This window comes from Succiniclasticum sp. (assembly GCF_056977735.1).
Window position 1 is genome coordinate 1 of sequence record NZ_DBMCWA010000009.1, and the last position, 57,671, is coordinate 57,671.

Here is a 57,671-nt window from a genome sequence, read left to right on the forward strand (position 1 = left end):
CTTCAATTCTGTCCAGCAACGGTCATACAACTCTATGGCGTCACCAACGTCATCTGTCCATTCGGAGTTTCCAATGTAATCTTTGGCGGTTTTCAGAATGGGGTCGTTTTTGAACTCTTCGCTGTGATATGGGGCTGCTGCCAGGTTAGGATCGTTATAACCGATATATTCATAGTTCTTGGCGCTGACTTTGGGATCATACAGGTAATTGATGAATTCCTGGGCCAGGGCTTTGTTCTTGGCGCCTTTGGGGATGGCAAAGCAGTCGGCCCAGATGCCGGTGCCTTCTTTGGGAACCACAAAGCCAATATTGTTGTTTTCCTTGAAGCTGAAGTAAGCGTCGCCGCTCCACATGGTGCCGATCCAGGCTTCTTCCGCAATAAATTTCTGCTTGATGGTATCCGTGTCGTAAGCCAGGATGTTGGGAGACAGGGCTTTCAGGTCTTTCATGCATTCTGCCAGATGGTTTTTATCCACGCTGTTCAGGGAGTGTCCGTGCATCTTCATGGCAAAACTGATGACTTCCCGTACGTCGTTCAGCAGTACTACGCGACCCTTGTAGGCCGGGTTCCACAGATCCCGCCAGGAAGTAGGCGGCGTTTTTACGTATTTTTTATTATAAGCGATGCCCGTGATGCCCCAGGAGTATACAACGGAATGGGTTCCGGTGGGGTCATAGGCAGGTGCCTGTAAGTCTTTGATAAGGTTTTTTGTATTGGGAATCTTGCTCAGGTCCAGTTCTTCGAGCAGGTTGAGTTTCAACATGGTCGTAACCATATAGTCGCTGGGCTGGATCACGTCATAGCGTGCTCCGCCAGCCTGAATTTTAGCCAGAAGTTCTTCGTTGTTGGCAAATACGTCATAGTTAATCTTGCAGTTGAATTTCTTCTCGAAATCTGCCAGAACTTCGGGGTCAAAATTATCAGCCCAGCTGAACAGGTTGAGTACTTGCTTTCCTTCAGCATTTTTTGCAGGTTCGGCCGGTTTTGCGGGTTCTTCCTTTTTCACAGGTTCCGCAGGTTTATCCGCCTTCTTTTCCGGTCCGCCGCAGGCTGTCAGCAAAAGTACCAAAAAACAGAACAACAGAACAAGATTTTTTTTCATTTTATAAAAACTCCTCCTTTTCTCCATACTGGCAGCCGAAACTGCACCACCAGTAAGCCAGTTTGCAAATATATTGCAGACACATTATATCATATTTATTGATTCTGTGCATATTTTTCTTACAAGGAGAAAAAAACAGCGCCAAAAGTTTCATTTCAGAGGGCGACGTTGTAACGTCGAAAGTAACAATTAAAACCACTTCAGACATCTGTTTGGACGGAATGAAAGTTCAGACTTGTATTGTTCCAATAAAAAAGAACAGCTCCGGTTACTTCCCTCTGGGGGTTCCCTTCGAATTGTCCCTTGACAAACCATAAGCCCACTTGCGGGCAGGTCGGCGATGCAATTCGGGGGAGAGGGGGAATAACCGGAGCGTAATTATATACTCGTTACTATTATTTACCTGTCTTTAGTTCTGTCCAGTACTTGTCATACATGGTAATGGCGTTTCCGATGTCATGGAGCCATTCTCCCTTGTCAGCCTGGCTGTTAGCCTGTTTCAGGATCGGGCTGTCCACAACTTCTTTCTTCTGCAGCGGAATGGCTTTGGCGTTGGCGTTGGGTACGCGGATATAATTGAAGTTCCGGGCGCTGACCTGGGGGTCGTAGATGTAATTCAAGAACTTCAGTGCCAGTTCTTTGTTTTTGGCACCTTTGGGGATGGCCATGTTGTCGGCCCAAATCAGGGTGCCTTCTTTCGGTACGCAGAACTCAATGCTGGGATTGTCAAAGTTGCAGAAAGAGGCGTCGCCGCTCCACATCTGGGCAATCCAGGCTTCTTCGGCAATCATTTTCTGCTTATTATTTTCCGTATCATAGGCCAGCACGTTGGCATTCAGCTTTTTCAATTCGTTGAAAGCAGCTTCCACTTCTTTCGGGTCGGTACTGTTGTTGGATTTACCCAGTTTCTTTAGCGCAAGGCTGAATACTTCCCGGTTGTCGTTTAACAGGATAATGTGTCCCTTGTATTCAGGCTTCCACAGGTCGGCCCAGCTGGTAATGGGATCTTTCACATATTTTTTGTTATAGGCGATACCGGTGATGCCCCATACATAGGGAATGGCAAATTCTTGTTTCTTGTCATAATCCGGATGCTTCAGGCTGTCGATCAGGTTGGCTGCGTTAGGCAGTTTGCTGTGGTCCAGCTTTTCCAGCATGTTCAGCTGGATCATGGTGGTCACCATGTAGTCGGAAGGCTGGATGATGTCGAACTGGGCGCCGCCGGCCTGCATCTTGGCCAGCAGTTCTTCGTTGTTGGAATACACGTCATAATTGACACGGCAGTTGTTGGCTTTTTCAAATTCGGCCAGGACCTGGGGATCGAAATAATCGGCCCAGCTGTAGATGTTCAGTACCTGGGCTTCAGCTTTTTTGCCGGAATCCTTAGGCGCGTCGGCTTTTTTGTCACCGCCGCCGCAGCCGGTCAGTACGAACGTAAAGCATACAACGAGTAAGAGCATCAGGGTAATTTTTTTCAAATCGTATCAACCTCTTTTCTTGTTAACTTTAAGATCCGTTTCCAATGGAAACAAATTTCAGGTTCAGATGTTATGTCGCTTTTGTTTTTACGTCAACCAATAATCAATCACTAAAGCTGGGAGAGCATACTCTCAGGGATCGCGTCGTCTGTACAAAATAAACTCATTTCACAGCATCCCTCCTTTTTAGTAGTCAGTTTAATCTTCCGCTTTTGCCTTGTGGCTGGGCTGCAGAAACTCCGCCAGCAGCACCAGGATAATTTCTACTGCCATCATCAGGGTAGACAGGGCATTAATTTCCGGCGAGATACCCCGTTTTACCATGGCGTAGATATATAGCGGCAACGTGGTGGAGTTGGGGCCGGCCACGAAGAAGCTGATAACGAAATCATCAATGGAGAGGGTAAAGGCGATCAGGGCACCGGCTACGATGCCAGGCATGATCAGGGGCAGGGTCACATAGCGAAAGCACTGCCACGGAGTGGCGTACAGGTCGCTGGCTGCCTGTTCGTAGTCGCTCCGCATGCCGTCCAGGCGGGCGCCGACCGTGATGACAACAAAAGACAGGCAGAAGGTGATATGGGCCAGGATCAGGGAACCTTTGCCCAGAGGGATGTGGGCCTGGGAGAACAGTACCAGCAACGACAGCCCCATGACGATTTCCGGAATTAAGATGGGAAGGTATACCAGACCGTTGATGACGCTCTGCATCTTGAATTTGTACCGGTGCAGAGCGATGGCGGCGATGGTACCCAGGGTGGTGGAAACGATGGTGGAGGCAAAGCCGATGACCAGGGTATTGATCAGGGCCTCCAGAACCCGTCGGTTGTTGAACAATTGCTCGTACCACCGGAAAGTGAAGCCGGTCCATACTGCATTGATACGGGAGTCGTTAAAGGAATACATGGCCAGAATGATCAGAGGCACATATAAAAAGGCCAGAATGACCAGAGAATAGGCTAACAGCAAGTGACTACGCCACGTTTTTTGCATTTTCCGCACCTCCGTTCTGCGCCTGGATGGCACGGTAATAGAGGATGATCAGAAGCAGCGAAAGAACTGCCAGCACGATGGACAGGGCCGAACCGAAGGGCCAGTCACGGGCTGACAGGAACTGGTTCTGAATCAGGTTGCCCACTAAAGCTGACTTGGCACCGCCCATGACATCAGGTACGACGAACATACCCAGAGAGGAGATAAACACCAGGATGGTCCCGGCAGCCACCCCGGGCATGGTCAGGGGCAGGGTAATCTTCCGAAAAGCAGTAAAGGGAGCGGCTCCCAGATCGGAAGCAGCTTCCAGCAGCCTACGGTCCAGCTGTTCGATGGAAACGTAAATCGGCAGGATCATGAAGGGCAGCAGAGAGTAAATCATGCCCAGCATTACGGCGCCTTCGTTATATAACAACTGCAGTGGCTGCTCGATAAAACCGGCCTTCATTAAAAAAGTATTCAGTACGCCCTGAGCCCGGAGGATGATGACCCACGCATAGGAACGAATCAGGAAGTTGATCCAGAAGGGAATCATGCACAGGATCAGTCCCGGCTGCTGCCAGCGTTTAGGTAGCTGGGCGATGTAATAGGCCAGGGGATACCCCATGAGAATGGTCGCCACGGTGGTGACCAGGGCTACCAGCAGGGTCTGTCCGAAAATGGAAAGATATAAAGGCTCCAGGAAGCGGATGTAGTTATTCAGGTTCCAGTTGAAGACCACCTGGCCGTAGGGGGTGCGGGCGGCAAAGGAAACTGCTACTACAATGAGCATGGGGATGATAAAGAAAATCCCCAGCCACAGCATGGAAGGAGCAATCAGTAATTTACCGTTTTTCATGTTTCTGCCTTCCTATTCTTTTTCCACTTTCACACCGTCACGGTCATACCACCAGATACCTACCCGGTCATCGGCCTGCCAGCGGTGCACGTCATCAAAATACTGGTAGGCGATGACGGTCTGGTTCGTGTTGTCGAGACGGATGAAGACTTTGTCGATGGTGCCGTAAAAGACGATGTCAACTACGGTGCCAAAGAATTTAGGCTCCGGATGATCCGGTTTTTCCTCCTCTTCCGGACAAAGGTTCAGCTTTTCCGGGCGCAGCGCAAAGGTATCGTTGCCGATATCAAAGAAATTACTTTCGCCGATGAAGCGGGCAACAAAGGTATTCTTCGGATGATGGTAGATGCCGTTGGGATCTCCGTCCTGCTGAATAACGCCATCGTGCATGATGACGATGCGGTCGCTCATAGTGAGGGCTTCTTCCTGGTCGTGGGTGACGAAGACAAAGGTCAGGCCAAGGCCACGCTGCAGGTTCTTCAGTTCCAGCTGCAGTTTTTTGCGTAATTGGTAATCCAGGGCGCCCAGGGGTTCATCCAGCAACAGTACCTTGGGACTGTTTACCAGGGCCCGGGCAATGGCTACCCGCTGCTGCTGGCCGCCGGACATCTGAGAGGGGTAACGGTCCCGGAACTGTTCCAACTGGGTCAGGTACAGTACCTGATTAATGCGTTCCTTGGCTTCATCGTTGGGTACGCCCTGCATCTTCAGACCGAAATGGATATTCTCCGTTACGGTCATATGTGGGAACAACGCATAGTTCTGAAACACCATATTGACATTGCGTTTATAGGGCGGCAGTTTGGTAATATCTTTGCCGTCCAGGATGACACGGCCGGTAGTAGGGGTCTCCAGACCGGCTATCATACGCAGCAGTGTAGTCTTGCCACAGCCGGAGGGGCCAAGCAGTGTTACAAATTCACCGTCATTGATGGTAAGGTCTAACGTAGGGATAATAAGATGCTCGCCAAACTTTTTGGTAATCCCTTCCAAACGGATTAATTCATTCATTGCAATCACAACCTTTCCTGAGAAACCGCTGGCAGGCGGTTTCTGCCAAGTAATAGTCAGGGAACTGAGGTTACAGACAGATATCTGCTTCACTCTTCCCCGGGCAGGAAAGCCATTTGGAAATTGAAATTTCGGGCAGGCTGACCCAATTTACATTCTGTTATTATTTGTACTTGCATTATACATGCAAAAGTCTGTGATAGCAATGTTTTTTTTGTAAAAAAAATATTTTTTTAAAAATGTTGCTAACCCGCATATCTGCAAGGCTTGGCAGGGGAGAATTTTTCATATGGACAACGCTTTTTTCGCCACTGTTTTTTCCGGAATTTATTGTAATGAAAAAAGCTTTCTCCGAAAGCTTTTTGCGTATAAACAGTAAGAAGGAGAACGGAGGCTATCCGGGAGCGAAATTCAATGTAAAGAATTTTACATTGCGGGATATATGTGCTATAATAAAAACAATAAAAATGTTGCAATATTTCTGCGATATTTCGATGCAGTGTACTCAACCTGCCCAGGTTATAGAAAGAAACAGATACATATTTTTTAATGTAAGGAGGAGTTTATCATGGGACTGATCGAGCAATCTATGATTCCGCTGAACAAAGCCATAAAGGCAATGAAGCTGGATCCTGGCGCTGCCGCTATTATTGCGGTACCGGAAAAGACTACGGAAGTACATATTCCGGTCCGGATGGATGACGGATCTGTACAGGTGTTCACCGGGTACCGGTGCCAGCACAGCACCATTATGGGACCGGCCAAGGGCGGCGTGCGGTATCATACGGCTGTCAATATGGACGAAGTGAAGACCCTGGCCTTCTGGATGACCTGCAAGTGCGCAGTGGCAGGCCTTCCTTACGGAGGTGGCAAGGGCGGCATTATCGTAGATGTGTCGAAATTATCAGAACGGGAATTGGAGGCCCTGACCCGCGGCTACATTGACAAGATTGCGGGCGTTATCGGCGAAAAGAAAGATATTCCGGCTCCGGACATGAATACCAATGCCAAAATCATGGGCTGGATGATGGATGAATACAGCAAAATTACCGGTCAGTATGAGCCCGGTTTCATCACCGGTAAGGATATTTCCGTAGGCGGCTCTCTGGGACGTACGGCTGCCACCGGCCGTGGTGTGGTAACCGCAGCACTGGAAGCGCTGAAAGTAAAGGGTATGAAAGTAAAAGGCGCGACCGCTTCCGTACAGGGCTTTGGCAATGTTGGCAGCTGGACCGCAAAACTGGCCTTTGACGAAGGCATGAAGATTGTAGCTGTCTCCGATGTATTTGGCGCGGTTTACAACAAGAAAGGCATCGATCCCTATAAATTGGCTGAGTATACTGCTGCCAGCAAGGATCACAGTGTAGTGGGCTATCCTGATGCGGAACCGATTGAAAAGGAACTGGTTCTGGAACAGAAGGTCGACGTACTGTTCCCCTGCGCCATGGAAAACCAGATTACCAAAGAGAATGCCAAAAAGATTAAAGCCACCATCATCTGCGAAGGCGCTAACGGCCCCACCACTCCGGAAGCAGATGAGATCCTGGACAAGAAAGGCGTCTTTGTGGTCCCTGATATCCTGGCCAACGGCGGTGGCGTAACAGTGTCTTACTTCGAATGGGTTCAGAACCTGTACCGGTTTTACTGGACGGAAGAAGAAGTGAAAAACCGTCAGATCGATATGATGGTTAAGGCCTTCAAGGAAGTGTACGAACTGTCTCAGGAATACAAGGTGTCCATGCGTGTTGCTGCTTATATCGCGGCGCTGAAACGTCTGGCTGTGGCCATGAAGTTCCGTGGAATGTATTAATTACTGTAATTGTTAAAAAGTAAATATGAATTGTTAAAAAGTAAATAAAAAAGCACCGAAGATTGTCCTGGAAGGGCTTGTCCCATCGGTGAGTTTCAGGCAGCAAAAGCAAAGCCGGATGCTGCCGTAGCGAGCCGGGAGAGGGAAGGACATCTCCGGTGCTTTTTCGTTTTCTTTGTTGACACTGTATTTTCCAAGTGATAAAATTTTTAATATATAATTATGAAAGAGGGGATTTTATTATGGAATACAAATTCGCATCACGTATGGACCGGATGAAGGCATCCGAAATCCGTGAACTGTTAAAGCTGACGGCTCAGCCGGACATCATTTCGTTTGCAGGCGGACTGCCGGCCAAGGAACTGTTCCCGGTGAAGGAAATTGCCCAGGTTTCCCACGATCTGGTAGAAAAAGAAGGCCAGCAGCTGCTGCAGTATGCGACCACCGAAGGCCGTCCTACCCTCCGGGCCAAGATTGCCAAACGCATGACGGAAAAATACGGTACCCCGGTCGTGCCTGACGATATCCTGATTACCACCGGCTCTCAGCAGTGTCTGGACTTTGCCGGCAAACTGTTTCTGGACCCCGGCGACGTGGTGCTGTGCGAAAGCCCGTCCTACCTGGGCGCGCTGAACGCATTTAACGCTTATCAGCCTGTTTTTAAAGAAGTTCCTACTGACGGAGAAGGCATTATTCCGGAAGAGCTGGACAAAATTCTTGCTACCACTCCGAAATGCAAATTTATTTATGTAATTCCTGACTTCCAGAATCCTACCGGCATTTGCTGGAGCCTGGAACGCCGTAAAAAATTCATGGAAGTTATCAACAAATACGATATCCCGGTTTTTGAAGATAATCCGTACGGGGAATTACGTTACAGTGGAACGGCGTATCCGACCCTGAAGTCCATGGACACCAAGGGCCTGGTTTCTTTCCTGGGCACTTTCTCCAAGATTTTCTGCCCCGGTCTCCGTCTGGGCTGGATTGCGGGGCCACATGCCATCGTAGAAAAATTTGTGATGATTAAGCAGAGCGCGGACCTGCATACTTCAAACTTTGACCAGGGCGTGGCCGATGCTTATATGGATACCTATGATCTGGATGCCCATGTGAAGGAAATTGTGGAACTGTACGGTCATCGCCGTGACCTCATCCTGAAGACTATGGAAGATGAGTTCCCGGCCGGTGTGGAATTCACCCGTCCGGATGGTGGTCTGTTCCTGTGGGTGACCGTGCCGGAAGGTGTCAGTGCCCGCAAGGTATTTGACAAGTGCATCGAGCAGAAGGTAGCGGCGGTTATCGGCGACGCTTTCTATCCCAATGACAAGACAGACCGCAGCCTGCGCGTGAACTATTCCTGTATGCCCGACGACAAAATCGTGGAAGGCGTAAAGCGCATGGCCAGAGCTATTAAAGAGTGCATGTAAATACAGGAAGAAACGAAGCCGGATGACAGAGCTTCAGTTTAGAAGAAGCTGCTGACAAAAGCCGCAGGCCTTTATCGTTAGGGAAAAGAGGTTGACGTTATGCCGTTTATGATTGTAAGTGCAATTGTTGCTGTATTGGTCGCAATTCTGGCTATCCAGAATTCCATGATGGTGGATCTTACGCTATTTATGTGGAGCTTCCGCCTGAATCTGGTACTGGTGGTGCTGATTTCGGTTATCTGCGGTCTTTTGTTGGGAATCGTCTGGGGTATTACCGTCAAGACACGCAGCATGTGGCAGAATCGCAAGCTGAATGAACAGATTGCCCTTTTGGAAGATGACAAACGAATCCTGCGGGACAAAGTGGAGCAGTTGATCAAAGCCCAGGGCGGTGTGCTGGATCCGGCGGATACGACGACTACTCCGGCAACGCCGGTAAGCTCCGGTTCCACTGCTGACCCGGCTGCAAAATAAATTTTAAGAATCAGTACAGGCGATAGGTTACGGTTATCGCCTGTTTTTTTACCAGGAGAAATACCATGGCTGACAAATTTTTGGTAATTGACGGAAGCAGTCTGATCCACCGGGCTTTTTTCGCCCTGCCGCCTCTGACTAACCGGAAAGGGCAGCATACAGGCGCCGTATACGGGTTCCTGCGCATGTTTCACAAATTGCTTTTGGACGTGAAGCCCCGCTGGGTGGTTGCGGCCTTTGATAAATCCAGGAAGACCTTCCGCAGCAAACTGTTCGCTGATTATAAAGGGCAGCGTAAACCTACGCCGCCTGAACTGAAGGAACAGTTTCCCATGTGCATGGAGGTATTGCAGGCCATGGGGATTCCGGCATTGGAAATGGATGACTACGAAGCGGACGATATTATCGGTACCTTTGCGAAAAAGGCAGATCCGTCAGTTGAGGTGTATATTGTTACCGGCGACCGGGACGAACTGCAACTCATTGACGGGCGCACCCGTGTCATGTACACGAAAAAGGGAATATCCGATATTAAGTTATATGATGAAGCTGCCTTCATGGAAGACTATGAAGGTCTTGCTCCGTTGCAGCTCATTGATCTGAAAGGGCTGATGGGGGATACGTCTGACAATATTCCCGGCGTGCCCGGGGTAGGACCGAAGACCGCACTGAAGCTGATTGCGGAATATGGCAGCGTGGAAAATGTGCTGGACCATATAGATGAAGTGAAAGGTAAAAGCCTTAAGGAAAAACTGGCCGGCAATCAGGAGCAGGCGTTGCTTTCCAAAGAACTGGCCACGATTTATACTGATGTGCCGAATCTGGATTTGGCACTGGATGCCTATGCCCTGAAACCGTTGGAGGATAAAGCCCGTCAGAAGATGCTGGAACTGGAGTTTCGTGGTTTCTTTCAACAATTCGGTCAGATTATGGGTACTGTGCCAGGGCTTGCAGACGGCAGTGAAGGAGCTTCTTCTGTTGCGAAAGGGGAGACCACTGCCGGTCTGTCAGGTAATCAGGATGCGGCCTCGCAGGGAGAGGTATCTCTGTTTGCTCCTGCTGAAAATCATACGCAGGTGTTTCAGGACGGAACCGCTGTAGAGGTTCCGGAGAATGGCATGAGCAGCCTGTTTGGTACGGTGGTGCCTGCCGCAGCAGTAAAACAGATAGATACAGCGGGGCAGTGGCAGGAAGAGGCGGTTGCCATGGATGCTGCCGGGGCTGTATGGTTCATAGCGGAAACTGCCGGGGAGATTCCGAATCTGCAGTTTGTCAGCGCCCGCCTGCTTTATAACGGGCAGGAATATCTTTTAGGCGGCCCGGAAGCGCTGGCGGCGTTTACCCGATGGCTGGGGTCTGCCCCTAACCCTAAGGGGACGGCGAACAGTAAGGAAGTGTTCCGGACCTGTTTCTGTCAGAACGTGGAACCCCGGAACATAATAGAAGACATTACGCTGGCGGCGTATCTGGATGATCCGGGCCGCAGCGGTTATGCCCTGACCGATCTGGCCTGGCATTATCTGGGACAGGACCGGACGCCGGACTGTCACACGCTGGTCCGGGTGGCGGAGACAGTACGGAAGTCCCTGCAGGATAAGGAACTGATGAAATTATATAAAGAGATTGAACTGCCCTTGGCTCCTGTGCTGGCCCGTATGGAACTGGCAGGAGTGACGGCAGATGAAAAGAAGCTGGATGAGGTCAGTCATGAGATTGCCGGACGAATCCGGGGCTTGGAGGAACTGGCGAAAGAACAGGCTGAGGATCCGGACTTTAATCCCAACTCCCCCAAACAGCTTGGTGTTGTTTTATTTGAAAAACTGGGTCTGCCCGTTATTAAAAAGACGAAGACAGGGTATTCTACCGATGTGAAAGTACTGGAGGAACTGAAGGGAAAGCACCCGCTGGTAGATACCATTCTGCAGTTCCGTGTACTGGCCAAGCTTCAGTCCACCTATCTGGAAGGGATGAAACCACTGATCAACAAAACAACGGGACGGATCCATACCCATTTCCGGCAGACTGTTACGGTAACGGGGCGTCTTTCCAGTACAGACCCCAATCTGCAGAACATTCCCACCCGTACGGAAATCGGCAGAGGAATCCGGGCTCTGTTTGTGCCGGGTTCCGGGTACGACTGGCTTATGTCCTGCGATTATTCCCAGATTGAGCTGCGAATTCTGGCCCATGTGGCACAGGATCCCCTGATGCTGGAATCCTTCCGGGAGAATCAGGACGTACATGCCCGTACGGCCAGTGAAGTGTTCGGCGTACCCCTGGACCTGGTATCCCATGAGATGCGCAGCCGGGCCAAAGCTGTCAATTTCGGCATCGTATACGGTATCAGCGATTTCGGGCTGGCTGTGCAGCTGGGTTGCAGCCGCCAGGAAGCAGGGGATTTTATCAGGAATTATCTGGCCCGGTATCAGGGCGTAAAGGATTACATGGAACGGATGAAAACGGAGGCGCGTAGTCAGGGCTATGTGGCCACCCTGCTGGGACGACGCCGGTACCTGCCGGACATCAACAACCGGAACTTCAACCTGCGCAGCTTTGCGGAACGTACAGCTATCAATACCCCTATTCAGGGTACTGCGGCAGATATTATGAAACTGGCCATGCTCCGGGTGGACGCGGCGTTGCAGAAGTCCGGCCTGGAGTCGCGGGTACTGCTGCAGGTACATGACGAACTGGTTTTGGAAGTAAAAGAAGCGGAACGGGAAGCCACAGCGGCGTTGGTACAGACGGAAATGCAGAACGCCTTTAAACTTGACGTGCCGTTGCTGGCAGAAGTAAATTACGGTAAAGACTGGGCCAGTGCGAAATAAGGGAAAGTGTGAAATTATGATAGTTATTGGTTTGACCGGTGGAATCGGCAGCGGAAAGAGCACGGTATCCTCGTATATGAAAACGTTGGGTATCCCCGTGTTCGATGCAGATGAATCCAGCCGCAGGTCGGTAAAGAAAGGAAGCATTTGTCTTCAAAGAATCAAGGCATTTTTCGGCCCGGAGTGTCTGCTGGAGAGTGGGGAACTGAACCGGCCCTGGGTGGCTGACAGGGTTTTTCACGATAGATCCTTGTTGAAGCAATACGAAAAAATCGTCCAGGACCAGGTGTGGGACGATGCGCAGCGGTTTCTGGCGGAGCAGCGTGAAAAGAATGCGATGGCAGTGGTACTGGATGTGCCGTTGCTGATCGAGTGCGGCTGGCATAAAAAAGTGGACAGTGTGTGGCTGGTGAAAGTGCCGAAGGAAGTGCAGATACAGCGTGCCATGCTCAGGGACGGGGCAACGAAAGAAGCGGTGACAGTCCGTATCAATGCCCAAATGTCCCTGGAAGACAAAGAAAAATTTGCGGATGTTGTAATTGACAACAGCGGTTCGATTGAAAGGACCAAAGCCCAGACGGCAGTACAACTGGAAAGGGTTTTGGGAACTGTTTGAGCAATATATAATTGTATAAAACGGGAAACGTTTTATAGTGGCTTTTGGTTAGACGGATGGGAGTCCGGAGTTTTGGTGGAAAAGAAGGCAAAGCAGACTAAAAAGAGAACGCTGGTAACGTCGTCGCAGCCGGAGCCGAAGGTGGAAAAAGCCGGAAGCCGGCGTGTGCGGCGGAAGCACCGCCCTGTTAAACGAAAAGGAACGGATGCAGAGAAAAGAGCGAGCAGCAGGCGTATGTGGATATACGTACTGCTGCTTCTTGTGGTTATATCTTTTTCGGGCTGGCGGCTTTGGCGCAGCGATGCGGTACAGATGCGGTTTGTGTATATGTGGCCTTACCAGAATGAAATCGTTACCTATGCCCGGCGTAACGGCATAGATCCGTTTCTGGTGGCCGCAGTCATTAAGAACGAAAGCGAGTTTAAACCGGGGGCCGTATCGCCGGTGGGGGCCATCGGTATGATGCAGATTATGCCCGAAACCGGGGAATGGATCGCCAAACAGATGGGACTGGAAGGGTATTCCGTCCACTCGTTGTATAATCCGGGCATTAATATCCGCATGGGCTGTTGGTATCTTTCCGAATTGAAATACGAGTTTAAAGACAATCTGTTTCTGATGATGATGGCTTACAATGCTGGCAGGGGGAACACCCACGGATGGATGAATGCCAACGGCTGGGACTACAACTTTGGGGAAATCAGCAAGATTCCTTATCCGGAGTCTCGAAATTATGTGGCATCCGTGTTGTATGACAGAGATGAGTATTATCGTTTATATAAAGATAAAGTGGAAACGGGCAGGTAAGGCGTGTTTCCTTAAATGAAATGTAATAATTATACTGTTTTGTAAAATGTGAAATAAAATTCACGATTTTTTTACAGAAATAGAAATGATAGCCATATTTTTTAAATAAATTGTAGACTGCGATGGACAGATGTGATATAATTTTCCCAATTTCAAAGAAGCTTTTTGATAACAGGAATGTGTATGGATAATAAAATAGAAACAGTAATCGAACGTCTTCTGTACGGTTACCGGCGTTACTACAACGTGACGCGGTTTGACGGTGGATATAATCCGCCGCCGGAAGAGTTTAAGGGGATTTGTGAAGCAGGAAAACTGACACCTCCGGTTCTGCCGGGGGATGTTTGTTTTGTTGCCCTCTGTGAATACTACGAAAGAGCGGAACAGTATTTTCTGTTCCAGCGTAACGAACTGTGGGCGACCCATCAGGAAGAATTTATTTTTATGTTTTCTGTTCCGGTGCTCACGTTGAACATGTTTGAGGTCTGCCGGAATTATGCTTATGAAGAAGGTATGAAGCTGGCCCATATAGGACCGGGTCATATGTACACATATATTTCGCCGGTTCTTGTCTGTGAAACAGCAGAACCGGATGCGGTAAAAGCATTGGAAAAATGCAAGATATATAAATCGTTCAGGTTTTCCTTCCATGGATGGATGGATTTTCATGCAGCTTGTTTTGAGGCGTCAAAACAGAAACTGCATTTTAATCATAGCGGTCTTTGTATGAAGAAGAATCTGGAAAAAGTATTAGGGTTACGCTGATTCTTTCCTGGAATAATGTAATTATTAAAGGAAAGGAAAACTTAGGAAACAGCGTTTTCCCGGAAGCGCATATGCCAGGCGTTTCCGTAAAAAAGTAAGGGAGGATTTATTGTGAACACACTGGTATTACTTCTTATCGGCATAGCCGTACTGTTCTGCGGTTACGTCATGTATGGCGGCTGGCTGGTCAAACAGTGGGGCGTTGGGGAAGGAGACATTCCAACACCGGCCCATACATTGGAAGACGGCGTGGACTATGTGCCTGCCAAAGCTCCTGTACTGATGGGGCATCATTTTTCGTCTATTGCCGGTGCAGGCCCCATTACCGGCCCGATTGGCGCAGCCATGTTCGGTTGGTTGCCTGTGACCCTGTGGATTCTGGTGGGTGGCGTATTCTTCGGCGGCGTACATGACTTCGGTGCCCTGTTTGCGTCGGTACGTCATAAAGGTCAGTCTATCGGTGAAGTTATTTCTGCCAACATGTCCCGCCGGGCAAAACGTCTTTTCATTATTTTCTCGTATCTGACCCTGATCCTGGTTGTTGCGGCCTTCGCAGCTATCGTAGCATCCACTTTTGGCGCCAAAGTGGTAAACGGCGCTATAGACTACAAAGCCAGCGCTACCAACGCTTCCGTGGCGATGGTATCCATTATGTTCATCCTGATTGCCATCGTGTTCGGCTTTGCTGTATACCGCCGTCATGCTTCCATGATGACTTCCACTATTTTAGGTATAGTTGCTATCGTACTTTGCATGGCTATCGGCATGAATTTCCATCCGTTCTATTTTACCACCAAGACCTGGATGTGGATCATCGGCCTGTACATCACCATTGCTTCCGTAACGCCGGTCTGGATTCTGCTGCAGCCCCGTGACTACCTGAGCTCCTTCCTGTTGTATGCTATGCTGATCGTAGCTATCGTAGGTATCGTAGGCGCCCATCCCGATATCGACCCGAAACTGTTCCCGGCTGTGACCGGTTTTGCTGTAGACAACGGCAACGGTGTACAGTTGCTGTTCCCGATTCTGTTCACCACCGTAGCCTGCGGCGCTATTTCCGGTTTCCATTCCCTGGTTTCTTCCGGTACCACCTCTAAACAGTTGGATAAGGAAAGCGACGCCAAGCCCATCGCTTACGGCGGCATGCTGCTGGAATGCGTACTGGCCATCATCACCGTCTGCGCTATCGCTTATGCCCGGACAACCGGTCACACCAAAGGCGCCACGGACATTTTTGCCGGCGGCATCGCAGCTATGGTTGCTGCTATTCCCGGTCTGGAAGGCATGGAAAATTCCTTCTACACCCTGTTAGTACTGACCTATTCCGCATTCTGCCTGACCTCTCTGGATACGGCTACCCGTCTGGCCCGCTTCATGTTCCAGGAATTCTGGCTTGAACCCGGTGAGACTGTGCGTGATGTAAAGGGCGGTTTCCGTTCCTTTATGGTTAATCCTTATTTTGCTACCATCCTTACCGTAGTGCTGGGCGTTCTGTTAGGCCTTAACGGTTTTGCTAAAATCTGGGGTCTGTTCGGTGCTGCCAACCAGCTGCTGGCCGGTATCGGTTTGCTGGCAGTGGCAACCTGGTTGGGCAATGCGGGCAAGAACAACAAGATGTTCCTGTTCCCTATGACCTTCATGCTGATCGTAACCATCTGCTCCCTGTTCCTGACGGTTCGCAACCAGCTGGGCATCATTGCCAAAGGCGCTGCAGACTGGGGCCCGTATGCACAGGCCGGCATCGGCACGCTGCTGGTGATTTTGGCGTTTGTGCTGGCGATTGAAGGATACCAGACCATTGCTCATCCTAAAGAGATTGCAAAGAGATAATCTGTAAAAAAGCATTGACGAAGCTTGTCAAGTATGCTAATATAATCACGTTGCAAACTAATGCTTCCCGCGGTTGTGGTGGAACGGCAGACACGCCACTTTGAGGGGGTGGTGAGGGTAACCTCGTATGGGTTCAAATCCCATCAACCGCACCATAAGTATTAATTTGAAAATCGTAAAAAAGTTCTTGACAGAATTCAGAATTTGTTGTATATTGAATAAGCGTTCTGATGAATGTCAGAAACATGCGGTAGTGGCGGAACGGCAGACGCGCTAGCCTCAGGAGCTAGTGGGGGTTGACCCCGTGGAGGTTCAAATCCTCTCTACCGCACCAATTAAAAATGAAGACCCTGCGTTTTGCGCAGGGTCTGTTTTTTTATTTGTTTTTTGTTTCATTTTTTATATCATTTCCTGATTTGGTTTTGTTTTCTTTATCAGACTTCTCCTCTTTCAGTTTTTCTTCCAGCATGGGCCAGATCTCCGGTTTTTCAAATCCATACCGCCAGCTGGCCACGCCACCCAGTCCGTATGTTTTGACCAGACTTGCCTTGTGTTCCAGGCTGGTTATGTTTTCCTGCCAGAATGAATAAGGGACATCGTTCTCCATATAGGAAACATAGGTTACCTTTTCTTTATCCAGCCAACGGCAGCGGAAGGTTTCGTCGTTAGCTTTTTCGGACATGATTTTTTCTGCTCCGGGCATGTTCAGGGTCTTGGCGAAAAAGCGCTTTTTATCTTTGTCGTAGTGCCAAAGACGCATATACAGAGGGATACCCAGTACCAGTTTATGGGCTGGTACTTCTTCCAGGGTGTTTTTGATGCCACGTTCCACCCAGTCATAACCTGCCGTGGGGCCGGCTTCCGGACTGGCACCGGAATACTGGTCATAAGCCATCACCATCATGTAGTCAAGATGTTCCGCCAGTGCTTTCCGGTCAAAGCAAAGGGACCAATTGGGACTGCCTTTTGGCACGGTTACGTCCATGCTCAGAATCAGTTTATCCTGCTGTGTGGCTTTCCGGATCTGCTTTACAAATTCTGTAATCCGGTCTTTATCCGCTTCGTAAATATGCTCAAAGTCCAGGTTGATACCGTCGAACTTGTGCTTCTGGTATTGCTGGCGCAATTGTTCGATGACATATTTCCTTGCATTTTCATCGTCCAACAATTTTTTGGTGCGGTCCGGCTTGAATCCGTTGGTGATCAGGGGCCAGACCTGATAGCCTTTGGCGTGGGACAGTTCCACGTAGCCTTCTATGCTTTTGTCCTGTAGTTTTCCAAATTCATTGTCGATAACATACCAACAGGGGGAGACTACGTTGACGCCGGGAACTTTGTCCAATGCAGAAAGATCCACTTCCGGCTTATGGTCGTGCTGCCACACCAGATTGATTTTATAAGGCAGCGGCGGCTTGGGCACCGGAGTCTGCGGTTTTTCTTTGGTGCAGGCGGTACAGGCCAGGCAGTTCATGATCAGGAATGTGATAAAGAGATGTGCAAGTGTCTTTTTCATAAAAAGTATGTCTCCGTAATATACAATATGGGCAGTTTCAGCCGAAGCTAATATCATTATACCAAAAATCTTGTATGACGAAACAGGTGAAAGTGTTTTATTTCAAAAATTCTTATGTTATAATGTATAAACGAATACGGCGGTGATTTATATGTTTTTGCTGGATGAGCGCGGACGCGGTTCTGTAAATTGGAAAAAGAACCTGATCGTGCTTTGGGTGGGCGTGTTTCTGGCCTGTGCCAGTTTTACTGCCTGTATTCCTTTTTTGCCTGTTTATTTGCAAAAAGAATTGCATGTACCCCCGGATCAGTTGAATTTCTGGTCCGGTCTGGTGTACGCGGTTACTTTTATGGGTGCTGCCTTTATGGCGCCTTACTGGGGTGCCTGGGCTGACCGGGTAGGGCAGCGTAAAATGGCTATCCGGGCCGGGTTTGGTCTTGCTGTGACTTATATGCTGGGCGCCATAGTCCAGACAGCTCCCCAGATGCTGGCTGTACGTGTCCTGACGGGACTAATCAGCGGTTTTGTTCCTGCTTCCATGTCTCTGGTGTCTTCAACGCTTCCCAAAGAAAAACTGGGATGGGGCATGGGATGGATGCAGGCAGCCCTGGCCAGCGGACAGATTCTGGGACCGTTGATGGGCGGTTACCTGTCCGTGTGGTTTGGTATGAGGACTTCTTTTTTCGTAGGTTCCGGTTGCTTGTTTCTTGTTACATTATTGGTGATTTTTTTTGTCAGGGATATTCCTATCAGCAAAGAGTCTGCCCGGCAGCAGATGCATGTTATCCGTGATCTGACACTGGCCCTGCATAACCGCGGTCTCCTGTATGTCATGTTTATGTTTTTTCTGGTGCAGACCTGTATCATGACGGTTCAGCCACTGATTACGCTATATGTGGAAGAACTGATGGGCAGTGCGGGAGACGCATCCGTTACCATGAGCGGCTGGATATTTTCCCTGGCCGGTATTGCGGGTATTATCGCTTCACCTTATTGGGGAAAACGGGGACAACGTTGTGGCTTTGTGAAGACACTGTGTCTTGTATTGTTCTGTGCAGGCTGTGTGAATTTATGTCAGGTTTTTGTGAGAACAATCTGGGAATTTGCAGCAATCCAGTTTATCTACGGCTTGTTCCTGTCCGGGGCGGTGCCTAATATTAACTCCACATTGGTTGAAGTGACGCCCCGGGAAATGCGCGGCAAGGCATTTGGCCTCACCACTTCGGCGCAGCAGTTCGGCGGTGTGGTGGGTCCGTTATTAGGAGGCTTTTTAGGCGACTTCATACCGACAAAGTTTGTACTGTTTTTTACGGGCGTGGTTTTGCTATTGGCTGCAGTATATACGGCTGTGACAAGATTGCGCAAAAGCAGGGGATACCTTGGATAGAACACCGGTAAGCTCCTGATTAACTGGTAGGAGCGGGAGTAGTTTTATTGTTAGATAACAGGCTCGAGCCTGATGAAAGAGTTAGAGTTTAAAATATTAAGGAGGTTTATTACATGTTAAGAAAATTTAAGGGAATCAGCCCGGATGTTGACGCGAAAGCCCATGTATTCGAAAGCGCAGATGTTATCGGTATGGTTAAAATGAAAGAATACTCCAGTGTATGGCCTAATTGCACGATACGCGGAGATGTAAACCGTATTGAAATCGGACGGTATTCCAATATCCAGGACAACAGTTGTCTCCATGTGGCAGACCGCTATGCCTGCATCGTGGGTGACTTTGTAACGGTAGGTCATTGCGCCACCCTGCATGCCTGCACTATTGAAGACCATGTGCTGATCGGCATGGGCTCTGTTGTCCTCGATGGTTGTGTAGTAGGGACCGGAAGCGTGATTGCCGCTGGTGCGGTGGTAACCAAGGGAACAATTGTGGAGCCATATTCCCTGATGGCTGGCATTCCGGCAAAATGCATTAAAAAGTTGCCGGCAGGAAATTTGGACACAATCCATCATCAGGCTATCAAATATAAGACCCTGTGGACGGAAGGTTATGGCATCCTGCCTGATGCCGATGGTGAAGCCTATCACGGCGAAAAGATTATGGACTGATATCGGGAGATTGTTTGTGAGTTATGGCTAAAAGGGAAAATAAATTTGCGAAGACGGTGCGGCGGGAAGAGGTATCCAATGAAAATTTCGGATTGGGCAGGCCTTTCTATTTTGACGACTGGTTCAACCGGATTGCCATCATGGGTACACTGGCTGCTACCATCATTCTTCTGATTTTCCGTCAGGTAACGGGAACTGAGACAGGCAGCATTATGCTGGACGGTGTCAGCTATGCTGCAGGTTTTTTCTTTGCCTACCTGATCGGCCGGGAGGTAGACCCGGAACCGGGACGGGAATGGGGCGCCTTGCTGGGCGCGTTTATCACATTGGGGCTGGAAGCATTTCTGGGTGTGGATATTAACGGCGTCATTGGTTTGCTGTGGGTGTTGTTCATCTGCCGGATGTTTAACCGGACTTCCGGCTCCCGGCACCGCATTGGGGATAACGCCATTATCTTAGGTTCTGCATTCTGGATGGGATATATAGGTTACTGGCTGTTCCCCGTCATCACGGGTATCTGTTATGTTTTGGAAAGCCAGATCAAAGGCGGCTATTACCGCAGTCTGTATCTGGCCGGCGTTGCCTTTGCCATTTGCGTCATTACCGGCCGCAATACGGAAGTTCCGGTTCTATCGGTAAATTATTTGTATTTGATGGGTATCGCTTTCATCCTGTTCCTGCCTCAGCTGACTGTGGCAGGGTTCAGTACGGCCCGGGATGACCGGAATAACCGTTACCTTGTCACCTCTCGCCTTCAATGTACTCAGGCAGTATTTCTGATTGCTGTGGGCCTTCTGATTTATTTCGGGGGTAATGCGGCCGGTATCATCTTCCTGCCCTGTATCGGTACAGCTGTCGGCACAGGGTTGTACCTGTTGGTTTACCTGTTGAAGAGAAAGCAGAAAATGGAAAAAGGAGAATTATAATGACAGAAAGAAAAATACAGTTTACTACTAACAAAGGTATTTTTGTGGCACAGATGTTTGAAGAAAAAGCTCCGAAGACAACCAAAAATTTTATTGACCTTACGGAAAAGGGCTTTTATAACGGTCTGATTTTTCACCGTGTTATCGATGGTTTTATGATTCAGGGCGGCGATCCTACCGGCACGGGTGCTGGCGGTCCGGGATATAAGATTGAAGATGAATTCGGCGAAGGGCTGGTGCATGACGGAGAAGGAATTCTTTCCATGGCCAATGCCGGTCCCAATACCGGTGGCAGCCAGTTCTTTATCACATTGTCACCCACTCCCTGGCTGAACGGGCATCATGCTGTGTTTGGTAAAATCATCAAGGGGATGGATGTGGTACATGAGATCGGAGCGGTAGCGACAAATTTCCGGGACAGGCCTCTGGATCCTGTGATTATGGAAAAAGTAGAAGTGTTGAAGGAATAATTTGGAATAACTATAATTTTCTGCAAACATTTTACTTGCATATTTGCTTCCTTTGTCATATAATATGAACGTTGGTGAGAGAATAAATCACCGGCTAAAGTATTTTTTTAGGAGGCCCGCAAGATGACAGGCAAAGTAAAATGGTTTAATGCAGAAAAAGGTTATGGTTTTATTGAACGTGAAGACGGCGGCGATGTATTCGTACATTTCTCTGCTATTCAGGTTGAAGGCTACAAAACTCTGGAAGACGGCCAGACTGTTGAATTCGACGTGGTGGAAGGCAGCCGCGGCGAACAGGCAGCTAACGTTGTTCCTGTAAAATAATCTGTTTGGAAAGATTTTCTACAGATCCATTCGCATGAACCAAAGGGCATTTCCTGAGAAGGAAGTGCCCTTTTATCTTATGAGTTATTCTTTTGTTTGAGGGAAGCATTATGAAAAGAATCATATTGGCAGGTATGCTCCTTATAATGTTTTTTTCTGTGTACCTGCCGGCGTCTGCTGAAATACCTCAGGGGAGCCTTATGTTTTCGCCGGAAGATACAAAAGAGATAAGGCAGCGGAAAATGGAATATAACAAGGCTTATTCCATTCTTTTTTCCACCATAGCCTCTTCGGCAGCATATGCGCCGGAGAATGGGATAGAGATGGCTTATCTGCACGGTCATGGCTGGGATTTTACACCGCATCGGATCACGGACGGAAAAACGACGGTCCATTTTATTACCGCAAAAGGATGTACGGCTGCCGGAAGACCGATGTACGTAATATCTTTCCGGGGCAGTGCGGAAAAGAAAGACTGGGCTGCGGATTTTGTGACGGGGCAGGTCGTTTATGGCGGTAATACTCTGGAAGAAACGGAAAGAATAGCCGGCACCCGTCCCGGTGGAACAAAAGACAGGGAAATGGTAAAAGTAACGGCAAAAAAGGCCGGTACTACAACATTGCCTAAAGTGCACAAGGGATTTAACAGTTATGCAGATCTTTCTCTGCGCATGCTGCTGGATTCCGTTTCGTATGAATTTCTGCAGCAATACCGTGGGGAAAAAGACGCGCGCCTGCTGTTGACCGGTCACAGCCTGGGAGGTGCGGTCGCAACAATTGTGGGACAGCGGTTAATTGATTTTGGCTTTGATCCGGACAGGATTCAGGTAATTACCTTTGGCGCACCCGCTGTTGGGAATAAAGCGTTTAAACAGATATATGGGAACCGCCTGGACCTGATTCGTGTTACGAATACGCAGGATCCTGTACCGCTGGTATTGCAGGCAGTGCTGCGTAATTACAAACAGTTTGGGGAAGAAGTACGGTTTCGGATTCCCAAAACATTCAACAATATGAATCATTTCCTGCATCTGTATCTGGATTCAGGTCTGAAAAGCTATTATAGTGCCGTTGACAACGCTGTTGCAGAAGGAATTATGCAGGACTGGCCGGATATGCGGTACAGTGCCAAAGGCCGGCCTGTAATTGTATTACATGTTGAAGGAAACGGTACGGTCAAAAAGGATGGAGGTGCATCTGATATAGAAACTTCCATGGAATTGCTGGAACGTTTCATGCTGAACGAATATAAAGCCCTGTTTCCTAATTATGTAATAGTACGGGATCCCGCTGATCCCTATGAAGCAATGCGGAAATATAAAGCGAAATATCTGTTGCAGCTGAAGTTCCATGCAGATACCAATCAGCATAATAACAACTGGTTCCTTACCGTAGAACAGACATTGTCAGATAAAAACGGAAATCTGCTGTCTTCCGGCAGCGCGGCGAAACGGACTTCTCCCTTGGCAGGAAATATCCTGGCAGCGATGGAAGTGTCAGAGCTTCAGAAATCTGAACTGTTACAACAGATGCCGTGGCTGAAAGACGATATGATAAAACGAAAGGAAAACGCATCGGGGAAAGGCCGCTGAAAACAGTTTAAATTCATTAGACATCTGCCCGAGCTATGGTGTATAATAATATTGAAATAGTATGCTAAGGAGGGATTGCTATGGATTCAAGGTTTTACAGCTGCCGTAAATGCGGCACAATCGTTGGTCTGGTGGAGGGCTCTCCCACAGGGTTGGCTTGTGACGGCGAACCCCTGGAAATGATGCGGGCCAACAGCGTAGACGCTTCCCGGGAAAAACATGTGCCTGTGGTGAACGTGGCGGAATCTATTGTTTCTGTTAAGATTGGCAGCGCGGAACATCCCATGACGGCGGCTCATCATATCAGCTGGATTTATTTGCAGACCCAGAAAGGCGGGCAGCGCCGGGCCCTCACCATTGACGATAAACCCGAAGCGCAGTTTGCCCTGGTAGACGGGGATAAACCTGTGGCCGTGTTTGCGTACTGCAATCTCCACGGGCTGTGGGTGACGGAACTGTAATATTAGTAAGTAATTACATAAACACAAGCGGCCGGAGAAAACATCGCAAAACCGTAAATGATTGCTATTTCACGGACTCATGTGCCTGTGGCTTCGAAACCCGGGGCTTCGCCCCTCAGTCAGTCTCGCCACGACGGCACATTTCATCTCATGAAATGCAGCAATTTTTTCCGATGTTTTGCTTATGTTCTCTCCGGCCGCTTTCTTTTATGGTGATTTTATATAACCTTCGTCGTCCAGTCTTCTATGTTCCAGACTTCGTCAATCCAGTCTTCATAAAATTCCGGTTCGTGGGAAACGAGAAGCACGGATCCTTTAAATTCAATGATGGCTTTTTTCAGTTCTTCTTTGGCTTCCACATCCAGATGGTTGGTAGGTTCGTCCAGAACCAGCCAGTTCACTTCCTTTAACATCAGTTTGCACAGCCGCACCTTGGCCGCTTCGCCGCCGCTTAATACAAAAACCTTGGTGGTGATATGTTCGTTAGTCAGCCCGCAACCGGCCAGAGCGGCCCGCACTTCCGCATTGGTAAGACCCGGGTATGCTTCCCAAACGTCTTCCAGGGCGGTCTTTTCATTTTTGACCCGCTCTTCCTGTTCAAAATAACCGGGTTGCAGGAAATCTCCCTGTCGGATTTTCCCGGAAAAGGGTGGGATCATCCCCAGGATAGTTTTAAGCAAGGTGGTCTTGCCCAGGCCGTTAACGCCCCGGACAGCCACTTTTTTATTGCGTTCCAGCTTAAAAGAGACGGGGCGGGTGAGAGCGCTGTCGTAACCCAGCACCAGTTCCTCCGCTTCTGCCAGAAAACGTCCCGGAGTCCGTCCCGGCTGAAAACGAAAGTGAGGTTTGGGCCGTTCGGCCGGTTTTTCAATCATTTCCATCTTGTCCAATTGGCGCTGGCGACTGCGGGCCATGCCTGTGGTAGCTACCCGGGCCTTGTTCCGGGCGATAAAGTCTTCCAGTTTCGCTACTTCCTGCTGTTGTCGTACATAAGCCGCTTCTATTTGGGCCTTGTGAATCTGGTACAGTTCCTGAAACTTGTCGTAATTACCTGTATAACGGGTCAGTTGGCAGTCTTCCAGATGGTAGATGACGTTGGCTACATCGTTTAAGAAAGGTACATCGTGGGAAATCAGGATAAAAGCGTTCTCATAATTCTGCAGGAAGCGGGTGAGCCAGCGGATGTGGTCCACATCCAGATAGTTGGTAGGCTCGTCCAACAACAGTATATCCGAGTCCTGTAGCAGCAACTTGGCTAGCAGAACCTTACTGCGCTGTCCACCGGATAGTTCGGCTACGTCCTTATCCAGACCGATGTCGCCCAGACCCAGGCCGTTGGAGAAGTCTTCGATACGGCTGTCCAGGGAATAAAAGCCGCTGTGTTCCAGCCGGCTCTGGATTTCTCCCACTCGGACCAGCATTTTGTTCATGGTCTCTTCGTCTGCCTCTGCCATTTTGTCATACAGTTCCAGCATCTCCTGCTCCGCTTCAAAATCTTCGTTAAAAGCAGTGTGCAGGATATCCCGGATGGTCTTCCCGTTTTCCAGACTGCTCTGCTGGTCCAGGTAACCGACTTTGATTTTGCCGGGCCAGGTGATCTGACCGTCATCCGGAAGCAGATTGTTGGTGATAAGGTTGAAGAAAGTGGATTTACCTTCCCCATTGGCGCCAACCAGTCCGATGTGTTCCCCTTTTTCCAGTTTAAAGGAAACATCTTCCAGAATCTGGCGACCACCGAACGAATGGCTTACATGGCTTACGGTTAAAAAACTCATGTGGTTTCTCCTGTGTATGAAAAGTATTGGAATATTACGTGCCTGTGTGGCAGTTTTTGCAAAATATACCCTATTCTACCTTATGGAAAGCAGTTTTGTACAGAAGTTTTTTGTGATACAATAAGACTGCAGGAGAATGAAGATATGGAGGTCTGTTATGATTACTGGTAACAAAAAAGATATTACAAAACTTTTACCGTATGTTTCCCAACGGCTGGGCGTGGCCTTGCAGTACATTGCGGAAGCAGATTTCACCAAAGTGGAGTGCGGGGAATACCATCTGGACGGGGACAATGTTTTTGCGCGGGTGGACCGTTACACTACCGAACCGAAAGAAAATAAAAAACCGGAAAGCCATAATGCGTATATCGATGTGCAGTATCTGGGAGAAGGTACGGAAAAAATTTATTACGCGGCAAAATCGGATGCGCATAAGGTAATAGAAGATTACGCGGCAGAACGGGATCTGCTGTTTTACGCTGATGCGGGAGAAAAAGATGCTGTAACATTAGGGTCCGGGGTCTTTGCAATCTTCTTTCCCTGGGAACTGCACCGGCCCGGATGCCATGCGGTACATGGGGGCTGCACGGTACAGAAGATTGTAGTGAAAGTACTGGCGGAATAAAAAAACGCTTGTCAAACAGGATAAAGTGTGGTAGTATAAGCTCCGTTGAGTTAAGCACTGTGAGTTACCGGATTTGAGGACTGTTAAAAAAGTGTAAAAAAGCTATTGACAAGGTTCTGTGATTGTGGTAATATAACTCACGTAGTCGCTGAGACTACAAGCTAATTCCACCATAGCTCAATGGTAGAGCATTCGGCTGTTAACCGAAGGGTTGTAGGTTCGAGCCCTACTGGTGGAGCCAATGTGGCCGGTTGGTCAAGCGGTTAAGACACCGCCCTTTCACGGCGGTATCAGCGGTTCGAATCCGCTACCGGTCACCATATTTTTTTTGGGCGCTTAGCTCAGCTGGGAGAGCGTCTGCCTTACAAGCAGAATGTCAGCGGTTCGATCCCGTTAGCGCCCACCAATTAAAAACAGTAAGAACAGGACGGGTTTTATGACCTGTCTTTTTTATTTTATTTTACAACAGAACAGGTTGAGACTGCCATTAGTAAGAATGTATACATTTTAGATTTACTGCAAACCGAATTGAATTGTGTTATAATTATATAAAATTTGAATTGATATGAAATCAGGGCTTTAAAGATAAGTTTTTTCGATTTCTAACTATATGCATTATTGGTGAAACTGGTGAAGAACACATGATGTGCTTGAAACTGTTAAGGAGCTGATTCCTATGAACAAAGAAGAATTGAAAGTTGCGGTATGTAATGCTATCGATGCGGCTGTACCTGATATTGAAAAACTGGCCCTTTGCATTGAAAGCGAACCGGAACTTGGGTTTAAAGAAACCAAAACGGCGAAGAAAGTGGAAGATTATATGCGGAGCCTGGGTCTGGATCCTCAGACCGGTTTGGCCCTTACCGGTGTGAAGAGCCGTATAAAGGGAGCTAAGCCCGGACCTACTGTTGCGGTGCTGGCAGAACTGGATGCCATCGGCACCCCGGACAGTCCCAAGGCAGACCCCCAGACAGGGGCGGCACATACCTGCGGTCATTTTCTGCAGACTTCTGTCATGCTGGCTGCCTGTACTGGCATCGTTAAATCCGGTGTGATGAAGGAACTGGCAGGGGATGCAGTGTTCTTTTCCGTACCGGCAGAAGAATATGTTGAGATTACGTACCGTAAAACCCTGCGGGAACAGGGAAAGTTGCATTACATCTGTGGCAAGGGGCAGCTGATTTATGAAGGCCATTTTGATGACATTGACATGGCTATGATGATGCACTCTCAGGCTAACATGCCTCAAAAGGCAGTAGCTATCGGCAGTTCCAGCAACGGCTTTGTAGGCAAGACTGTGCAGTATATCGGCAAGTCCGCCCATGCAGCCAATGCGCCCCATGAAGGCATCAATGCACTGAATGCAGCCTGCCTGGGCCTGATGGGCATCAATGCCCTGCGAGAGACATTCCAGGAAAAAGATATTGTCCGGGTGCACCCCATCATCACCAAGGGTGGCGATCTGGTGAACAACGTGCCCTCGGACGTACGTATGGAACTGTATGTGCGGGCGGCCACCATGGACGCTATTGACAATACTCACAAACGGGTGGATGCGGCTTTAAAAGCCGGCGGCGACGCCGTAGGGGCGAAAACAGTCATTGAAACGTTGCCGGGTATGCTGCCGTTGCACTGTTGCAAGGCGATGAATGACCTGTTCGTGGAGAATGTGAAACAGTTCTCTCCCGAAACGGAAATTCTGGACTCCGGTCATTTTAGCGCCTCCACAGATATGGGCGATGTGTCCCACCTGATGCCGGCGATTCATCCGTTCATCGGGGGCACGGATGGGGCTCTGCACACCAAAGACTTTACTGTGACTGATTTTGACGCGGCGGTAATTACCCCGGCCAAGGCTTTTGCCCGCATGATCGTGGATCTGCTGTACGATGACGCAGCCTGCGCGAAAAAGATTATTGCGGATAACAAGCCGCTGCTGACTAAAGAAGAGTATATTGCCAAGTGCGACTCGTATTTTACATGCTAAAGAACTGTGCAGAAAGTAACAGAACCATTCCACATAGGATAGAAGCTGTTCCTGAGCCAGACATCAAGTCCGGAGTGTGACGCAGAAAGTTGATTAAAACTGTAGTGCCATGTGTGTGTACAAGTTGTTTTAAAATAATTCCAGAGAAGTAATCTCTGAATTATAAAAAATATATTTAAGGGAAGTGAAAAAAGTGAAAGATTTCCGTCTTCATCTCATCGTTCTTATTTTGATCATTGTGGCGGAAAAAATCGGCAACATTTCTATCACGGTTGGTGTTGGCAAAATCGTGTTGCTGCCCATGATGTACGCATTGCTGATGGGTGTGGCGACTGCGCCCCGGTTTACCAAGATTTCCAGTGAAAAGAATGTCAAAACAGCCAGCTCCCTGTTAGGCATTACCCTGATGTTGCTGATGGCCAGGTACGGTACCCTGGTAGGCCCCAGCCTGCCGAAGATCCTGGCAGCCTCTCCTGCCCTGATTTTGCAGGAATTCGGTAACCTGGGCACTATCATCATCGGTGTTCCCCTGGCAGTATTTGTAGGGCTGAAGCGGGAAGCCATCGGCGCTGCCCACTCCGTAGCCCGCGAACCTAACGTAGCCCTTATCGGCGAACGGTACGGCCTGGACGGTGCGGAAGGCCGCGGTGTTATGGGCGTATACATCTGCGGTACAGTTATCGGGACCATATTCTTCGGCCTGATGGCCAGCCTCGCGGCGGCGTACCTGCCGTTCCATCCCTATGCCCTGGCGATGGCTGCCGGCGTAGGTTCTGCCAGTATGATGACCGCAGCAGTAGGTTCCCTGTCCGCCATGTTCCCCCAGATGGCAGACCAGATAGCGGCTTTCGGCGCGGCCTCCAACATGCTGTCCGGCCTGGACGGTCTGTACATGAGTATCTGGATGGCTCTGCCCTTTGCGGAATGGCTGTACAGAAAATCCTACCGCATGAAATACGGTGTGGATCCGGAACCCCCTGTTGTAAAGAGTCTGGAAGAAGGAAAGGAAGGTGAATCAAAATGAAGATGAGTGAAACCTTAGGTGTTTTATTGATTTGCGGCTTCCTTTCATTAGTAGCTAACGTAGTGGGAACGAAGAACGGTTTTGTGGAAGCCATTCCCGGAATGCTGTTCCTGATAGCCCTTGCCTTTTTGGGTATCTGGCTGGGCAAAGTGATTCCCGGCGGCATCCCAGGCGTTGCCTACGTGGTAACCATCGGCTGTATCCTGACCGTACCCGGAGTGCCTTGCGCAGCCGCTATCTCGGCAGCGGTATCCAAAGTCGGTTTTATGCAATTGTGTACCCCGATTCTTGCGTATGCAGGCGTCGCTATCTGCAAAGATCTTGACGTATTTGCGGAAAGCAGCTGGCGTATCGTTGTGGTAAGCTGTGTGGTATTTATCGGTACCTATATCGGTTCCGCAATCATCGCCCAGCTGATCCTGAAAGCGATTGGTCAGATTTGACAGGGATACCCTTCTTGAGGGAAATTCAAATCTAGCGGTTTTCTGAATCAGGGACAATACTGCACAAAATGAATTTGCGTTGGTAAAGAGAAGAAATCGGTGCCGGATTCTTTCTTTTCATACTTTGTCTGATGAAAAGGGGTATCCGGCACTTTTGTTATATCTGAAACAGTTATATCATGGTTTTGCTATTATAAAAATTTTTTCCCCTCTGATTCTGAAAAAAAGAGGACTTTCTGTTAAAATTATGATAATACTACGTTAACACATGACGAAAAGGGGGGACTGTCATGAAGATTATAGACCATTTAAAAGAAAGGCGTGCCGGAATTTCGTGCGAATTATTTCCGCCCAAGAAAGGTACAGAATTGGCTAATGCGCTCGAAATCGTCCATACCATTGCGGAGAAGGGGCCTTCTTTCATCAGTGTGACTTACGGAGCTGGCGGTTCCAATGTAGGTCAGGCAGTAGCTGTTGCCGCTGAGGTAAAAAAATGCGGTGTGCCTTCCATGGCGCATCTGACTTGTATCAATGCAGACGAAAGTAGTATCGAAGCTGTTTTGGAACAGATGCGGACAAATGGTATTGATAATATTTTGGCTTTGCGTGGTGACCTGCCGGAGGGACAAACATTGGAACATGCAGAGTATCAGCATGCCAGCGACCTTGCAAAAAAAATCAAGTCTTTTGGTGATTTCTGTGTAGGTGGTGCCTGCTATCCGGAAGGTCATCCAGAAAGTGCTAACCTCAATGATGATATTGAAAAGCTGAAGATTAAAGTGGATAATGGTGTGGAGTTTCTGGTAACCCAGATGTTTTTCGACAACGATGTGATGTATAATTATATGTATCGGCTGCTGGCCCATGGCATTACGGTACCGGTAGTGCCAGGTGTGATGCCCGTGACCAATGCGAAGCAGATTCAGCATATTTGTAAGCTGAGCGGTACCAAACTGCCGTTGCGGTTCCGCGCTATTGTAGAAAAATATGGGAATGACCCGGAGGCGATGAAACAGGCAGGTATCAATTATGCTGTGGCCCAGGTGCTGGATCTTCTGGCCAACGGGTTTATGGACGTACATGTCTATACTATGAACAAGCCGGATATTATCGGAGGGATATTGGATAATCTTTCCTGTATTGTAAAACGGTAAAGTAAAAAAGGTAAAGGTGAAGCAAGTCCTGATTGCGTCAGCCTTTTATACAATAATTATGTCAGATGTTATTATGTCAGATGTTATTATCTTTTTTAACAAAAAGGAAGCATTGCGCTACTTTCATGCACAATTGGGTGATATACAGGCGGAAACGGCTGTTGACGCTGCCTATGAAAAGATGCGCAACGAACTTCAGCCCAGGTACACGGTGAAGAAATTTGGGTGTCACATTGGGTGCGAGAAGGATAGTTCGGTTCCGTCCATTGTTTTGCTGGATAACGGCACGGTGTTTCACAGCAGGGCGCTGGCCCGGTATGTGGGAGACGCGAAATCACTGTACCTTTTTGGGGCAACACTGGGGAGCCGCGTAGATGTTGCCTTGCGGCGCATGGCGCTGACCAGTGTGGCAGTGGCCGGGGCAGGCCAGGCCGTGGCGGCTGCCCTTATTGAAACGTACTGCGATGACTGTTGCCGGGAACTGCAGAAAGAACTTCCGGAAGGGCAGAGGCTGAAATGGCGGTTTTCACCGGGTTACGGGGATTGGGCCCTGGAGGAGCAGAAAATCCTGTTTCCTGTGCTGGATTGTGCCCATACCATCGGTTTGACACTGACGGAAAGCTGTATGATGGCTCCGGTGAAATCCGTGACAGCGGTCATGGCGGTTGTGGAAGCTGCGGATGTGAATGGATTCGCAGAAGGGGATAAATGGGAATTCTCCTGCAATAGGAGTACAGAACGAAATAAATGCCGAAACTGCAGCAAAGTAAACTGCGAGTTCAGGCGGAAGGAATAAAAGATGGCGATCCTTGATTTGTTAGGACGTGAAATTCTATATTTTGATGGGGCCATGGGAACCCGCCTGCAGGCCGCCGGGATGATGCCAGGTGAACTGCCGGAGGTATGGAATATTACCCACGGTGATATCGTGTCTGGAATCCATGCCAGTTATGTGAGGGCAGGGGCCAATATCCTGAAGTCCAATACGTTTGGCGCCAATGCCTTAAAAATGAAAGGTTCCGGTTGCTCGGTGGAAGATGTAGTACTGGCAGCATTCCGGAACATCAGGTCGGCCTTTGCGTCTGTGCCTGAAATGTCTGAAGAAAAGAAATTTGCCGCACTTGATCTGGGGCCTACGGGAAAACTGCTGGCGCCTTACGGGGATTTGCAGTTTGAGGAGGCTGTTTCTTTGTATGCGGAAGTGGTACGGGCCGGTGTAAAAGCTGGGGCGGATCTGGTCCTTGTAGAGACTATGAGTGATACCTACGAAGCCAAAGCAGCCATTCTGGCGGCAAAAGAAAACAGCTGCCTGCCTGTTTTTATTACTTTTACTTTTGATAAGAATGGTATTCTGTTGAACGGGGCGGATGTGGAAACGGCGGTACTTTTGGCGGAAGGGTTAGGCGTGGAAGCTGTTGGCTTTAACTGCGGACTGGGACCGGACCTTGTGGCGAAGCTGATGCCTCGGGCAAGGGCGGTTACGAACTTGCCCCTGATTGCCAACCCCAATGCAGGGCTTCCGGTGGAAAAGGACGGGAAAACCGTCTTTACTACCGGTCCGGAAGAGTTTGCGGACTTTATGCTGGAAGTGTACCGCGAAGGCGGTGCGGTGCTGGGCGGTTGCTGCGGAACGGATCCGGACTACATTCATTTGCTGACAGAACGGACGCAGGGGTTGCTGCCGGTTTCTGCATATTATCAGAAACAAGCGGAACGGGATGGCGTTCCAAAACATTCCGTCACCGCAGTTACTGGCTATGGTGCCCCGGTGTATTTTGACAGGGTGCCGGTTCTCATCGGGGAGCGAATTAATCCTACGGGTAAACCTTTATTAAAAGAAGCGCTGCGTAACGGGGACATGGACTACATCTGCCGTTTGGGACTGGAACAGCTGGACAACGGCGCCCATATTTTGGATGTGAACGCGGGCCTTCCAGGTCTTGATGAAACAGAAACCTTAACTGAAGCAGTGAAGGCTTTACAGTCCGTTACATCCGTACCGCTGGAAATTGATACTTCTGATTATAAAGCCATGGAAAAAGCCCTGCGCCTGTATAATGGAAAACCATTGCTGAACTCTGTGAACGGAAAGCAGGAATCCATGGAGAACGTGTTTCCTCTGGCAAAAAAATATGGCGCGGCGGTCGTAGGTCTGTGTCTGGATGAAACCGGTATACCTGTCACGGCAGAAGGGCGTCTGGCCATTGCGGAAAAAATAATCAGAACAGCAGCCCGATATGGTATTGCGTCAAAGGATATCCTCATTGATCCCCTGGCTCTGACAGTGAGTACGGACAGCCGCAACCCCGCCGTCGATATTGCGGTGATCAAAGCGATGAAAGCCAGAGGAATCCATACGGTGATGGGAGTATCCAACATATCTTTTGGCCTTCCCAACAGGGATGCGGTGAACAGTGCGTTTTTTGCCATTTCTCTGGCAGCCGGGCTGTCTTCCGCTATCATGAACCCCCAGAGCGGGCGTATGATGGAAGTATGGTATGCTTATTGCGCATTAAACGGAGCGGATACCGGATGTAAAGCTTTTGTTGCCCGGTATACCGATGTGTCGAAAAATCAGACGGCAGTGACAGTGTCCGAATATACTCTGTACGACGCTGTTGTGAGGGGTCTTGTGGAACAAAGCGGTAAAGCTGTGAAAAAACTGCTGGGAGAAGGCAGGGTACCATTGGAAATCATCAATCAATTTATTATTCCGGCACTTAACACGGTAGGGGAAGGCTTTGGTAAAAAGACACTGTTTCTGCCCCAGCTTCTGATGGCGGCGGATGCGGCTAAGGCGGCATTTGATGAATTGAAAAAAGAGATAAAGAAAAACGCAACCATGGAAGGCACTCCAAACGATACCATCGTGCTGGCCGTAGTGAAAGGCGACATTCATGACATAGGAAAAAACATTGTCAAGGTGTTGTGGGAAAATTATGGGTACCATGTGGTAGATCTTGGGAAAGATGTGCCTGCCGAATCCGTGGTGGAAGCCGTGGAAAAACATCATGCAAAGCTGGTAGGGCTAACGGCACTGATGACTACTACCGTAGCTGCCATGGAAGATACTATCAATGCACTTCGTAAAAAGGCTGATACGAAAATTCTGGTCGGCGGCGCGGTGATGACCCAGGAGTATGCAGACTCAATCGGCGCAGACGGTTATGCACCGGACGCGGTGGCTGCAGTGGATTATGCAAACCGGTTATTTAAAGGAAAGAAGAAATAATCAGAATAAATAATATTACATACAGCATGGCAGCAGGAAAATGTATTCTGCTGCTTTTTTTATTTTTATCGTAAAATGATAAATTTTTATGTAAAAAAACAAAAAGATTTGTATTTGTGAAATGGACATGTACACGATGCGTTTTGGTAAAAGTATTTTTGATGCGTACTAAAATAGTAAAAAATATTCCATTAAAGAATGGAAAATGTTTCTTATTTATTTATATACTTTCGTTATATGTAAAATTTGGCTATTATTATTACACTTTTTGCGGTGTTGCCATGAGTGGACAAAAGTGCTATAATGCACGTATGTCAAAAGAAGCAAGCCGGTTTTAAACTGCTTCGCTATATTTGTGTTAAAACATGAAGGAGGAGTGTTTCAAATGAAAAAGTTTGTATCTGCATTATTAGCATCTGCAGTAGCCCTGAGCCTGGTAGCAGGTTGCGGCGGCGGAGATAAAAAGAAAGCCGACGAGAAAAAACCGGCGGCAGCCGGCACTGTAAAAGTCGGCGTGTTCCTGCCCCTGACCGGCGATAATGCAGCCGGCGGCGAATTGGAACTGCGCGGTATCAAACTGGCTAACAAGCTGCATCCTGAAATCAACGGCAAAAAGATTGAACTGGTTATTGCCGATAACAAATCCGACAAAGCGGAAGCTGCAAACGTAGCGGCGCGCTTAATTGAAAAAGACAAAGTTAAAGTAATCCTGGGTACCTACGGTTCTTCCCTGGCTATGGCAGCCGGTAACATCGTAAAAGACAGCAAGGTTCCGGCTATCGGCACCAGCTGCACCAACCCCCAGGTTACCAAAGGTAACGACTATTACTTCCGCGCCTGCTTTATCGATCCGTTCCAGGGTACCGTTATGGCTAACTATGCCTTCAAGAAAGGCGCCAAAAAGGTTGCCATCGTACAGGAAGTGTCCAATGACTACTCTGTAGGTCTGGCAAAATTCTTCAAAGAAGCTTTTGAAAAACTGGCCGGCGCAGGCAGTGTAGTTGAAATTGCTAACTATCAGACCGGCGACAAAGACTTCAGCGCACAGCTCACCAACCTGAAAGCCAAGAACCCGGACGCTATCTTCGCGCCCGGCAATTTCACCGAATCCGCCCTGCTGATTAAACAAGCCCGCCAGCTGGGTATCAAAGCCCCCTTCCTGGGCGGCGATACCTGGGAAACCCAGGACTTTGTTAATGTTGGCAGCAAGGAAGTTGACGGCGTAGCTTTCTCCAGCGCATTTGACAGTACCAAGGCTGCGACCCCGGAGGCCAAGAAATTCCTGGAAGCCTATGCCAAAGAATACAAGGGTGAACAGCCTGGTGGTTTGACAGCCCTGGCATACGACTCTTACCTGATCGCTCTGAATGCTATGCAGAAAGCCGGTGTAGATGACAGCGTGAAGATCCGTGAAGCCATTGCGGCTACCAAAGACCTGGAAACCACAACCGGCAAGACCACGCTGAACGCTGACGGCGATCCCATCAAGTCCGCGGTTATCAAGACTGTAAAAGATGGTAAATTCAGCTTCATTGACATGGTTAACCCCGAAGATCTGAAAGCAAAATAATCAGTTCGCTTACAAATTCATCAGTTTAATTCCCGTTTTTGCCCTGCTTCCCTCCCCGCGGGGGAAGCAGGTATTTTTGAGTACACCGGTTCCGCGTGCCTGCGTTTCGGCGTCAGGCAGTCATTTGTATGAACCGGCGTACCGTTCTGTTTGAGGTGCAACATATATGGAGCTTTTTCAAGCTATAACCAACATGACTGCGGTAAGTTTTGCCCAGCATATGGTGAACGGTATTTCCCTGGGCAGCCTGTATGCCCTTATCGCCATCGGTTATACCATGGTGTACGGCATACTGCTGATGATCAATTTCGCCCATGCGGATATCGTCATGATGGCCTGTTATTTTGCTTTGTTCGGCATTACGACATTCCATATTCCCTGGTATCTTACCTTTATCTTAACAATTGCTGCTACAGCCCTGCTTGGGGTGATTATAGAACGTTCAGCCTACCGTCCCCTGCGGGACGCGCCGAAAAACTCCGTGCTGATCTCGGCCATCGGCGCCTCTTTCCTGCTGGAGAATCTGGCTAACTATCTTTTCAGCGGACGTCCCCTGCATTTCCCGGATATTCCTTTTCTGTCCAGTATGATTGATCTCAATGGCATACAGGTCCAGGCTATCTGCCTGTTCATTCCGGTCGTAACATTGGCCTGCCTGTTCCTGTTGCTGCACATCGTCAACCATACCAAGACCGGCATGGCCATGCGGGCTGTGTCCAAGGACTATGAAATTGCCCGGGTCATGGGTGTCAACATCGACAACATCATCTCCATCACCTTTGCCATAGGCTCTGCCCTGGCTGCTATCGGCGCCATTATGTGGGGTATCCGTTACCCGGGTATTACTCCGTATCTGGGTGTTATGCCGGGCCTGAAATGCTTCATTGCAGCGGTGGTGGGCGGTATCGGTAATATCAAAGGCGCAGTTATCGGCGGCTTCATCCTGGGCTTGGGCGAAATTCTGATTGTGGCTTTCTTCCCCCAGTTCTCCGGCTACCGGGACGCCTTTGCTTTCATCATGCTGCTTTTGATTTTATTCTATAAACCCACCGGTTTATTAGGCGAGAAAATGACGGAGAAGGTGTAATCATGAATAATAAGCGAAATATCATGCTCACCATTGCCGCCCTCGTCATTCTCTTCGGTGTGGCATGCTTTGTTCAGGCGGAAGTTAACTCCTACGTACGGCGGATTATCAATCTGTGCCTCGTTTACGCCATCATCGGGCTGTCCATGAACGTGACCAACGGGTTTGCCGGTCAGTTCTCTCTGGGCCAGGCCGGTTTTATGGCCATCGGCGCCTATATGGTTGGCATCTTCACGGTGCCGGTGGAACTGCGGGCGGACGTATTTTACGCCGTCCCCATGAATCCCCATCTTGTCAATGTTTATATGCCCCTGTGGATGGCGCTGATTTTAGGCGGTGTGCTGGCAGCCTTTGTGGCCGGTATCATCGGTACCCCGGTATTACGGCTTAGGGGCGACTATCTGGCCATTGCCACGCTGGGATTTTCTGAGATAATCCGCATCGTTATCACCAATGCAACCAGTATTACCAACGGGGCTTTGGGTATAAAGAACATCCCGCCCCTGAACGATGTACGGTACATTTTTATGGCCGCAGCCATCTCCTACGTGCTTATCACACTGTTGCTGAACTCTTCCTACGGCCGGGCTTTCAAAGCCATCCGGGAAGATGAAATCGCGGCGGAAGCCATGGGTATCAGTCTGTTCTACCACAAGAATCTGGCCTTTATGGTCAGTGCTTTCTTTGCCGGCATCGGTGGTGGTCTGTACGGCGCTCTGCTGGGTACCGTAGATCCCAAAAACTTCTTATTTACATTAACTTACAATTTCCTGCTGATCATCGTGCTGGGCGGCATGGGTTCCGTCACCGGAAGTATGTTCGGCGCCATCATCGTCACTGCGGGCCTGGAATACCTGCGCCTCTTTGACGAACCGATGGAGCTTATGGGCATAGCTATCCCCCTGTTCCGACCGGGCCTGCGCATGGTGGTGTTCTCCATCCTGCTGATGGTCTGCGTACTGTTCTGGCGCCGTGGCATCATGGGCACTAACGAACTGACCTGGGAAAAAATCATCAGTTTTGTGAAGCACCCGCTGGCAGGCTTCCGTAAAAAGGGGGTGCAGGGTAAATGATCCGGACTGTATTGCGTACCGAGCATGTAACCATGCAGTTTGGCGGCGTCATTGCCGTCAATGATTTAAACATTGTAGTAAAAGAGCATGAAATCATTGCCCTTATTGGACCTAACGGCGCTGGTAAGACCACGGCATTTAACGATATCACCGGCGTGTACACACCTACCAAAGGCCGTGTCATCTACTCGCCGGCAGAAGGAACTGAAATTGACATTACCGGCAAAAAACCCAGCGAAATTGCACAGTTGGGGATTGCACGTACCTTCCAGAATATCCGCCTGTTCAAAGATTTAAGTGTGTATGAAAATGTGCTCATTGCCAAGCATTTGCATCTGGAATCCAACTTCCTGGCGGCTACGTTCCGCCTGCCCGGCTACAAAAAAGAAGAAGAAGCCATGCGGGCCGACGTGGAACGTTTGTTAAAAGACGTTAACCTGTGGGATGTTCGAAACGAAAAAGCCAGCAGCTTACCTTACGGCAAGCAGCGTTATCTGGAAATTGTAAGGGCGCTGGCTACGGAGCCGCAGCTTCTGTTGCTTGACGAACCGGCGGCGGGCATGAATCCGAAGGAAACGGATGAGCTGACTGATTTTATCCGGCAGATTCGTGACCGTTTCAACCTGACCATTTTTATGATTGAGCACCACATGGATCTGGTCATGGAAATTTCTGACCGAATTTATGTGCTGGATTTCGGTACCACCATCGCAACCGGTGACCCGGCGGCAATACAGAATAACGAACGAGTCATTAAGGCGTACTTGGGGGAGGATGAAGATGCTTAAAGTCAGAGACCTGGTTGTGGCTTACGGCGGCATTGAAGCCCTGAAAGGCATCTCCGTAGATGTGCCGGACGGGCAGATCGTCACCCTGATTGGAGCTAACGGAGCCGGGAAAAGCACGCTGCTGCGTACCATCATGGGACTGGTGAAGCCCCAGAGCGGTTCTGTGGAATACAATGAAGAAAACTTAAAAGGCCTGAACAGCCAGCACATCGTGTCCAGGGGCATTACCCTGGTACCGGAAGGACGGCGGGTGTTCCCCAACCTCACTGTGCTGGAAAACCTGCGCATCGGCGCCTATCTTCGCAAAGATGAAGAGGACATCGTCAAGGATATCAAACGGATCTATGAACTGTTCCCCCGGTTGGAAGAACGGAACTGGCAGATGGCCGGTACCCTCTCCGGTGGCGAGCAGCAGATGCTGGCCTTAGGACGCGCCCTTATGAGCCGCCCCAAAGTGATTATGATGGATGAACCTTCTTTAGGTCTGGCACCTTTGGTTATCAAAGATATTTTTAATATTATCCGGCGCATCAACGAAAGTGGAACCACCGTACTACTGGTAGAGCAGAACGCCAACATGGCTCTGAAGGTGGCCCACCATGCTTACGTACTGGAAACAGGACGGATTAAGATGGAAGGCAGTGGCAGGGAACTGCTGGAAAACGAAGTGATTAAAGAAGCGTATCTTGGAAAAAAGAAAAAGTAAGCGGTAAAGATTCTTAAAACGGTTGCGAACATATAATGGCGTGCAAAGATTTTGTTTACTACTTGCACGCTTTTTGTTTTTACTTTTTGAGGGTATGGGTTATAATAGACGAAACAAGGGCGAAATTATGAAAACGATACCGCAACGTTGTTGTGGGATCGATAACTTTAAAATGGGAATCTCGTGTATGAATGATAAATTATTATTCTTTTTACGCATGCACCGTCATGCGTTGCTGCTGGTTATTTATTTGTGTATCATTGTTGTGCTCTGGCGTTTACCGGGAGTATTCCATCCAAAATCGGTGGAAGATGTACGTCAGTGGGTTACGGGTTTTGGGTTATGGGGACCGGCAGCTTATGTATTGTTGTATATTGTACGGCCCTTGCTTCTGCTCCCCGGTCTGCTGTTGAACGTAGCAGCAGGAATCCTGTTTCCGCCGGTAATCGGAATTCCCTGTCTGACTGCAGGCGGGTTAGGCAGTGCGGTACTGCTGTTTTTTATGTCCCGTACGGGTATCGGCAGTGAATTTCTGGATTTGCACGGGGGCAAGTGGGGCGGCCGTATCCATCAGTATCTTTCAGACAGCACGAAAAATTTCCAGCGTATGTTGTGGCTCCGTACAGTGCCATTGTTTCCTTACGATGTAATCAGCCTGGTAGCCGGTTGTACAGAGATGCGTTTCGTAACTTTTGCGGTTACTACGTTGATTGGAATACTGCCGGGTGCAGTAGCCTATAATGTGTTAGGAGATGCCCTGGGCGGGAATTCCGGCCTCGGCGTTTCCATATGCCTGTTGGTCATTGCTTTTGGCATTCCCCTGGCATTCTGGTATTTTGGCGGGGAACGGAAGCGCTTGAAAGAATAATCATAAAAGTTATATAATAGTTGCGTGAACGTGAATATACAATTTGTCTTTTTTATGATGTACTTGTGTCGGCAGGATGCACCGGCAGACTGGGGAGTAATATGCAGAACAATATGGAAACGGAAATCAAATTACTGATAGCCAAGAAAGATGTAAAGGCGCTGGTGGCGTCCCCTCTGGTTGCCAAAAGAACAAAGAAGGGCAGCCATAAAACAATGAAGCTGGTCAACATTTATTTTGATACCCGTGACCTGCTGCTGCAACAGGCGGGTATTGCTTACCGCGTGCGACAGAATGGGAAGAAATACGAAGCCACGATCAAACTGCGCAAAACGGCTGCAGCAGGTCTGACAGAGCGCCAGGAATACAATGTGCCGGTGAAGAACGGGAAACCGGATCTCTCTGTTTTTAATGCATGCGGTTTGCAGGTGGATTTTGATGGATTACTGGGAACGGCCCAAATCGAAAAGCTTTTCACGGTACGGGTGAAACGGGAAATACGACTCCTGCAGGTGACGAAAGAGACATTGGTGGAAATGGCTGTCGATCAGGGATTCATTTCGGCCGGTGGTAAGAAGGAGACCATCGACGAAGTAGAACTGGAGTTGAAAGAAGGTTCTTTGGCTGACCTCCTGGCTTATACTTCAAAGATAGCAACGGAGGTTCCTGTGTTTACGGAATCTCGGAGTAAATATGCGCGTGGCCTGGCATTATTGGACAAACTGGAACCGGAGGGAAGCCGTAAGCTGACGGATATTGATTGGGAAAACAGTTATTGCGAAGAATATAAGAAGCTGTTTTACCAGTGTGGTACGGCTATTCTGGAAGAACAGAATGTGTTTGCGGACTGCGGTAACCTGCAGGCAGAGGCAGATCGTATTTTCCTGCCCTGCTTTGAGAGGATGCAGGAAGTACTTTACTGGCTGCAGCCAGTGATGGATAGCAGCGCTGGGATGCAGGCTAATTTGCAGGGGGCGCTGCGTCTGTTATATAAACTGCGGGATACCAAAGCGTTGCTGAAAAGATGGAAGAGTTTGCTCAAACTGGCGGACGGACGCCTTGGCGTAGATAAGGTTACACGCATCCTGGAAAACAGGATCGAGGAAGTCGGGGATGAGGTTCAGCGTCAGATATTGGCCGGGATCTATTCTGTCATCGTCTTTTCCTTATGGGCCGCCATGGAAGGCGCGGGCTGGAAAGCGGAAGAGTATCTGCAGACGGGACAGCTGTTGCAGGTTCGTGTTAAAGATATTCTTGAAAAGATTGAAAACGCAATGAGCCGGGAAAAACAAGCAGAGACGGAAAAGGCCAGCGCCATGGTAGTGGGAAACCCGGTGCCGGAGAAAAAAGGCAAGAAGATTCGGCTGCAGGAACCGGGTTACATCACTGTGAACCGTCTCGGCAAAGAATTTCATTATTTGGTCAAAGCCAATGAAATCAGCAAACTGACAGACTTGAACAAAGAAAGCCGGAAGAAACTGGAGAAACTGGGTGAAGCCATGTCAGAACTATTTGCGGTGAGCAGTCTGGCCCAATCAATTCCGGCTGAACTGCTGAAGTCCAACACCGTGCTGGCAGCACGGCAGGGAGGCTACCTTCTGGGTGATTTGGCCGCGGAACAGTTAATGGCCCGCAAAGCGGTGAATAAGACGTTTACGAAGTGGATGAAGACGATGAAGAAGTAAATTGAATTTATAAAATTTATTTGTAAACAATCTGAAAAAAATTGGCAAACGTTAAAAAAAACGTTTGACTTTTTGACTTTATATATTATAATGATACTAGGCAAAAGAAAAGAGCCCCCGTTTTGGGGACTCTTATATCTGCCTTTTATTTTGGCAACGGATTAGCACTCTTCCTGTGAGACTGCTAATAATCACTTAAAGATGGCAATGCCCAATAAAATGAGAGCGATGACAGCCAGAAGCGTGATGTTGTACTTTCGCATCTGCTCCATGTGATGGCTGGTAACCGTTTCGTTCAACATGTTGTAGCAGCGCTGCAGTACCTGCATCTTCCGTTCAATGTTTTCCTGCCAGACGGATGCTTTCAGCAGTTTCATATACCGCGTGTATACCCTGGCATAGAAAATATCTTCGGTGACCAGCAGCGCGTTGGTGATGTTACTGGTCAGGCTGCTGACATCCGCCATGGTTTCCAGCAGTTCATCGCGCATGTTGCGGAAGATGTCGATGTTTTTCAGATTTTCTTTATCTTCGATTACATCGTACGTCTTGTCGATGGCGTGGTTTAGGAAGTTGTCATAATAGCGCAGTTCCAGATATTGGGCGTTGGCAAATTCCAGCAGGTCGGGAATGTCCATGCTGCCGGTGGGGTCGTAGACCACGGCGCTGTCCCAGGCCAGATACGCTATGTCGTCTGCGTAGGAGAAACGGTTGGCCAGTGTGGATTCCCGTGTCTCTTCGTTGACCGGGTTCGCATCCTTCAACAGGAAGGGCACGATATCCCAGTCGCCGGGAATGGGATCCTGGAAATAGTACACCACGAAGTCTTCATCGTAACCGGAAATATTCTGGTTGGTGCAGGCGGGACCGATGGTTTCCATGGTCGCGTCCAGGAAGCGCCGGAATGCTTCGTCCGGCAGTTCTTCAACGGCCAGCACCAGTTTCAGGTATTCCTGATAGGTGATATCTTCTTCAGGCGGAATGTTGAAGAGGATACAGATAACCCCCAGGTCTTGGATGCGGGCCTTTACCTCAACCAGATATTCCACGCCGCCGATTGTCATTTCATGGTACCCCAGTTCCACCAGCACAGGCGGATCGTGGAAGGTAATGGATTTAGTGGAAATGCGGTCCAGGCGCAGGCGGGATGAAATCTTGTTGCGGCTGTGCCACAGGGCCTGTACCTGGTCAAGGTTGATCTCGTCGGCTACGTCAAAAAGGCGATAGGCGATGACATTGGTTCTCATGATATAACCTCACAAAACTAAAGTAATAAGTGGCGAATGTTCAATAATTAATTATAGCATAAAAACAAAGTATTTTCTTATGTTTATATAAATTAAAGTGCAATACGCCAAAAGTTTTTTAAGAAAAAACAGATTCTGTCAGAAACTTTTAAAATGGTTTGTTATTAAAATTTAAATAGATTTAGTCGAAGATTGGAGTGATACATATGAACGAAAACTATACCGATGAAGTTAAAGCCATCATTGAAGCGGCACAGCAGCAGGCTTTAATGAACTACAACCAGGAAGTGACCAGCGCGCACCTCTTGCTGGCACTGTGCAGTGATGACTTTTTTAAGTTTTTGTTGCAGACGTTTAAAGTAGATGAAAACACATTTGCGAATGAAGCGAGGGCCCTGGTAAGCCGTATTCCTTCTGTTAAAGGACAGGACCGGCAGCTGCTCATGAGTTCGGACTTTGCGCGGGTCAACGGCATCATACTCCGCAAGGCGGGACAGGGAAACGTGACGGTGGGTCATCTGGTCTCTGCTTTGGCAAGCGACGGCAGCAGCGATGTTACGGCGCTGTTTAAAAAGTACGGTATCGACAGCAACAAGATTGAAAAACTATATGAGCATTACCTGAACAGTTCCGCCAATGATGAAAGCAAGAAGACGCTGGAAAAATTCGGGCAGGACCTGACGGCAAGAGCCCGACAGGGCAAACTGGACCCGGTGATCGGCCGAGACGACGAGATTCGCCGTACCATTGAGATCCTGAGTCGCCGGAAAAAGAACAATCCGGTGCTCATCGGGGAACCGGGCGTAGGGAAGACCGCCATCGTGGAAGGACTGGCCCGCCGAATCGTGGCCGGGGACGTGCCGGAAAGCCTGAAGAATAAAACGCTGTATGCGCTGGACCTGGCTGCCCTGGTAGCCGGGGCCAAGTACCGGGGCGAATTTGAGGAACGGCTGAAGAAGGTACTGAAGGCTGTGGCGGACAGCGCCGGGCAGATCGTCATGTTCATTGATGAGCTGCACACGGTGGTCGGCGCCGGCGCAGCGGAAGGTTCCATGGACGCCGGCAACATCCTGAAGCCCATGCTGGCCCGGGGTGAGCTGCGTTGTATCGGCGCCACTACCCTGAATGAGTATCACAAATATATTGAAAAGGACAGTGCCCTGGAGCGCCGTTTCCAGCCTGTCATGGTCAACGAGCCCAGCGTGGAGGATACCATTTCCATCCTGCGCGGTTTGAAAGAAAGCTATGAAAACCATCACGGGGTGAGAATCAAAGATGCGTCTCTGGTAGCTGCTGCCGTGCTAAGCCAGCGTTATATCAATGACCGGTTCCTGCCGGACAAAGCCATCGACCTGGTAGATGAGGCAGCGGCCCGGCTCCGTACGGAGATTGATTCTTCCCCGACGGAAATTGATGAAAGCAAACGCAAGATTCTGCAACTGGAAATTGAAGAGCAGGCTTTAAAGAAAGAGGATGACCCCGGGTCCGCAGACCGTCTGGTCAAACTGCAGGAACAGCTGGCCAAACTGCGGGAAGAGAATGCGGCCCTGATCAAGCGCTGGGATGACGAAAAGGCCGGCATCGTCAAGGTGCGGGAAGTGAAAAAAGAAATCGGCGCCGTAAAACAGGAAATGGAAAAGGCGGAGCGGGACTACGACCTGAACAAGCTGGCAGAACTGAAATACGGCCGCCTGCCGGAACTGCAGAAACAGCTGCAGGAGTTGGAAAAACAGTCCGGCGGCGATAATGCCCTGCTGAAAGAAGAAGTGGACGAGGACGATATCGCCCGGGTAGTCAGCACCTGGACCGGGATTCCTGTACAGCGGCTTGGCACCGGGGAGCGGGAGAAACTGGTACACCTGGAAGAAACTCTCCATGAGCATGTCATCGGCCAGGATGAAGCGGTGAAGGCCGTGGCGGATGCGGTGATCCGTGCCCGTGCCGGCATCAAGGACCCCAACCGTCCCATCGGTTCCTTCATCTTCCTGGGACCCACCGGCGTGGGCAAAACCGAGCTGGCCAAGACGCTGGCGGAAGTCCTTTTTGACGATGTGAAGAACATGATCCGCATCGACATGAGCGAATACATGGAGAAGCACACGGTATCCCGCCTGATCGGTGCACCTCCCGGTTATGTGGGTTATGACGAAGGCGGCCAGCTGACAGAAGCGGTGCGCCGTCATCCGTATTCTGTCATCCTGTTTGATGAAATTGAAAAAGCCCATCCCGATGTGTTCAATGCACTGCTGCAGGTGTTGGACGATGGCAGGCTGACGGACGGCCAGGGCCGCAGCGTAGACTTTAAGAACACGCTGATCATCATGACCAGTAACATCGGCAGCCAGCGGATCATGGAAGCCAAAGAAGCGCTGGACAGTGAAGCGGTGCGGCAGCTGCTGCTGACCCGGTTCCGTCCGGAATTTCTGAACCGCGTGGACGACATCGTGACATTCAAAGCGCTGCAGCCTGACCAGATCAAGGACATTGTGAAACTGATTCTGAAGGAACTGGGCGACAGGGTAAACAAGCAGCTGGAAATCAAACTGACATGCACGGACGAAGCTGCGGCTTTGCTAGCTAAGGAAGGCTTTGATCCCCAGTTCGGGGCTCGTCCGCTGAAACGCCTGATCGTACACAGCGTGGAAAATGTGCTGTCCAAGAAGATCGTCAACGGCGAAATCAAAGCCGGGGACAGCGTGGAGATTTATGTGAACAACGGCAGCATTGATGTGAAGTGACTTTTGATTTAACAGGCTTTCGTGCATCACAAAATGGTTTATTTCGGTTTGAGAACTGCCGCAAAATGAAAAGGAAATCTTTTCTTTTTGCGCGGTTCTTTTTTGTTTTGTATTGTTGAAAACGATTAACTGTATTATGTCTTTTTTGTGTTCTTTTTTAAAAATAATTTAGAAATACTTAAATTAAGTAGTTTATTGCATTCTCCCTTTATGATAAAATAAAATGAATCCGTATATATATTTTTTCAATGAATACGTTAGGAAAATAATAAGTAATTATTGACGGTTTGTAACATTCTTTTCCTGATTCGAATCAGATCAATTAACCGGAAAGCAGGGAGGCTTTAATCATGGGAAAAATGAAAAAAATTCTGGCTGCAGGCGTGGTCTGCTATGTAGCATACAAATTAGGGAAAAAGTATTTAAAAGAAAACAATATGACTGCCGAGGATGTGTTTGACTCCGCAAAGAAGAAAGCAGAAGAGTTTGCCAGGCAGGCTGCGGGAGTTGTTCCTACCACAAAGAGCGGAGAACCGTCCGGCAAGAAGATTTACACGTTTGGAAAGGAAAAACGCATTGAGATGGTACATCTGGCAGATGGCATCACCGGTTTGTATGACAATAAAAAGAATTATCCCATTGAAAAACAGGTAAAGACCTATAGTGAGGATGGGGGCAAACTGTATGTGTACAGTGATGCGGCGGACTATGTGATTTCCGACGATCCGTTCTTCATGAATGTTTATGTGAAGGATAAAGCGCAGACGGAAGCCATCGCCATTGCGTTAGGCAAACAGTATGATGCGGAAGAAATTGCTGTGTACAACTACGGCTCCAGCCAGAAGTTCGATGCCCAGGGCATGGCGGCGGAAGCGGAAGCAGAAAAAGTAGCTGCGGAACAGGCCGAAGCCAAAGCCAAAGAAGCTGAGCTGGCAGCCCGGGATGCAGCGGAAAAAGCGGAAGCCGCTGCAAAAGCTGCCGCAGAGAATGTTGAGACCGCTGCAGACAAAGCCGAAGAAGTAGTGGAAGATGTTGCTGAAAGAGCAAAAGCAAAAGTAGAAGACGTTACAGAAACTATTGAAACCACTGCGGAGGAAGTGGCCGATAAAACAAAAGAGTAATTATATGTGGTCAGGAAAAGACAGAAGTAATCTTTTCCATGTTGGTTAAGTCTTTTCCGGACAGAAATGGAGATATAAATGCTTGGAATCGGCTGCGATCTGGCAGATGTAGAACGAATAGAAAAAGCCATAGCCCGAAAAGGCTTTAAAGAACGGGTCTTTGCGCCGGAAGAGCTTGCTTACTGCACTGGTTCCCATGGAGATAAAGCCCAAAGCTATGCTGCCCGATTTGCGGCAAAAGAAGCGTTTTTGAAGGCAATCGGTACAGGGCTCCGTGGCAGCGGACAGCTCACAGAAATTTTTGTAGTGAACGATGAACTCGGCAAGCCCGAACTACACATCACCGGCTTTTATGCAGCATACATAGACAAGCTTGGCGTAAAAAAAATCCATCTTACTCTCAGTCACACCGCCGCCACTGCAATGGCAGTGGTAGTGTTGGAATAAGGATAGTTTAGAGGTAAGGAAAAGCCAGGAGCAATCTTTTCCGTGCTTTCAATGTCTTTTCCTGATAGTAAGTAATAAAGACAGGAGGCCTGCCTATGCATATTTTACTGGCAGAGGAGATGAGGCGGCTGGATCGGGCTGCCGAGGAGGAAATCGGTATCCCCGGTCTGGTGCTGATGGAAAATGCAGGCCGCTCTGTGGCGGATGCGGCAGAAAGAATGTCAGGTTGCTGCTGTCATAGAAAAGTTGTTATTTTTGCGGGAAAAGGCAATAACGGCGGCGACGGCAGCGGCGCAGGGCGTTGGCTTCATAACCGGGGAGCGGATGTTACACTGGTTTTGGCCTGTACGGCGGAGGAACTTTCCGGCAGTGCCGCGGATGAATTGCAGTACTATATCGCCTGCGGTTCGCCGGTGCTGGAGGTTGCCGATGCAGAGGATAATCTGCGTTTTGCAGAAATTGAGAACCTGGTAATGCAGGCAGACCTGATTATCGATGCCCTGCTTGGTACAGGTTTTTCAGGAAAGATGCGCCCGCTGTTTACGCGTCTGTGCGGCTGTATCAACCGGGCAAAAGAAAAACATCCTGCCTGCGGGGTTCTGGCGGTGGATATACCTACCGGCGTCAATGCGGATACAGGAGAGGCCGATGCCAATGCGGTGCGGGCGGATGTCACTGTGACCATGGCACTTCCGAAGCTGGGACTATATCTGTATCCCGGAGCCACCTATGCTGGCACGGTGCAGGTGGCCGATATCGGTATGCCTGCTTCGCTGTTGCGGGAGGCGGAGCCTGCCTGCCTTTTGGTTACAAAAGACCACATAAGGGCATTATTGCCTGACCGTCCGAAAAACGCCCATAAGGGAAGCATGGGGCGGGTGACGGTCATTGCGGGCTCTTACGGATACGTGGGGGCTGCAGCCTTAAGCAGCTTTGCGGCGGTGAAAGGCGGAGCCGGACTTGTCACCTTGCTGACTCCGGAAAATACAAGGGAAATACTGTCGATAAAACTGACTGAAGTGATGGTAAAGGGACTGCCGGTTTCAGAAAATCGGCTGATGGCGGATGAAGCGCTGGAGGTAGTTTCCGAAGCATTGGACAAAACAGATGTGCTGGCCGTCGGTCCGGGCTTTGGTGTGTCGGAAGATGCCGGCAGCCTGGTCCGGGATATACTGGTTACTGCAGCGGTTCCCTGCGTCATTGATGCGGACGCCATTACGGCATTGCGGGATCATACAGAAATATTATCCCATATGCTGGCGGAAAAAGTACTGACGCCACATCCGGGAGAAATGGCCCGTATTACCGGGATTCGGATTGGGGAAATTGAAAAGAACCGGGTGGAAGTGGCCCGGCAGTATGCGGAAAAGTGGCAGGCAGTTATCGTTTTGAAAGGTGTACCTACAGTCATTGCTCTGTCGGACGGGACCGTATTTCTGAATACGACCGGAACACCGGCTATGGCGACAGGGGGCAGCGGTGACGTATTGACCGGCCTGATTGCTGCACTGATCGGACAGGGACTTTCCGTGGCTGATGCGGCAGTGGCAGGCGTATATCTCCACGGCCTTGCTGGAGAACTTGCAGCAAATGACAGTGTGGGCTTGGCAGCTTCCGAACTGTTGCTGAAATTACCGGAAGCGCGAAAACTCTGAGAAAATAACTGGAAATTATATTAAGAAATTGATATGAGCAATCATTGACGGTTCTGCGAAGTTTTTTTCTTACAGCATTCTTCAGATATATCAATCAGGAAAACGGTTTGCACATAAATATGTTTTATGCTAAAATTAATTGTTATAGCATTTGATATATATTGGAAGTTATTTAAAGGAGGTACCGGTTTGCATAGACGTTTTTTTGCATTTTTGGTCTGGACCGTCTGCCTGTTGGTGACTTGTACAGCGTCTGCGGCAGCTCTGGTTACAGATGTAAACTGGGGTGTGGATAAATTTAATGTGCTCCGTATGGTCGTGGATCTGACGGAAAATGCCCGTTACAATGTTTCTGTAGCTGACGGTAAAGAGCTGCAAATCAGGGTTATAGGCGGACTGGACCCCAAAGTGGGCCGGAAAGGATCAATCAAAAGCGATCTGGCAAAAAGTTATTCGGTGGACAGGGATCAGAACAGTGTTACTGTGCGGGTACCCATGACGAAAAAAGTAGAGCGGTCGGACGTAAAGAGTTTTGTCCTGAAAAAGGATGCCTCAACCGGAAGGCCGCCACGCCTTGTAGTGGATGTTTCCACTAACAAAGTGAGCAATGCTTCCATGAAATATGGGGCGACTTCGGTGCGACGTCCGGTAATACGCCCTTCCCAGGGGCCGTCTACCCCGGTAGGAAACCGGATAAACTTTGCCACGACGGGTGGACTGAAGGGCAAGCGTATCACCATCGACCCGGGTCATGGAGGTTCGGACCCTGGCGCTATCGGGCCGAAAGGCAACAAGGAAAAAACATCTACACTGCAGATCGCCAATTACCTGAAGTCTTATCTGACATCAGCCGGTGCACTGGTATCTATGACCCGTACGTCAGATAAAGACGTATACGGTCCTTATGCTTCGGCTAAAAACGAACTGCAGGCGCGGGTAAACGTAAGTACCCGCAACCGGGCGGACGCCTTTGTCAGCATCCATCACAATGCGAACAACAACCGCAGTATTGGCGGCATTGCCACCTATTATTATCCGAAATCCGGTTACGATTATAAACTGGGTAATGCGATTCAGAAAAAAATGGCTGCAGCGTCCAAACTCCGGAATATGGGAACGCAGCAGGCAAACTTTTATGTGGTCAAGCGTTCCTACATACCGGCAGTTTTGCTGGAGGTGGGCTTCCTCAGCAATTACCGGGAAGAACAGCTGATCAGCAGCGCGTGGTTCCAGAAGACCATTGCCAAAGCTGTATTTGACGGATTAAATGAATATTTCGGCGGTTGAGGACAGGAGGCGCGTAACCATGTTGAAAAAAATAAGCATGTTGCTGATGTTTGTCCTGCTGCTGACGCTGGCGGGCTGTGAACCGACAGAAAAGATTACAGGGAAAAAAGGCGAGGTAAAAGACGTTACCGGTCAAAAGGATCCCATTACGACGGTTGTGAAAGATCCGAATCCTTTGACCAAGGAGTTTGTGGTATATCGCGTACAGAAGAACGGGGAAGAAATCCTGATTCCGGAAAAAGTACGGTATGCTGCCGGAAAGAAGACCCGTGAAGAGGCTGCGCTGGATGCATTAATCCATACGGATCCGGTCTCCAAACAGCTAACCAACCTGTTCCCACCGGGAACCGATGTGCGCAGCGTGAAAGTCAAAGGGGATACGGCAACGGCTGATTTTAACCAGAATTTTGCTTCCCGGGGGCAGGGCTCCTATACAGAGCGGATGATGGTAAATGCAGTTGTCTGCACACTGACTGAGTTCCCTGAAATTAAAAAAGTGAAGTTTCTGGTAGAAGGAAAAGAGATTGACACCATCAGCGGGCATATGGACCTGTTAGATCCGCTGACGAGGAACCCGGATGTGCTGAAAAAACCGGGCGGGGAAACGAAAGCGGATAGTACAGAAAAAGATAAAAAGTGATTTGTTCAGCGCAGTATTTCTGCTGCGCTGAAATTTTGTAAGTGAAAAGGAGATAATAAGTTTTATGGATACCCACTCGCATAAGAAAAAGCATCAGACGGATAATAGTTCTGACGGCGCCGGACCTGTGCCTGAACCCCTGCCGGGCCTGACCGGTATTACATGGAGGAAGGAATCGGACGGCCCCGGAACAAGTTTCTTTCTGGCAGATGAGAAGGCTACGGAAAAATTTGGCAGGCTTCTCGGAATGCTGGCTGCCGATGGGGATGTGTACTGTCTCAGCGGCGATCTGGGCGCCGGCAAGACGCTTATGAGCAAAGGTGTCTGCCAGGCGGTGGGCGTGGAGGATGAGGATGTTGTGAGTCCTACTTTTGCCCTGATGAACATCTATAACGGGAAGCTTATGGAGGTGCGGCACTTCGATTTGTACAGGCTGGATTCCCCGGAAGAACTGGCGGATATCGGCTTTTATGAGTATGTAGGCGGCGAGGGAGTATCTTTAATAGAGTGGGGGGATCTGTTCCAATCAGAACTGCCCCCGGAATATATGCAAGTGAATCTGTCAATTGTGCCGGGAGGGCGTGTGGTGGAACTGATCCCCTTCGGTCTCCGGTATGAAGCGATAAGCAAGGAAGTGTTGCGGCATGTTAACGCTGGCGCTTGATACGGCGACGGGCGTATGTACGGTAGGGCTGGTGCGGGATGGAAACGTGCTGGCAGAATATGATATTTCTGTCGGGTTGACGCATTCGGAAGGACTGATGCCTCAGCTGGATCAGATGTTTGACCGTACGGGAATAAAAAAAGAAGAGATAGAACGAATCGCTGTCAGTATGGGCCCCGGATCATTTACGGGGCTGCGGATCGGACTTGCAGCGGCGGAAGCAATGGCTTATGCCTGGGGATGCGGTATCTGTGGTGTCAATACACTGCAGGCTATGGCCTATAACATTCCGTTGGACGGCGTTGTGCTGGCTCCGGTGCTGGATGCCCAGAAGGGAAATTATTATACCGCGTTCTATATCTGGGAAAAAGGCAAGGTACAGGAACTGCAGCCGGTGGAGATGGCAGACGGGAAAACTTTGGTGCAGCAGTTGCAGGCACTGGGAAAACCGGTACTGATCATGGGTGAATGCGGAAAACTGCTGAAGCAGGAACTGCCTTCCGGAATTGCAATTGCGCCAGAACAGGTGCGCATGCCGAAAGCATCTTCCGTAGCATTGGCAGCGGAGGGGCAGGAAGCGCTGACAGGGAAAGATATTTTTACGCTGCGCCCGTACTACATCCGTAAATCGGAAGCGGAGGAACTATGGGAGAAAAGACACCCGAAAGCATGATTCGTGTCCGATTCTGTGAAGAACCGGATCTGCCGGCCGTCATGGAACTGGACAGGGAAGCTTTCTTTGATCCCTGGAGCCGGGAAACATGGCTGCGGGAATTACATAATTCAATTGCTGTCTGGATTGTGGAAGAAGTCGCGGGGGATATTGTCGGTTATGCCGGCATCTGGGTTGTTGCCGGGGAAGCGCAGGTCATGCGGGTGGCTGTACGAAAAGAACTGCGCAACCGTGGCCTGGGCCTTGCGCTAACAAAAGCGTTGCTTCAAGAAGCCCGGGATGCCGGAGCAGAGTCTGCGACGCTGGAAGTGCGGGAGAGTAACCGGGCGGCCCGGACGGTATATGAACGCTGCGGGTTTGTATCCGAAGGTGTTCGCCCCGATTATTACGAAGATAATCACGAAGGTGCGGTCATCATGTGGATGCATGATTTTGGGAAAAGCTGATTGCCGGAATTGCAGGCTGACATGATATTATTTTTAGGAAGTACAGTATAATTCAGGGAAACAGGAATGGAACGGAAAGATATTTACGTTTTGGGAATTGAAAGCAGCTGTGACGAAACGGCGGCGTCCGTAGTGAAGAACGGACGGGACGTGCTGAGCAACATTATTTCTTCCCAGATTGCAATTCATAGAAGATACGGCGGCGTGGTGCCGGAGATTGCGTCCCGCAAACATATTGAACACATTTTGCCGGTCATTGATGCGGCGCTGGAAGATGCGCAGGTGTCGCTGGAGCAGATCGATGCGGTAGCCGTGACCTACGGGCCCGGACTGGTAGGCGCGTTGCTGGTTGGTCTTTCTGCGGCAAAAGCGCTGGCCTGGGCAACGGGTAAACCGTTACTGGGCGTTAACCATCTGGAAGGTCACGTATTTGCCAACTTTATAAATGACAAAAACCTGGAACCGCCTTTCCTGGCGCTGGTGGTGTCCGGTGGGCATACCGCATTGCTGAAGGTAACAGATTACAACAGCTTTGAGATGCTGGGGCAGACCCGGGACGACGCGGCAGGGGAAGCCTTTGATAAGATTGCCAGGGTGATGGGATTGCCCTATCCTGGAGGACCGGAGATAGAAAGGCTGGCCCTGGAAGGGAATCCCCAGGCGATTGCTTTTCCCCGGGCCATGTTGGACGATCCGTTCCAATTCAGCTTCAGCGGCATGAAATCCGCCGTCATTAATTACCTGCACAATGAAGAGCAGGCACGGCGACCGGTGAACAAAGCGGACGTGGCGGCTTCCTTTCAGGAAGCGGTGACAGACGTGCTGGTGCAAAAAAGTGTGCTTGCCATCAAAGCCACCGGTTTAAAAGAAATTGTGTTGGCAGGCGGTGTGTCCGCCAATAAAACCCTGCAGCACAAACTGGCGGCGGCGGCGGAAAAAGCAGGAGCCAGGCTGGTACATCCTACTAAAATTCTGTGTACCGATAATGCGGTAATGATCGCCTGCCGCGGGTATTATATGTATCAGGCCGGCGTCATCAGCCCCTGGGACCTGAACGCGGTGCCGGCGCTTAAGCTGGGATATAAAAACAGCAGGGAATAGAATAAAGTCAAAAAGTCAAAACAGAAAAAGAACAAAATTGCGATTTTCATAAAATCACAGGTAAAAATGAGAAAAACACCTGTGATTTTTTCATTTTCAGGGTGATTTTTTGAAAAAACAGGACATGATTTTCCGAAAAACTATGAAAAAAATGTAAAATCAGTGAAATTTGTCATTTTGACTATTGCATTTTTTTTGTATCTGGCTATAATGGTATATGGAAGTTGGCACTCCGGTTTTTCGAGTGCTAACAGATTTAAAATTATGTTGTTTTAAAACTCTCACAGAGATTTGGAACCGCACAGAACAGCTCCGGCGGTTCCGCAAATAAGAAAGGGGACATAGTAATGTTAAGACCGTTAGGCGCAAATGTTGTTGTAAAAGCTGATGCAGTGGAAGAAAAGACCAAGAGCGGTATTTTCATTCCGGATACAGCATCCAAGGAAAAACCCATGCAGGGTGTTGTGCTGGCTGTCGGTAATGGCGCAATCGTGGAAGGAAAGCGTTTTCCTGTTGATGTAAAAGTAGGGGACTCTGTTATTTTCGCAAAATATTGCGGTACCCAGATTAAATATGAAGGCGAAGAACTGCTGATCCTGGCAGAACGGGACATTCTGGCTGTTGTGGAACCGGATACCAAGAAGAAAAAGTAATTTTTGGTAAGAAGGCTATAAACCGTTTGTGAAACTTCCGCAGGAATGCTTCGCGAAAAAATATGAATGAAATCAATTACAAAGGAGATAATCAATATGGCAAAACAGATTCTGTTTAACGAAGAAGCCCGCCGCAGCCTGGAACGCGGCGTTGACGCATTGGCTGATGCTGTAAAAGTTACCCTGGGACCGAAAGGCCGCAATGTAGTACTGGAAAAGAAATTCGGTTCCCCTTCCATCATCAATGACGGCGTGACCATCGCCCGCGACATTGAACTGGAAGACCCCTTTGAAAACATGGGCGCCCAGCTGGTAAAAGAAGTTGCTACCAAGACCAACGATGTAGCCGGCGACGGCACCACCACTGCAACCCTGCTGGCTCAGGCCATGATCCGGGAAGGCATGAAAAACGTAGTAGCAGGCGCTAACCCCATGATCCTGAAAAAAGGTATCAAAACTGCGGTTGACGCAGTGGTTGAAGCGTTGAAAAAATCCTCCAAGAAGGTTGTTACCAAAGCTGCCAAGGCTCAGGTTGCTTCCATCTCTGCAGGAGATGAAGAAATCGGCGGCCTGATTGCTGACGCAATGGAAAAAGTCGGCGACGACGGCGTTATCACCGTAGAAGAATCCAAGACCATGGATACCCATCTGGAAACTGTGGAAGGCATGCAATTCGACCGCGGTTACATCTCCCCGTACATGGCTACCGATGCGGAAAAGATGGAAGCGGTTATGACTAATCCGCTGGTCTTCATTACCGACCGCAAGATCAATGTAATTCAGGACATCATGCCCGTATTGGAAAAAGTGGTACAGGCCGGACGTGAACTTCTGATTATTGCAGAAGATGTAGAAGGCGAAGCCCTGGCAACCCTGGTTGTCAACAAACTGCGCGGTACCTTCAAGGCTGTGGCTGTTAAGGCTCCCGGCTTCGGCGATCGCCGCAAAGCCATGCTGCAGGATATCGCTATCCTCACCGGCGCTACCGTAATCAGCGAAGAAATGGGCCGTAAGCTGGACAGCGCTTCCATGGAAGACCTGGGCAGCGCAGGCCAGGTTCGGGTAAGCAAGGAACTGACCACCATCGTTGACGGCGGCGGCAAGAAAGCGGAAATCAAAGCCCGCGTAGAACAAATCAAGGCTCAGATTCCGGAAACCACGTCCCAGTTTGATAAAGAAAAACTGCAGGAACGGCTGGCCAAACTGGCCGGTGGTGTTGCCGTAATCAAAGTCGGCGCGGCTACCGAAGTAGAGCTGAAAGAAAAGAAACTGCGTATTGAAGACGCCCTGAACGCTACCCGCGCAGCCGTTGCCGAAGGCATCGTACCCGGCGGCGGAACCGCACTGCTGGAAGCCCAGACCGTTCTGGACAAAGTGAAAGCGGTTGGCGATGAAAAGACCGGCGTGATGATCGTGCGCCGCGCTATCGAAGAACCGGTTCGCCAGATTGCCCATAACGCAGGCCTGGAAGGCGCCGTTATTGTGGACAAGATCCGTCATTCCAAGAAGGGCGTTGGCTTTGATGCCCTGAATGAAAAATATGTTGACATGATCGAAGCCGGTATCGTAGATCCGACCAAGGTTACCCGCAGTGCGCTGCAGAACGCAGCTTCCATTGCTTCAATGGTACTGACCACCGAGACGCTGGTTGCGGACAAACCGGAACCGAAACCGGCTATGCCCCCCATGCCTCCCGGAGGCATGCCCGGCATGATGTAATCTGCTGTTGAGGAACCGTTTTCCCGCTACAGATTACCGGTTTTGCTTGGTAAGATAATTCAATAAACCATAATAAAAGACAGGCTGCAAAAATTTGCAGTCTGCCTTTTTTTATATGATAGTGCTTATTTAGCAGGGAAAGTCCCACAGGCATTGGCAAAACCCTTGCCATCCGTCAGTAATTATTCTCCTGCGCATCAAAGTATGCGCACAAACGGGAACGGTTTTTAACATTGTACCTGTGATACAGTTTGGCCAGCGCTTTTTTGATGGTAATTTCCGCAAGGCCGAATTCATCCGCAATATCCCGGATCGGCATGCCGTTGCGGAGCATGCGCACCAGCCTTTTTTCACGGTCAGTCAGACCATCATATAAATGGAGATTCCTCCGGTTTTTGTTGGCAATCTGGATGGCCAGCATCTCTTCCGGGGAAATCCGCTTTGTGGTAAACGAGTTGTGTATATATGCCAGCTCCCACTCGTTACAGTCTGGTTTCACGTCCTTACAGCGGCGGAACAGCAACGTTTCATGCAGACATTCCTGTTCGGATTCCCTGCCTTCTTCCGTTACCTTCAAATCGCAGACAACTTCACAAAGCCAGTGATCCCAGCCAATCCGTTTTGTTGTATATTTTTCCTGAATTACATTACAGGGAAGCAAGGTTCCATATGCTTTGGTGATAAAAAACTCGACTTTCTTTTTCCCTTCTGCCTGCATATTTTTTCCAGCGCCAAGATAATAGGCGTCTGCCGCCAGCAGGGAAAACAGATAGTCTAGCTTCCTCTCTATGAAAAAGGAGCGCACAAGCTTTTTGGAAATGAATTTTATCTGGTTTTCTGCAGTTCCTCTCATTATATAATCCACCCTCTCAAAAAATAAAAAGCAAAGAATATACTCTTGTATAGAATATATTATAAGAAACTGACTGTAAAGTCAATTATTATTTATAATATTTCTGCAACTTATTCTGTTGCCAAAACGTGATTTTTTATGGTATATTTTTCTTGTTTCTTATGTATTGTAATAATTTTGTTTTGATTTGATGAGGAGGCTTACTTAAAATGAAAGAAAACCATGAACTGGTACTGGTCATCGACTTTGGCGCCCAGTATGCACAGTTGATCGCCCGGCGTGTACGGGAGTGCAGTGTGTACTGTGAAATTGTTCCCTATAGCTGCCCATTGGAAAAAATAAAAGAGATGAAACCGGCGGCCATTATTTTGTCCGGCGGCCCTGCCAGTGTGTATGTGGAAAACGCGCCTAAAGCAGATGCGGGAGTTTTTAATCTGGGTATTCCGGTGCTGGGCATCTGCTACGGCCATCAGTTTATGTGCCAGGCACTGGGAGGAAAAGTTTCGTCTGCAAACATCCGGGAGTATGGGAAAACAGATATTACACTGGAACCCTGGGCGTCCCTGTTCCGTGGCATAGATAAAGAAGAGTCTTGCTGGATGAGCCACACGGATTTTGTGTCAGAGCCTCCGGCAGGTTTTGAAGTGCTGGCAGTGACCCATGACTGTCCGATCGCAGCAGTGGGAAATGAAGAAAAAAAATTCTACGGTGTGCAGTTCCATCCGGAAGTAGAGCACACCCCCTTCGGTAAAAAGATGATTGCCAACTTTTTGTTTGAAATCTGCAAACTGAAAGGCGACTGGTCCATGAAGTCTTTTGTAGAACGGAAAGTGGCGGAGATTAAAGCGAAGGCAGGGGACAAAAAAGTGCTGTGCGCTCTCAGCGGTGGCGTGGACTCTTCCGTTGCGGCCGTGCTGGTACACAAAGCTATCGGCAAGCAGCTGACCTGCATCTTTGTGGACCATGGCCTTTTGCGCAAAGATGAAGGGGATCAGGTTGAAAATGTTTTCAAAGATACATTTGATATGAACTTCATCCGTGTGAATGCGGCGGATCGTTTCCTGGGAAAACTGAAGGGCGTGGCCGAT

51 protein-coding genes, 5 tRNA genes and 1 pseudogene (1 of these 57 running past the window's edge) are annotated in these 57,671 nt (G+C 49.2%); 47 read left to right on the top strand and 10 right to left on the bottom strand.

Annotated features, from left to right (window positions below):
* The 5 genes from ACZOWY_RS06275 to ACZOWY_RS06295 form a co-directional block, all read right to left on the bottom strand.
* Positions 1–1,104: polyamine ABC transporter substrate-binding protein (locus ACZOWY_RS06275; protein ID WP_484393819.1), on the bottom strand; the 1,104-nt coding region annotated here is incomplete at its 3' end.
* Between the two features lie 395 nt (positions 1,105–1,499).
* Entirely contained in the window at positions 1,500–2,564 is a 1,065-nt protein-coding gene (locus ACZOWY_RS06280; protein WP_484394209.1) for a polyamine ABC transporter substrate-binding protein, read from the bottom strand.
* 216 nt (positions 2,565–2,780) lie between these two features.
* Positions 2,781–3,575, bottom strand: a complete 795-nt coding sequence (locus ACZOWY_RS06285; RefSeq protein ID WP_484393824.1) for an ABC transporter permease — start codon at positions 3,573–3,575, stop codon at positions 2,781–2,783.
* The gene (locus tag ACZOWY_RS06290) at positions 3,556–4,413 is read right to left on the bottom strand and encodes an ABC transporter permease (protein WP_484393829.1); all 858 of its coding nucleotides are present in this window, start codon (positions 4,411–4,413) and stop codon (positions 3,556–3,558) included. Before ACZOWY_RS06290 ends, ACZOWY_RS06285 begins: the two co-directional genes overlap by 20 nt.
* A 12-nt stretch (positions 4,414–4,425) precedes the next feature.
* Entirely contained in the window at positions 4,426–5,424 is a 999-nt protein-coding gene (locus ACZOWY_RS06295) for an ABC transporter ATP-binding protein (protein WP_484393834.1), read from the bottom strand.
* A 568-nt stretch (positions 5,425–5,992) separates the two neighbouring features.
* Here ACZOWY_RS06295 and ACZOWY_RS06300 point away from each other — a divergent pair.
* From ACZOWY_RS06300 to ACZOWY_RS06345, 10 genes are all read left to right on the top strand, one after another.
* Positions 5,993–7,234 (top strand): Glu/Leu/Phe/Val family dehydrogenase, encoded by a 1,242-nt coding sequence (locus ACZOWY_RS06300; RefSeq protein ID WP_484393838.1) that lies wholly within the window; start codon positions 5,993–5,995, stop codon positions 7,232–7,234.
* 242 nt (positions 7,235–7,476) lie between these two features.
* Entirely contained in the window at positions 7,477–8,661 is a 1,185-nt protein-coding gene (locus ACZOWY_RS06305; RefSeq protein WP_484393843.1) for an aminotransferase-like domain-containing protein, read from the top strand.
* A 108-nt stretch (positions 8,662–8,769) separates the two neighbouring features.
* Positions 8,770–9,135 (top strand): LapA family protein, encoded by a 366-nt coding sequence (locus tag ACZOWY_RS06310; protein WP_484393848.1) that lies wholly within the window; start codon positions 8,770–8,772, stop codon positions 9,133–9,135.
* Between the two features lie 65 nt (positions 9,136–9,200).
* Positions 9,201–11,963 (top strand): DNA polymerase I, encoded by a 2,763-nt coding sequence (gene polA / locus ACZOWY_RS06315; RefSeq protein WP_484393852.1) that lies wholly within the window; start codon positions 9,201–9,203, stop codon positions 11,961–11,963.
* Between the two features lie 16 nt (positions 11,964–11,979).
* Positions 11,980–12,579: a dephospho-CoA kinase gene (coaE, locus tag ACZOWY_RS06320; protein ID WP_484393856.1), complete on the top strand. Its 600-nt coding sequence runs from the start codon at positions 11,980–11,982 to the stop codon at positions 12,577–12,579.
* Positions 12,580–12,654: 75 nt separating this feature from the next.
* Positions 12,655–13,386 carry a lytic transglycosylase domain-containing protein gene (locus ACZOWY_RS06325; RefSeq protein WP_484394214.1) on the top strand — a complete coding sequence of 244 codons (732 nt, stop codon included), beginning with the start codon at positions 12,655–12,657 and terminating at the stop codon, positions 13,384–13,386.
* A gap of 183 nt (positions 13,387–13,569) precedes the next feature.
* Positions 13,570–14,151, top strand: a complete 582-nt coding sequence (locus ACZOWY_RS06330; protein ID WP_484393860.1) for a DUF8052 family protein — start codon at positions 13,570–13,572, stop codon at positions 14,149–14,151.
* Between the two features lie 111 nt (positions 14,152–14,262).
* Positions 14,263–15,981, top strand: a complete 1,719-nt coding sequence (locus tag ACZOWY_RS06335; RefSeq protein ID WP_484393864.1) for a carbon starvation CstA family protein — start codon at positions 14,263–14,265, stop codon at positions 15,979–15,981.
* A 69-nt stretch (positions 15,982–16,050) separates the two neighbouring features.
* A tRNA-Leu gene (locus ACZOWY_RS06340) sits at positions 16,051–16,136 on the top strand.
* A gap of 92 nt (positions 16,137–16,228) precedes the next feature.
* Positions 16,229–16,315 (top strand) — tRNA-Leu (locus tag ACZOWY_RS06345).
* Positions 16,316–16,357: 42 nt separating this feature from the next.
* Here the strand turns inward: ACZOWY_RS06345 and ACZOWY_RS06350 are convergent.
* Positions 16,358–17,494: a glycosyl hydrolase family 18 protein gene (locus tag ACZOWY_RS06350; RefSeq protein WP_484393869.1), complete on the bottom strand. Its 1,137-nt coding sequence runs from the start codon at positions 17,492–17,494 to the stop codon at positions 16,358–16,360.
* Positions 17,495–17,645: 151 nt separating this feature from the next.
* Between ACZOWY_RS06350 and ACZOWY_RS06355 the strand changes: the two genes are divergently transcribed.
* From ACZOWY_RS06355 to ACZOWY_RS06385, 7 genes are all read left to right on the top strand, one after another.
* Entirely contained in the window at positions 17,646–18,881 is a 1,236-nt protein-coding gene (locus ACZOWY_RS06355) for an MFS transporter (protein WP_484393874.1), read from the top strand.
* A 113-nt stretch (positions 18,882–18,994) separates the two neighbouring features.
* Entirely contained in the window at positions 18,995–19,549 is a 555-nt protein-coding gene (locus tag ACZOWY_RS06360) for a gamma carbonic anhydrase family protein (RefSeq protein WP_484393878.1), read from the top strand.
* 23 nt (positions 19,550–19,572) lie between these two features.
* The gene (locus tag ACZOWY_RS06365; protein WP_484393882.1) at positions 19,573–20,475 is read left to right on the top strand and encodes a hypothetical protein; all 903 of its coding nucleotides are present in this window, start codon (positions 19,573–19,575) and stop codon (positions 20,473–20,475) included.
* Entirely contained in the window at positions 20,388–20,945 is a 558-nt protein-coding gene (locus ACZOWY_RS06370) for a peptidylprolyl isomerase (protein WP_484394218.1), read from the top strand. The genes ACZOWY_RS06365 and ACZOWY_RS06370 overlap by 88 nt, the downstream gene beginning before the upstream one ends.
* Positions 20,946–21,068: 123 nt before the next feature.
* Positions 21,069–21,269 (top strand): cold shock domain-containing protein, encoded by a 201-nt coding sequence (locus ACZOWY_RS06375; protein WP_321127932.1) that lies wholly within the window; start codon positions 21,069–21,071, stop codon positions 21,267–21,269.
* 242 nt (positions 21,270–21,511) lie between these two features.
* Positions 21,512–22,861, top strand: a complete 1,350-nt coding sequence (locus ACZOWY_RS06380; protein ID WP_484393884.1) for a lipase family protein — start codon at positions 21,512–21,514, stop codon at positions 22,859–22,861.
* A gap of 80 nt (positions 22,862–22,941) precedes the next feature.
* A complete protein-coding gene (locus tag ACZOWY_RS06385; RefSeq protein ID WP_484393889.1) occupies positions 22,942–23,322 on the top strand; it encodes a desulfoferrodoxin family protein in 381 nt (126 codons plus the stop codon).
* A 218-nt stretch (positions 23,323–23,540) separates the two neighbouring features.
* Here ACZOWY_RS06385 and ACZOWY_RS06390 read toward each other — a convergent pair whose 3' ends face one another.
* On the bottom strand, positions 23,541–24,515 hold the full coding sequence (locus tag ACZOWY_RS06390) for an ABC-F family ATP-binding cassette domain-containing protein (protein WP_484394223.1): 975 nt from the start codon (positions 24,513–24,515) through the stop codon (positions 23,541–23,543).
* Positions 24,515–25,097, bottom strand: a pseudogene (locus ACZOWY_RS06395) (ATP-binding cassette domain-containing protein); the annotation flags it as partial. The pseudogene ACZOWY_RS06395 and the gene ACZOWY_RS06390, both read right to left, overlap by 1 nt.
* A gap of 157 nt (positions 25,098–25,254) precedes the next feature.
* On the opposite strand from ACZOWY_RS06395, the gene ACZOWY_RS06400 reads away from it, so the two are divergent.
* The 17 genes from ACZOWY_RS06400 to ACZOWY_RS06480 all read left to right on the top strand — a co-directional run bounded on the left by ACZOWY_RS06400 (position 25,255) and on the right by ACZOWY_RS06480 (position 41,339).
* Positions 25,255–25,722, top strand: a complete 468-nt coding sequence (locus tag ACZOWY_RS06400; RefSeq protein WP_484393895.1) for a NanQ anomerase/TabA/YiaL family protein — start codon at positions 25,255–25,257, stop codon at positions 25,720–25,722.
* A gap of 166 nt (positions 25,723–25,888) precedes the next feature.
* A tRNA-Asn gene (locus tag ACZOWY_RS06405) sits at positions 25,889–25,963 on the top strand.
* 4 nt (positions 25,964–25,967) lie between these two features.
* Positions 25,968–26,042: transfer RNA gene (locus ACZOWY_RS06410), tRNA-Glu, on the top strand.
* A gap of 10 nt (positions 26,043–26,052) precedes the next feature.
* Positions 26,053–26,128: transfer RNA gene (locus ACZOWY_RS06415), tRNA-Val, on the top strand.
* A gap of 270 nt (positions 26,129–26,398) precedes the next feature.
* A complete protein-coding gene (locus ACZOWY_RS06420) occupies positions 26,399–27,709 on the top strand; it encodes an amidohydrolase (protein WP_484393899.1) in 1,311 nt (436 codons plus the stop codon).
* 193 nt (positions 27,710–27,902) lie between these two features.
* Positions 27,903–28,733 (top strand): DUF3100 domain-containing protein, encoded by an 831-nt coding sequence (locus tag ACZOWY_RS06425; RefSeq protein ID WP_484393903.1) that lies wholly within the window; start codon positions 27,903–27,905, stop codon positions 28,731–28,733.
* Positions 28,730–29,176 (top strand): DUF340 domain-containing protein, encoded by a 447-nt coding sequence (locus ACZOWY_RS06430; RefSeq protein WP_484393907.1) that lies wholly within the window; start codon positions 28,730–28,732, stop codon positions 29,174–29,176. Before ACZOWY_RS06425 ends, ACZOWY_RS06430 begins: the two co-directional genes overlap by 4 nt.
* Positions 29,177–29,466: 290 nt before the next feature.
* A complete protein-coding gene (locus ACZOWY_RS06435; RefSeq protein WP_484393910.1) occupies positions 29,467–30,330 on the top strand; it encodes a methylenetetrahydrofolate reductase in 864 nt (287 codons plus the stop codon).
* A gap of 73 nt (positions 30,331–30,403) precedes the next feature.
* Positions 30,404–31,126 carry a vitamin B12 dependent-methionine synthase activation domain-containing protein gene (locus ACZOWY_RS06440; protein ID WP_484393916.1) on the top strand — a complete coding sequence of 241 codons (723 nt, stop codon included), beginning with the start codon at positions 30,404–30,406 and terminating at the stop codon, positions 31,124–31,126.
* A gap of 3 nt (positions 31,127–31,129) precedes the next feature.
* Positions 31,130–33,562, top strand: coding sequence for a homocysteine S-methyltransferase family protein (locus tag ACZOWY_RS06445; protein ID WP_484393920.1), 2,433 nt, complete (start codon positions 31,130–31,132; stop codon positions 33,560–33,562).
* 385 nt (positions 33,563–33,947) lie between these two features.
* Positions 33,948–35,132 carry an ABC transporter substrate-binding protein gene (locus ACZOWY_RS06450; protein ID WP_484393925.1) on the top strand — a complete coding sequence of 395 codons (1,185 nt, stop codon included), beginning with the start codon at positions 33,948–33,950 and terminating at the stop codon, positions 35,130–35,132.
* A 193-nt stretch (positions 35,133–35,325) separates the two neighbouring features.
* Entirely contained in the window at positions 35,326–36,219 is an 894-nt protein-coding gene (locus tag ACZOWY_RS06455; protein ID WP_093913477.1) for an ABC transporter permease subunit, read from the top strand.
* Between the two features lie 2 nt (positions 36,220–36,221).
* Complete coding sequence (locus tag ACZOWY_RS06460) at positions 36,222–37,292, top strand: branched-chain amino acid ABC transporter permease (RefSeq protein ID WP_484393930.1); 1,071 nt, start codon at positions 36,222–36,224, stop codon at positions 37,290–37,292.
* Positions 37,289–38,080 (top strand): ABC transporter ATP-binding protein, encoded by a 792-nt coding sequence (locus tag ACZOWY_RS06465; protein ID WP_484393935.1) that lies wholly within the window; start codon positions 37,289–37,291, stop codon positions 38,078–38,080. Before ACZOWY_RS06460 ends, ACZOWY_RS06465 begins: the two co-directional genes overlap by 4 nt.
* Positions 38,073–38,786, top strand: a complete 714-nt coding sequence (locus tag ACZOWY_RS06470) for an ABC transporter ATP-binding protein (protein ID WP_484393941.1) — start codon at positions 38,073–38,075, stop codon at positions 38,784–38,786. The genes ACZOWY_RS06465 and ACZOWY_RS06470 overlap by 8 nt, the downstream gene beginning before the upstream one ends.
* A gap of 187 nt (positions 38,787–38,973) precedes the next feature.
* Positions 38,974–39,654 (top strand): TVP38/TMEM64 family protein, encoded by a 681-nt coding sequence (locus ACZOWY_RS06475; RefSeq protein WP_484393945.1) that lies wholly within the window; start codon positions 38,974–38,976, stop codon positions 39,652–39,654.
* Positions 39,655–39,767: 113 nt separating this feature from the next.
* Positions 39,768–41,339, top strand: a complete 1,572-nt coding sequence (locus ACZOWY_RS06480; protein ID WP_484393949.1) for a CYTH domain-containing protein — start codon at positions 39,768–39,770, stop codon at positions 41,337–41,339.
* 191 nt (positions 41,340–41,530) lie between these two features.
* On the opposite strand, the gene ACZOWY_RS06485 is transcribed toward ACZOWY_RS06480, so the two are convergent.
* Positions 41,531–42,586, bottom strand: a complete 1,056-nt coding sequence (locus ACZOWY_RS06485) for a hypothetical protein (protein WP_484393954.1) — start codon at positions 42,584–42,586, stop codon at positions 41,531–41,533.
* Positions 42,587–42,792: 206 nt separating this feature from the next.
* Here ACZOWY_RS06485 and ACZOWY_RS06490 point away from each other — a divergent pair, with 206 nt between their 5' ends.
* The 12 genes from ACZOWY_RS06490 to groL all read left to right on the top strand — a co-directional run bounded on the left by ACZOWY_RS06490 (position 42,793) and on the right by groL (position 55,730).
* Positions 42,793–45,324, top strand: coding sequence for an ATP-dependent Clp protease ATP-binding subunit (locus tag ACZOWY_RS06490; protein ID WP_484393959.1), 2,532 nt, complete (start codon positions 42,793–42,795; stop codon positions 45,322–45,324).
* A gap of 350 nt (positions 45,325–45,674) precedes the next feature.
* The gene (locus ACZOWY_RS06495; RefSeq protein WP_484393963.1) at positions 45,675–46,445 is read left to right on the top strand and encodes a hypothetical protein; all 771 of its coding nucleotides are present in this window, start codon (positions 45,675–45,677) and stop codon (positions 46,443–46,445) included.
* 78 nt (positions 46,446–46,523) lie between these two features.
* Complete coding sequence (acpS, locus tag ACZOWY_RS06500; RefSeq protein WP_484393968.1) at positions 46,524–46,892, top strand: holo-ACP synthase; 369 nt, start codon at positions 46,524–46,526, stop codon at positions 46,890–46,892.
* A 95-nt stretch (positions 46,893–46,987) separates the two neighbouring features.
* Entirely contained in the window at positions 46,988–48,547 is a 1,560-nt protein-coding gene (locus ACZOWY_RS06505) for an NAD(P)H-hydrate dehydratase (RefSeq protein WP_484393972.1), read from the top strand.
* 189 nt (positions 48,548–48,736) lie between these two features.
* Entirely contained in the window at positions 48,737–49,834 is a 1,098-nt protein-coding gene (locus ACZOWY_RS06510; protein ID WP_484393977.1) for an N-acetylmuramoyl-L-alanine amidase family protein, read from the top strand.
* Positions 49,835–49,853: 19 nt separating this feature from the next.
* Positions 49,854–50,474 (top strand): GerMN domain-containing protein, encoded by a 621-nt coding sequence (locus ACZOWY_RS06515; RefSeq protein ID WP_484393981.1) that lies wholly within the window; start codon positions 49,854–49,856, stop codon positions 50,472–50,474.
* Positions 50,475–50,538: 64 nt separating this feature from the next.
* A complete protein-coding gene (gene tsaE, locus ACZOWY_RS06520) occupies positions 50,539–51,138 on the top strand; it encodes a tRNA (adenosine(37)-N6)-threonylcarbamoyltransferase complex ATPase subunit type 1 TsaE (RefSeq protein WP_484393986.1) in 600 nt (199 codons plus the stop codon).
* Positions 51,119–51,811 carry a tRNA (adenosine(37)-N6)-threonylcarbamoyltransferase complex dimerization subunit type 1 TsaB gene (tsaB, locus tag ACZOWY_RS06525; protein ID WP_484393990.1) on the top strand — a complete coding sequence of 231 codons (693 nt, stop codon included), beginning with the start codon at positions 51,119–51,121 and terminating at the stop codon, positions 51,809–51,811. The genes tsaE and tsaB overlap by 20 nt, the downstream gene beginning before the upstream one ends.
* Positions 51,784–52,257 (top strand): ribosomal protein S18-alanine N-acetyltransferase, encoded by a 474-nt coding sequence (rimI, locus tag ACZOWY_RS06530; protein ID WP_484393995.1) that lies wholly within the window; start codon positions 51,784–51,786, stop codon positions 52,255–52,257. Before tsaB ends, rimI begins: the two co-directional genes overlap by 28 nt.
* A 66-nt stretch (positions 52,258–52,323) precedes the next feature.
* Positions 52,324–53,358, top strand: coding sequence for a tRNA (adenosine(37)-N6)-threonylcarbamoyltransferase complex transferase subunit TsaD (tsaD, locus tag ACZOWY_RS06535; RefSeq protein WP_484394000.1), 1,035 nt, complete (start codon positions 52,324–52,326; stop codon positions 53,356–53,358).
* A 347-nt stretch (positions 53,359–53,705) separates the two neighbouring features.
* The gene (locus ACZOWY_RS06540; protein WP_484394005.1) at positions 53,706–54,011 is read left to right on the top strand and encodes a co-chaperone GroES; all 306 of its coding nucleotides are present in this window, start codon (positions 53,706–53,708) and stop codon (positions 54,009–54,011) included.
* A 96-nt stretch (positions 54,012–54,107) separates the two neighbouring features.
* Positions 54,108–55,730, top strand: a complete 1,623-nt coding sequence (gene groL, locus ACZOWY_RS06545; RefSeq protein ID WP_093730215.1) for a chaperonin GroEL — start codon at positions 54,108–54,110, stop codon at positions 55,728–55,730.
* A 175-nt stretch (positions 55,731–55,905) separates the two neighbouring features.
* On the opposite strand, the gene ACZOWY_RS06550 is transcribed toward groL, so the two are convergent.
* Positions 55,906–56,583, bottom strand: coding sequence for a helix-turn-helix transcriptional regulator (locus tag ACZOWY_RS06550; protein ID WP_484394011.1), 678 nt, complete (start codon positions 56,581–56,583; stop codon positions 55,906–55,908).
* 209 nt (positions 56,584–56,792) lie between these two features.
* Here ACZOWY_RS06550 and guaA point away from each other — a divergent pair, with 209 nt between their 5' ends.
* Positions 56,793–57,671, top strand: the 5' portion of a protein-coding gene (guaA, locus tag ACZOWY_RS06555; RefSeq protein ID WP_484394016.1) for a glutamine-hydrolyzing GMP synthase. Its footprint extends 663 nt past the window's final position; only the first 879 of its 1,542 coding nucleotides appear in the window; its start codon is at positions 56,793–56,795; its stop codon lies off the right edge, out of view.

Coding starts and splice junctions, on each gene's coding strand:
- ACZOWY_RS06285 (WP_484393824.1), bottom strand. CDS start 3,575: ATGCAAAAAACGTGGCGTAGTCACTTGCTGTTAGCCTATTCTCTGGTC.
- ACZOWY_RS06460 (WP_484393930.1), top strand. CDS start 36,222: ATGAATAATAAGCGAAATATCATGCTCACCATTGCCGCCCTCGTCATT.
- ACZOWY_RS06295 (WP_484393834.1), bottom strand. CDS start 5,424: ATGAATGAATTAATCCGTTTGGAAGGGATTACCAAAAAGTTTGGCGAG.
- ACZOWY_RS06465 (WP_484393935.1), top strand. CDS start 37,289: ATGATCCGGACTGTATTGCGTACCGAGCATGTAACCATGCAGTTTGGC.
- ACZOWY_RS06455 (WP_093913477.1), top strand. CDS start 35,326: ATGACTGCGGTAAGTTTTGCCCAGCATATGGTGAACGGTATTTCCCTG.
- ACZOWY_RS06430 (WP_484393907.1), top strand. CDS start 28,730: ATGAAGATGAGTGAAACCTTAGGTGTTTTATTGATTTGCGGCTTCCTT.
- ACZOWY_RS06305 (WP_484393843.1), top strand. CDS start 7,477: ATGGAATACAAATTCGCATCACGTATGGACCGGATGAAGGCATCCGAA.
- ACZOWY_RS06450 (WP_484393925.1), top strand. CDS start 33,948: ATGAAAAAGTTTGTATCTGCATTATTAGCATCTGCAGTAGCCCTGAGC.
- ACZOWY_RS06375 (WP_321127932.1), top strand. CDS start 21,069: ATGACAGGCAAAGTAAAATGGTTTAATGCAGAAAAAGGTTATGGTTTT.
- coaE (WP_484393856.1), top strand. CDS start 11,980: ATGATAGTTATTGGTTTGACCGGTGGAATCGGCAGCGGAAAGAGCACG.
- ACZOWY_RS06490 (WP_484393959.1), top strand. CDS start 42,793: ATGAACGAAAACTATACCGATGAAGTTAAAGCCATCATTGAAGCGGCA.
- ACZOWY_RS06385 (WP_484393889.1), top strand. CDS start 22,942: ATGGATTCAAGGTTTTACAGCTGCCGTAAATGCGGCACAATCGTTGGT.
- ACZOWY_RS06435 (WP_484393910.1), top strand. CDS start 29,467: ATGAAGATTATAGACCATTTAAAAGAAAGGCGTGCCGGAATTTCGTGC.
- rimI (WP_484393995.1), top strand. CDS start 51,784: ATGGGAGAAAAGACACCCGAAAGCATGATTCGTGTCCGATTCTGTGAA.
- ACZOWY_RS06485 (WP_484393954.1), bottom strand. CDS start 42,586: ATGAGAACCAATGTCATCGCCTATCGCCTTTTTGACGTAGCCGACGAG.
- ACZOWY_RS06480 (WP_484393949.1), top strand. CDS start 39,768: ATGGAAACGGAAATCAAATTACTGATAGCCAAGAAAGATGTAAAGGCG.
- ACZOWY_RS06300 (WP_484393838.1), top strand. CDS start 5,993: ATGGGACTGATCGAGCAATCTATGATTCCGCTGAACAAAGCCATAAAG.
- ACZOWY_RS06550 (WP_484394011.1), bottom strand. CDS start 56,583: ATGAGAGGAACTGCAGAAAACCAGATAAAATTCATTTCCAAAAAGCTT.
- ACZOWY_RS06310 (WP_484393848.1), top strand. CDS start 8,770: ATGATTGTAAGTGCAATTGTTGCTGTATTGGTCGCAATTCTGGCTATC.
- ACZOWY_RS06330 (WP_484393860.1), top strand. CDS start 13,570: ATGGATAATAAAATAGAAACAGTAATCGAACGTCTTCTGTACGGTTAC.
- ACZOWY_RS06470 (WP_484393941.1), top strand. CDS start 38,073: ATGCTTAAAGTCAGAGACCTGGTTGTGGCTTACGGCGGCATTGAAGCC.
- tsaD (WP_484394000.1), top strand. CDS start 52,324: ATGGAACGGAAAGATATTTACGTTTTGGGAATTGAAAGCAGCTGTGAC.
- ACZOWY_RS06420 (WP_484393899.1), top strand. CDS start 26,399: ATGAACAAAGAAGAATTGAAAGTTGCGGTATGTAATGCTATCGATGCG.
- ACZOWY_RS06280 (WP_484394209.1), bottom strand. CDS start 2,564: ATGCTCTTACTCGTTGTATGCTTTACGTTCGTACTGACCGGCTGCGGC.
- ACZOWY_RS06365 (WP_484393882.1), top strand. CDS start 19,573: ATGGCTAAAAGGGAAAATAAATTTGCGAAGACGGTGCGGCGGGAAGAG.
- ACZOWY_RS06445 (WP_484393920.1), top strand. CDS start 31,130: ATGGCGATCCTTGATTTGTTAGGACGTGAAATTCTATATTTTGATGGG.
- ACZOWY_RS06290 (WP_484393829.1), bottom strand. CDS start 4,413: ATGAAAAACGGTAAATTACTGATTGCTCCTTCCATGCTGTGGCTGGGG.
- ACZOWY_RS06505 (WP_484393972.1), top strand. CDS start 46,988: ATGCATATTTTACTGGCAGAGGAGATGAGGCGGCTGGATCGGGCTGCC.
- ACZOWY_RS06495 (WP_484393963.1), top strand. CDS start 45,675: ATGGGAAAAATGAAAAAAATTCTGGCTGCAGGCGTGGTCTGCTATGTA.
- tsaB (WP_484393990.1), top strand. CDS start 51,119: ATGTTAACGCTGGCGCTTGATACGGCGACGGGCGTATGTACGGTAGGG.
- ACZOWY_RS06380 (WP_484393884.1), top strand. CDS start 21,512: ATGGAATATAACAAGGCTTATTCCATTCTTTTTTCCACCATAGCCTCT.
- ACZOWY_RS06350 (WP_484393869.1), bottom strand. CDS start 17,494: ATGAAAAAGACACTTGCACATCTCTTTATCACATTCCTGATCATGAAC.
- tsaE (WP_484393986.1), top strand. CDS start 50,539: ATGGATACCCACTCGCATAAGAAAAAGCATCAGACGGATAATAGTTCT.
- ACZOWY_RS06355 (WP_484393874.1), top strand. CDS start 17,646: ATGTTTTTGCTGGATGAGCGCGGACGCGGTTCTGTAAATTGGAAAAAG.
- polA (WP_484393852.1), top strand. CDS start 9,201: ATGGCTGACAAATTTTTGGTAATTGACGGAAGCAGTCTGATCCACCGG.
- ACZOWY_RS06440 (WP_484393916.1), top strand. CDS start 30,404: ATGTCAGATGTTATTATCTTTTTTAACAAAAAGGAAGCATTGCGCTAC.
- ACZOWY_RS06400 (WP_484393895.1), top strand. CDS start 25,255: ATGATTACTGGTAACAAAAAAGATATTACAAAACTTTTACCGTATGTT.
- acpS (WP_484393968.1), top strand. CDS start 46,524: ATGCTTGGAATCGGCTGCGATCTGGCAGATGTAGAACGAATAGAAAAA.
- groL (WP_093730215.1), top strand. CDS start 54,108: ATGGCAAAACAGATTCTGTTTAACGAAGAAGCCCGCCGCAGCCTGGAA.
- ACZOWY_RS06360 (WP_484393878.1), top strand. CDS start 18,995: ATGTTAAGAAAATTTAAGGGAATCAGCCCGGATGTTGACGCGAAAGCC.
- ACZOWY_RS06515 (WP_484393981.1), top strand. CDS start 49,854: ATGTTGAAAAAAATAAGCATGTTGCTGATGTTTGTCCTGCTGCTGACG.
- ACZOWY_RS06540 (WP_484394005.1), top strand. CDS start 53,706: ATGTTAAGACCGTTAGGCGCAAATGTTGTTGTAAAAGCTGATGCAGTG.
- ACZOWY_RS06475 (WP_484393945.1), top strand. CDS start 38,974: ATGAATGATAAATTATTATTCTTTTTACGCATGCACCGTCATGCGTTG.